54 protein-coding genes, 1 tRNA gene and 2 pseudogenes (2 of these 57 cut by a window edge) are annotated in these 56,504 nt (G+C 64.6%); 25 read left to right on the forward strand and 32 right to left on the reverse strand.

The annotated features are described in order from the left end of the window. On the forward strand, positions 1-1,659 hold the 3' portion of the coding sequence (locus G7078_RS08895; RefSeq protein ID WP_166095195.1) for a primosomal protein N'. It extends 510 nt beyond the left edge of the window; the window shows 1,659 of its 2,169 coding nt (coding positions 511-2,169); its start codon lies off the left edge, out of view; its stop codon occupies positions 1,657-1,659. Between the two features lie 62 nt (positions 1,660-1,721). Beyond that, positions 1,722-3,221: a tetratricopeptide repeat protein gene (locus tag G7078_RS08900; protein ID WP_166095198.1), complete on the forward strand. Its 1,500-nt coding sequence runs from the start codon at positions 1,722-1,724 to the stop codon at positions 3,219-3,221. Between the two features lie 19 nt (positions 3,222-3,240). On the opposite strand, the gene G7078_RS08905 is transcribed toward G7078_RS08900, so the two are convergent. Beyond that, positions 3,241-4,284 carry a bifunctional transcriptional activator/DNA repair enzyme AdaA gene (locus G7078_RS08905; RefSeq protein ID WP_166095202.1) on the reverse strand — a complete coding sequence of 348 codons (1,044 nt, stop codon included), beginning with the start codon at positions 4,282-4,284 and terminating at the stop codon, positions 3,241-3,243. A gap of 199 nt (positions 4,285-4,483) precedes the next feature. Between G7078_RS08905 and G7078_RS08910 the strand changes: the two genes are divergently transcribed. The 8 genes from G7078_RS08910 to G7078_RS08945 all read left to right on the forward strand — a co-directional run bounded on the left by G7078_RS08910 (position 4,484) and on the right by G7078_RS08945 (position 13,326). Continuing rightward, a complete protein-coding gene (locus G7078_RS08910; RefSeq protein ID WP_166095206.1) occupies positions 4,484-5,038 on the forward strand; it encodes a F0F1 ATP synthase subunit delta in 555 nt (184 codons plus the stop codon). 2 nt (positions 5,039-5,040) lie between these two features. Beyond that, positions 5,041-6,570: a F0F1 ATP synthase subunit alpha gene (atpA, locus tag G7078_RS08915; RefSeq protein ID WP_166096302.1), complete on the forward strand. Its 1,530-nt coding sequence runs from the start codon at positions 5,041-5,043 to the stop codon at positions 6,568-6,570. A gap of 1 nt (position 6,571) precedes the next feature. Next, entirely contained in the window at positions 6,572-7,453 is an 882-nt protein-coding gene (locus tag G7078_RS08920; RefSeq protein ID WP_166095208.1) for a F0F1 ATP synthase subunit gamma, read from the forward strand. Positions 7,454-7,481: 28 nt separating this feature from the next. After that, complete coding sequence (gene atpD / locus G7078_RS08925) at positions 7,482-8,999, forward strand: F0F1 ATP synthase subunit beta (protein WP_246166336.1); 1,518 nt, start codon at positions 7,482-7,484, stop codon at positions 8,997-8,999. Between the two features lie 5 nt (positions 9,000-9,004). Beyond that, positions 9,005-9,271, forward strand: coding sequence for an ATP synthase F1 subunit epsilon (locus G7078_RS08930; protein WP_166095211.1), 267 nt, complete (start codon positions 9,005-9,007; stop codon positions 9,269-9,271). A 47-nt stretch (positions 9,272-9,318) separates the two neighbouring features. Further along, a complete protein-coding gene (locus G7078_RS08935; RefSeq protein WP_166095213.1) occupies positions 9,319-10,863 on the forward strand; it encodes a hypothetical protein in 1,545 nt (514 codons plus the stop codon). Positions 10,864-10,925: 62 nt separating this feature from the next. Further along, positions 10,926-12,431: a TadA family conjugal transfer-associated ATPase gene (locus G7078_RS08940; protein WP_166095215.1), complete on the forward strand. Its 1,506-nt coding sequence runs from the start codon at positions 10,926-10,928 to the stop codon at positions 12,429-12,431. 64 nt (positions 12,432-12,495) lie between these two features. Next, positions 12,496-13,326 carry a class I SAM-dependent methyltransferase gene (locus G7078_RS08945; RefSeq protein WP_166095218.1) on the forward strand — a complete coding sequence of 277 codons (831 nt, stop codon included), beginning with the start codon at positions 12,496-12,498 and terminating at the stop codon, positions 13,324-13,326. Between the two features lie 34 nt (positions 13,327-13,360). On the opposite strand, the gene G7078_RS08950 is transcribed toward G7078_RS08945, so the two are convergent. Next, positions 13,361-13,435: transfer RNA gene (locus G7078_RS08950), tRNA-Val, on the reverse strand. Positions 13,436-13,483: 48 nt separating this feature from the next. After that, complete coding sequence (gene cpdR / locus G7078_RS08955; protein WP_166095220.1) at positions 13,484-13,861, reverse strand: cell cycle two-component system response regulator CpdR; 378 nt, start codon at positions 13,859-13,861, stop codon at positions 13,484-13,486. 97 nt (positions 13,862-13,958) lie between these two features. Here cpdR and G7078_RS08960 point away from each other — a divergent pair, with 97 nt between their 5' ends. Beyond that, complete coding sequence (locus tag G7078_RS08960; protein WP_166095223.1) at positions 13,959-14,807, forward strand: N-formylglutamate amidohydrolase; 849 nt, start codon at positions 13,959-13,961, stop codon at positions 14,805-14,807. 4 nt (positions 14,808-14,811) lie between these two features. Here G7078_RS08960 and G7078_RS08965 read toward each other — a convergent pair whose 3' ends face one another. Beyond that, positions 14,812-15,600, reverse strand: coding sequence for a SapC family protein (locus tag G7078_RS08965; protein WP_166095225.1), 789 nt, complete (start codon positions 15,598-15,600; stop codon positions 14,812-14,814). A gap of 179 nt (positions 15,601-15,779) precedes the next feature. On the opposite strand from G7078_RS08965, the gene G7078_RS08970 reads away from it, so the two are divergent. The 3 genes from G7078_RS08970 to yghU all read left to right on the forward strand — a co-directional run bounded on the left by G7078_RS08970 (position 15,780) and on the right by yghU (position 18,605). Next, positions 15,780-16,208, forward strand: coding sequence for a hypothetical protein (locus tag G7078_RS08970; protein WP_166095227.1), 429 nt, complete (start codon positions 15,780-15,782; stop codon positions 16,206-16,208). Positions 16,209-16,287: 79 nt separating this feature from the next. Continuing rightward, positions 16,288-17,676, forward strand: a complete 1,389-nt coding sequence (locus tag G7078_RS08975; protein WP_166095230.1) for a DEAD/DEAH box helicase — start codon at positions 16,288-16,290, stop codon at positions 17,674-17,676. An 80-nt stretch (positions 17,677-17,756) separates the two neighbouring features. After that, positions 17,757-18,605 carry a glutathione-dependent disulfide-bond oxidoreductase gene (gene yghU, locus G7078_RS08980; RefSeq protein WP_166095232.1) on the forward strand — a complete coding sequence of 283 codons (849 nt, stop codon included), beginning with the start codon at positions 17,757-17,759 and terminating at the stop codon, positions 18,603-18,605. On the opposite strand, the gene tgt is transcribed toward yghU, so the two are convergent. The 10 genes and pseudogenes from tgt to G7078_RS09030 all read right to left on the reverse strand — a co-directional run bounded on the left by tgt (position 18,586) and on the right by G7078_RS09030 (position 27,272). Continuing rightward, positions 18,586-19,707 carry a tRNA guanosine(34) transglycosylase Tgt gene (gene tgt / locus G7078_RS08985; protein WP_166095235.1) on the reverse strand — a complete coding sequence of 374 codons (1,122 nt, stop codon included), beginning with the start codon at positions 19,705-19,707 and terminating at the stop codon, positions 18,586-18,588. The genes yghU and tgt overlap by 20 nt on opposite strands. Before the next feature lie 38 nt (positions 19,708-19,745). Then, positions 19,746-20,660 (reverse strand): hypothetical protein, encoded by a 915-nt coding sequence (locus tag G7078_RS08990; protein WP_166095237.1) that lies wholly within the window; start codon positions 20,658-20,660, stop codon positions 19,746-19,748. Further along, entirely contained in the window at positions 20,657-22,018 is a 1,362-nt protein-coding gene (locus G7078_RS08995) for a glycosyltransferase family 2 protein (RefSeq protein WP_166095240.1), read from the reverse strand. The genes G7078_RS08990 and G7078_RS08995 overlap by 4 nt, the downstream gene beginning before the upstream one ends. A gap of 151 nt (positions 22,019-22,169) precedes the next feature. Then, entirely contained in the window at positions 22,170-23,198 is a 1,029-nt protein-coding gene (queA, locus tag G7078_RS09000; RefSeq protein WP_166095242.1) for a tRNA preQ1(34) S-adenosylmethionine ribosyltransferase-isomerase QueA, read from the reverse strand. Between the two features lie 36 nt (positions 23,199-23,234). Continuing rightward, a pseudogene (locus G7078_RS09005) lies at positions 23,235-23,795 on the reverse strand (peptidylprolyl isomerase); the annotation flags it as partial. Positions 23,796-23,804: 9 nt separating this feature from the next. Next, positions 23,805-24,299: a pantetheine-phosphate adenylyltransferase gene (gene coaD / locus G7078_RS09010; protein ID WP_166095244.1), complete on the reverse strand. Its 495-nt coding sequence runs from the start codon at positions 24,297-24,299 to the stop codon at positions 23,805-23,807. A 1-nt stretch (position 24,300) separates the two neighbouring features. Next, positions 24,301-25,215: a polyprenyl synthetase family protein gene (locus G7078_RS09015; protein WP_166095247.1), complete on the reverse strand. Its 915-nt coding sequence runs from the start codon at positions 25,213-25,215 to the stop codon at positions 24,301-24,303. Beyond that, positions 25,205-25,450: an exodeoxyribonuclease VII small subunit gene (locus tag G7078_RS09020; RefSeq protein WP_166095249.1), complete on the reverse strand. Its 246-nt coding sequence runs from the start codon at positions 25,448-25,450 to the stop codon at positions 25,205-25,207. The genes G7078_RS09015 and G7078_RS09020 overlap by 11 nt, the downstream gene beginning before the upstream one ends. Positions 25,451-25,482: 32 nt before the next feature. Further along, positions 25,483-26,166: a DUF1013 domain-containing protein gene (locus G7078_RS09025; RefSeq protein ID WP_166096307.1), complete on the reverse strand. Its 684-nt coding sequence runs from the start codon at positions 26,164-26,166 to the stop codon at positions 25,483-25,485. Between the two features lie 107 nt (positions 26,167-26,273). Then, positions 26,274-27,272: an NAD(P)H-quinone oxidoreductase gene (locus tag G7078_RS09030; protein WP_166095251.1), complete on the reverse strand. Its 999-nt coding sequence runs from the start codon at positions 27,270-27,272 to the stop codon at positions 26,274-26,276. Positions 27,273-27,287: 15 nt separating this feature from the next. Between G7078_RS09030 and G7078_RS09035 the strand changes: the two genes are divergently transcribed. The 5 genes from G7078_RS09035 (at position 27,288) to G7078_RS09055 (ending at position 33,260) form a co-directional block, all read left to right on the forward strand. After that, positions 27,288-27,515, forward strand: a complete 228-nt coding sequence (locus G7078_RS09035; protein WP_425505244.1) for a DUF1192 domain-containing protein — start codon at positions 27,288-27,290, stop codon at positions 27,513-27,515. Positions 27,516-27,617: 102 nt separating this feature from the next. Further along, on the forward strand, positions 27,618-29,939 hold the full coding sequence (gene clpA / locus G7078_RS09040; protein ID WP_166095253.1) for an ATP-dependent Clp protease ATP-binding subunit ClpA: 2,322 nt from the start codon (positions 27,618-27,620) through the stop codon (positions 29,937-29,939). Between the two features lie 70 nt (positions 29,940-30,009). Further along, positions 30,010-31,728 carry a M28 family metallopeptidase gene (locus G7078_RS09045; protein ID WP_246166339.1) on the forward strand — a complete coding sequence of 573 codons (1,719 nt, stop codon included), beginning with the start codon at positions 30,010-30,012 and terminating at the stop codon, positions 31,726-31,728. Positions 31,729-31,755: 27 nt separating this feature from the next. Continuing rightward, a complete protein-coding gene (locus tag G7078_RS09050) occupies positions 31,756-32,403 on the forward strand; it encodes a glutathione S-transferase family protein (RefSeq protein WP_166095256.1) in 648 nt (215 codons plus the stop codon). Continuing rightward, positions 32,400-33,260 (forward strand): dienelactone hydrolase family protein, encoded by an 861-nt coding sequence (locus G7078_RS09055; protein ID WP_166095258.1) that lies wholly within the window; start codon positions 32,400-32,402, stop codon positions 33,258-33,260. Before G7078_RS09050 ends, G7078_RS09055 begins: the two co-directional genes overlap by 4 nt. On the opposite strand, the gene G7078_RS09060 is transcribed toward G7078_RS09055, so the two are convergent. The 5 genes from G7078_RS09060 to G7078_RS09080 form a co-directional block, all read right to left on the reverse strand. Continuing rightward, positions 33,257-34,063, reverse strand: a complete 807-nt coding sequence (locus tag G7078_RS09060; RefSeq protein WP_166095261.1) for a hypothetical protein — start codon at positions 34,061-34,063, stop codon at positions 33,257-33,259. The two genes, G7078_RS09055 and G7078_RS09060, sit on opposite strands and share 4 nt — an antisense overlap. Positions 34,064-34,211: 148 nt before the next feature. Continuing rightward, entirely contained in the window at positions 34,212-34,940 is a 729-nt protein-coding gene (locus G7078_RS09065) for a Bax inhibitor-1/YccA family protein (RefSeq protein WP_166095263.1), read from the reverse strand. A 155-nt stretch (positions 34,941-35,095) separates the two neighbouring features. Beyond that, on the reverse strand, positions 35,096-35,767 hold the full coding sequence (locus G7078_RS09070) for an SdpI family protein (protein ID WP_166095266.1): 672 nt from the start codon (positions 35,765-35,767) through the stop codon (positions 35,096-35,098). Beyond that, on the reverse strand, positions 35,764-36,045 hold the full coding sequence (locus G7078_RS09075) for an autorepressor SdpR family transcription factor (protein WP_166095268.1): 282 nt from the start codon (positions 36,043-36,045) through the stop codon (positions 35,764-35,766). The genes G7078_RS09070 and G7078_RS09075 overlap by 4 nt, the downstream gene beginning before the upstream one ends. Beyond that, a complete protein-coding gene (locus G7078_RS09080; protein ID WP_206367443.1) occupies positions 36,042-36,986 on the reverse strand; it encodes an alpha/beta hydrolase in 945 nt (314 codons plus the stop codon). Before G7078_RS09080 ends, G7078_RS09075 begins: the two co-directional genes overlap by 4 nt. A gap of 409 nt (positions 36,987-37,395) precedes the next feature. Between G7078_RS09080 and uvrA the strand changes: the two genes are divergently transcribed. Continuing rightward, positions 37,396-40,377, forward strand: coding sequence for an excinuclease ABC subunit UvrA (gene uvrA, locus G7078_RS09085; protein WP_166095270.1), 2,982 nt, complete (start codon positions 37,396-37,398; stop codon positions 40,375-40,377). Between the two features lie 109 nt (positions 40,378-40,486). Then, the gene (locus G7078_RS09090; protein WP_166095273.1) at positions 40,487-42,940 is read left to right on the forward strand and encodes a P-loop NTPase; all 2,454 of its coding nucleotides are present in this window, start codon (positions 40,487-40,489) and stop codon (positions 42,938-42,940) included. Between the two features lie 45 nt (positions 42,941-42,985). On the opposite strand, the gene G7078_RS09095 is transcribed toward G7078_RS09090, so the two are convergent. Next, complete coding sequence (locus tag G7078_RS09095; RefSeq protein ID WP_166095276.1) at positions 42,986-43,825, reverse strand: hypothetical protein; 840 nt, start codon at positions 43,823-43,825, stop codon at positions 42,986-42,988. Positions 43,826-43,943: 118 nt separating this feature from the next. Here G7078_RS09095 and G7078_RS09100 point away from each other — a divergent pair, with 118 nt between their 5' ends. Next, positions 43,944-44,330 carry a DUF3597 domain-containing protein gene (locus G7078_RS09100; RefSeq protein ID WP_166095279.1) on the forward strand — a complete coding sequence of 129 codons (387 nt, stop codon included), beginning with the start codon at positions 43,944-43,946 and terminating at the stop codon, positions 44,328-44,330. 61 nt (positions 44,331-44,391) lie between these two features. On the opposite strand, the gene G7078_RS09105 is transcribed toward G7078_RS09100, so the two are convergent. Then, on the reverse strand, positions 44,392-44,934 hold the full coding sequence (locus tag G7078_RS09105) for a hypothetical protein (RefSeq protein WP_166095282.1): 543 nt from the start codon (positions 44,932-44,934) through the stop codon (positions 44,392-44,394). Positions 44,935-45,162: 228 nt separating this feature from the next. Here G7078_RS09105 and G7078_RS09110 point away from each other — a divergent pair, with 228 nt between their 5' ends. Continuing rightward, positions 45,163-45,738, forward strand: coding sequence for a hypothetical protein (locus G7078_RS09110; protein ID WP_166095284.1), 576 nt, complete (start codon positions 45,163-45,165; stop codon positions 45,736-45,738). Positions 45,739-45,835: 97 nt separating this feature from the next. Here G7078_RS09110 and G7078_RS09115 read toward each other — a convergent pair whose 3' ends face one another. The 6 genes and pseudogenes from G7078_RS09115 to G7078_RS09140 form a co-directional block, all read right to left on the reverse strand. Continuing rightward, complete coding sequence (locus tag G7078_RS09115) at positions 45,836-46,468, reverse strand: superoxide dismutase family protein (protein WP_246166341.1); 633 nt, start codon at positions 46,466-46,468, stop codon at positions 45,836-45,838. A gap of 152 nt (positions 46,469-46,620) precedes the next feature. Continuing rightward, positions 46,621-47,469, reverse strand: a complete 849-nt coding sequence (locus tag G7078_RS09120) for an outer membrane protein (protein ID WP_166095286.1) — start codon at positions 47,467-47,469, stop codon at positions 46,621-46,623. A 124-nt stretch (positions 47,470-47,593) separates the two neighbouring features. After that, positions 47,594-48,091 (reverse strand): DUF2793 domain-containing protein, encoded by a 498-nt coding sequence (locus tag G7078_RS11000; RefSeq protein WP_166096313.1) that lies wholly within the window; start codon positions 48,089-48,091, stop codon positions 47,594-47,596. Beyond that, a pseudogene (locus tag G7078_RS11045) lies at positions 48,075-48,425 on the reverse strand (terminase large subunit domain-containing protein); the annotation flags it as partial. The gene G7078_RS11000 and the pseudogene G7078_RS11045, both read right to left, overlap by 17 nt. Before the next feature lie 65 nt (positions 48,426-48,490). Beyond that, the gene (locus G7078_RS09135; RefSeq protein ID WP_166095288.1) at positions 48,491-48,937 is read right to left on the reverse strand and encodes a hypothetical protein; all 447 of its coding nucleotides are present in this window, start codon (positions 48,935-48,937) and stop codon (positions 48,491-48,493) included. Positions 48,938-49,124: 187 nt separating this feature from the next. After that, entirely contained in the window at positions 49,125-49,688 is a 564-nt protein-coding gene (locus G7078_RS09140; RefSeq protein ID WP_166095290.1) for a hypothetical protein, read from the reverse strand. Positions 49,689-49,788: 100 nt separating this feature from the next. Here G7078_RS09140 and G7078_RS09145 point away from each other — a divergent pair, with 100 nt between their 5' ends. Beyond that, positions 49,789-50,898 carry a hypothetical protein gene (locus G7078_RS09145; protein WP_166095292.1) on the forward strand — a complete coding sequence of 370 codons (1,110 nt, stop codon included), beginning with the start codon at positions 49,789-49,791 and terminating at the stop codon, positions 50,896-50,898. Here G7078_RS09145 and G7078_RS09150 read toward each other — a convergent pair. Continuing rightward, a complete protein-coding gene (locus G7078_RS09150) occupies positions 50,879-51,220 on the reverse strand; it encodes a DUF2794 domain-containing protein (protein ID WP_166095293.1) in 342 nt (113 codons plus the stop codon). The genes G7078_RS09145 and G7078_RS09150 overlap by 20 nt on opposite strands. After that, a complete protein-coding gene (gene cysE, locus G7078_RS09155; protein WP_166095296.1) occupies positions 51,217-51,903 on the reverse strand; it encodes a serine O-acetyltransferase in 687 nt (228 codons plus the stop codon). Before cysE ends, G7078_RS09150 begins: the two co-directional genes overlap by 4 nt. A 131-nt stretch (positions 51,904-52,034) precedes the next feature. Between cysE and G7078_RS09160 the strand changes: the two genes are divergently transcribed. After that, a complete protein-coding gene (locus G7078_RS09160; protein ID WP_166095298.1) occupies positions 52,035-52,964 on the forward strand; it encodes a hydrogen peroxide-inducible genes activator in 930 nt (309 codons plus the stop codon). A gap of 52 nt (positions 52,965-53,016) precedes the next feature. Here the strand turns inward: G7078_RS09160 and katG are convergent, their stop codons facing one another. From katG to G7078_RS09175, 3 genes are all read right to left on the reverse strand, one after another. After that, positions 53,017-55,260 (reverse strand): catalase/peroxidase HPI, encoded by a 2,244-nt coding sequence (gene katG / locus G7078_RS09165; protein ID WP_166095300.1) that lies wholly within the window; start codon positions 55,258-55,260, stop codon positions 53,017-53,019. Positions 55,261-55,368: 108 nt separating this feature from the next. Next, entirely contained in the window at positions 55,369-55,935 is a 567-nt protein-coding gene (gene pgsA, locus G7078_RS09170) for a CDP-diacylglycerol--glycerol-3-phosphate 3-phosphatidyltransferase (RefSeq protein ID WP_166095303.1), read from the reverse strand. A 70-nt stretch (positions 55,936-56,005) separates the two neighbouring features. Then, a protein-coding gene (locus tag G7078_RS09175) for an alpha/beta fold hydrolase (RefSeq protein ID WP_166095305.1) crosses the window boundary here: on the reverse strand, positions 56,006-56,504 show its 3' portion. The gene runs 389 nt beyond the window's last position; the window shows 499 of its 888 coding nt (coding positions 390-888); its start codon lies off the right edge, out of view; its stop codon occupies positions 56,006-56,008.

Genomic DNA, 56,504 nt, shown 5'->3' on the forward strand with positions numbered 1-56,504 from the left:
ATACTGGTCGACGCCGACCGCCCGCTCGACTGTCCCGACCCGGCCTTCGCGCCCCCGGAACTGACCGATGAGCAGAGGCAGGCAGCGGCGAGCCTCGCCGCCGGGGTGGGCAAAGGCTTCGATCCGGTCCTGCTCGACGGCATTACCGGGTCGGGTAAGACGGAAGTCTATTTCGAGGCCATCGCCGAGTGCCTGCGGCAGGAGAAGCAGGCCCTCGTCCTATTGCCCGAAATCGCCTTGACCGAGCCTTTCCTCAAGCGTTTCGAGGCGCGCTTCGGATGCGCCCCGGTCGCCTGGCATTCCGACCTTCGCTCGTCTCAGCGGCGGCGGGCCTGGCGCGGCATCGCCTCCGGCGAAGCCAAGGTGGTGGTCGGCGCCCGCTCGGCTTTATTCCTCCCCTATCCGCAGCTTGGCCTGATCGTTGTCGACGAAGCGCATGAGCCCAGCTTCAAGCAGGAGGACGGGGTCCATTACCACGCCCGCGACGTCGCCGTGATGCGCGGGATGTTCGAAGACATTCCCGTCGTCCTGTCGTCGGCCACGCCAGCGATCGAGAGCCGCCACATGGTGGAGGTCGGCCGTTACCGCGAAGTAACCTTGAGCCAGCGTTTCGCGGGCGCGCGCCTTCCCGAAATCCGCGCCATCGACATGACCCAGGACCCGCCGCCGCGCGGCCGCTGGCTCGCACCGTCGCTGGTCATGGAGCTGGAAGCGAACCTGGAGCGCGGCGAGCAATCGCTGCTGTTCCTCAACCGCCGCGGCTTCGCGCCGCTCACGCTTTGCCGGCACTGTGGGCACCGCTTCCAATGCCCCGATTGCACCGCGTGGATGGTCGAGCATCGGCTGATGCACCGCCTCGCCTGCCACCATTGCGGGCATGTGATGCCCCCGCCGAAGGCCTGCCCGGAATGCGGCGAGGAGGATAGCCTGGTCGCTTGCGGGCCCGGGGTGGAACGGATCGCTGACGAAGTCACCGAGCTGTTCCCGGAAGCACGGACGGCGGTCGTCACTTCCGACACCATCTGGTCGCCGGCGCGGGCCGCGGAATTCGTTGCCGCAATGGACGCGGGCGAGATCGACATCGTCGTCGGAACGCAGCTGGTGACCAAGGGCTATCACTTCCCCAATCTGACGCTTGTCGGGGTGGTCGATGCCGACCTTGGCCTCCAGGGGGGCGACCTGCGGGCGGCCGAGCGCAGCTTCCAGCAAATCCAGCAAGTCGCCGGGCGCGCCGGGCGGGGCGACAAGCCCGGCCGGGTGCTCGTCCAAACGCACGACCCCGACGCGCCGGTAATCCAGGCGCTGGTGTCCGGCGACGGCCCCGGCTTTTACGCGGCCGAGACCGAAGCACGGCGCGAAGCGGCAATGCCGCCGTTCGGCCGCCTCGCCGCGATCGTCGTCTCGGCGGATTCGCAGGCAGAAGCCGAAGAGGTCGCCCGCAGGATCGCCAATGCAGCGCCGCGAATGGACGACATGGCCGTGTTCGGGCCGGCGCCCGCGCCGCTGGCAATGCTTCGCGGGCGCCACCGCCAGCGATTGCTGGTCCATGCCGCCCGAAGCCTCGACGTACAGGACGTCATTCGCGACTGGCTCGGCGCTGTCGAATGGCGTTCAAAGGTCCAGGTCAGCGTCGACGTGGACCCGTACAGCTTCCTCTAGACGGTTGAGAAACAACGGCTACTACGGACAGGCTCGGCCGGGAAGGAACAGGGGAAGCCATCGTGTTGAGGTTGTTTGCAAGCATCGTTCTGCTTGCCTGTGCGTCCGGAGCTCAAGCGGCGTGGCTCGAAGCCAAGACCCCGCACTTCCTGATCTATTCGGAGCAGTCGCCGCGCCAGCTGCAGGACTATGCCACGCGGCTGGAGAAGTTTGACCGGGCGGTTCGAATCCTTCGCAACATGAGCGATCCCCCGGTCGGCCAATCCGGCCGAGTGACGATCTACATGCTCAACGACACCGACGCCGTCTCCCGACTGGCGACGGGGAAGATTACGTCGATCGCAGGCTTCTATATCCCGCGCGCGTCCGGCTCCGTCGCCTTCGTTCCGCGCGACGCCGGCAGCGGCCGTGAAACCGACCTCACCGCCGACGCCGTCTTCTTCCACGAATATGCGCACCACATGCTGCTGCAGAACTCGGAAGCGCCCTTCCCGCCTTGGTTCGTCGAAGGTTTCGCGGAGTTCTTCAGCCAGGCCGCTTTCCCCAAGGACGGCGGCGTTCAGCTTGGAATGCCAGCAAACCATCGCTCGTTCGCGCTGTTCGCCCTCGACAAGGCTAAGTTGACCGACCTTCTCGGCGCGACCTTTGTCGAGAAGACGGGCGAGGACACGGAGAAATTCTACAGCCGGTCTTGGCTGCTGACGCACTACCTCGCCTTTTCCGATGCACGGCAGGGGCAGCTCACCACTTACGTTCGCGGGATCGAACAGGGGCTCGAACCGATCGCGGCGGCGCGGGCGGCGTTTGGCGATCTTGCCCAGCTGGACCGCGAGCTCGATCTCTACCTGCGCAAGAACAAGCTCCAATATCGCAAGGTAAACGGTCCCCAGCTTAACGTCCCAGCGGCAGCGATTCGGTCGCTTCGGCCCGGCGAGGCGGCCGTGATGAAGGCGCGCATCATGTCCACGCGCGGCGTCGACAAGAAAGCCGCGCAGGAAGTGCTTGCGCTGGCCCGCTCGGCAGCCGCCCCCTACCCGGCGGATCCCGGCGCCCAAGTCGTCCTTGCCGAAGCCGAGTTCGATGCCGGCAACTACCGCGAAGCATCCGCCGCGGCGGATCGCGCCCTTGCTGCCGACCCCAATTCGATCAAGGCGCTGCTCTACAAGGGCCGGGCAGAGATGGAGCTGGCCTCGACCGGTGCGGACTGGACCAGGATTCGCAACTGGTTCGTCAAAGCGAACAAGCTTGATCCCGAGGCAGCGGAACCGCTGGTCTTGTTCTACGAAAGCTATTTCCAGGCCGGGGAGCGGCCGACCGACAACGCTATCGAAGGCTTGCTCTATGCGCAGGTGCTTGGCCCGCAGGACGCGGGCCTGCGCTTGAATGCCGCCTACGCATTGATCCAGAAAAAGAAGTTTGATGAAGCACGCAAGCTCCTCGCGCCCCTGGCCAACAGCCCCCACCGTGGCGGGGGTCGCGAACAGGCGCGCAAGATGATCGCCAAGCTGGCTGCGGGCGACCAGAAGGGGGCATTGGACGCTTCCGAAGAAGGGGACGAATAAGCGCCCTGGGCGACTGCTATTAGATGTCGAGGCGCTGCTGGCCGACGATGCCTTCGGCCTCCAGCAACTTCTTCTTGTTCTCGATCCCGCCACCGTAGCCGCCGAGGGTGCCGTCGGACCGGATCACCCGGTGGCATGGGACGAGGACGGACACGGGGTTCGACCCGTTCGCCGTGCCCACTGCCCGAACCGCTCCCGGCTGGCCCACCGCCGCGGCGATATCGGCGTAGCTGCGAGTCTGGCCGAGCGGAATCTTGCGAAGCTCGTTCCACACCGCTTCCTGGAATGCAGTGCCGCGCACATCGACCGGGACCTCCGGCGCGTCGGCGGGAGCGTCGATCGCTTTCAGCGCCGCCTCGACCCATGGCCGGATCGTCCCATCGTCGGGCCGCACGTCGGCATTCGGGAAGCGGCGCTTGAGGGCGCTTTCGTCTTCGCCGAACGTGAGCCGGCAAATACCCTTGTCCGTCGCCGCGACGAATAGGGGGCCAAGCGGGCTGTTGGTAATGACGTAGCGGATCGTGTGCCCGCGGCCGCCGTCGCGCCAGGCCGATGGGGTCATTCCAAGCCTTCCTTTCGCGTCGTCGTAAAAGCGGCTCGGTCCGGAATAGCCGGCATCATAGATCGCGTCCGTCACTGGTCCCTGCTCCTCAAGATTGGCCTCCGCCCGCTTGGCGCGCAACCCGCGGGCGTATTGCGCCGGCGAAATGCCAACGGCGCGCTTGAACACGCGCTGGAAATGGTGGGGTGCGTAGCCGACGGCATCAGCAAGCGCCCCAAGCGCCGGCGGAACCTCGCTGCTTCCGATGAGGGCAAGCGCCCGTTTGACGGCTTGCGCGTCGCGCCCAGTCTCGTCCGGACGGCACCGAAGGCAGGCACGGAACCCCGCCGCTCGGGCCGCCGTCCCGGCAGCATAAAAAAGGACATTCTCCCGCCGCGGGCGGCGGGCCGGGCAGCTCGGCTTGCAATAAATCCTGGTAGTGGTGACGGCGACCACGAACCGCCCGTCGAACGCTTTGTCGCGCCTTTCGAAGGCCGACCAGGCATCCTGTTGCTCGATCATTCGCATCTGCATGACCTGCTTATACGTGCATCTTCAAGGCCCACGCGTCCCAAGAGTTGCGGTCAAAGCGTCGCCTGCCAACTTGCGCTGCGACGCACCCCCTGCTAGGCGCGCGCCAACCCATCTGGGGCGTGCGGATTTCGTGCTCGCTGTGCCCCTTTCTGCATGGGGCAATATTCCGATTTGGAGCTTTGGGCGCGTGGAGAATTCCGGCGGCATTCAGGCCAGCTTAGCGGGACGCTATGCGTCCGCGCTGTTCGACCTTGCGCGCGATGAAAAGCAGATCGACGCGGTCAGCCGCAGCCTTGGGACGCTGAGCCAGGCGGTCGCCGATTCGCGCGATTTCGACCAGCTCGTGATTTCTCCGACGGTCAACCGCGACCAGGCCGGCGACGCCTTTGCCGCCGTTGCCGAGCAGCTCGGGCTGGATCCGATCACGACCAATTTCCTCGGCGTGCTCGCTCGCAACGGCCGCAAAAACCAGCTTCAGCCCGTCATTCGCGCGTTCAAGAAGCTGGCGGCCGACCACCGCGGCGAAACAACCGCGGAAGTGACCACGGCTCACCCGCTGAACGACGAACAGGTCGCCAGGCTGAAAGAGCAGCTTCGTGGCCGCGCTGGGCGCGATGTCCTGATCGAGGCTCGCGTCGACCAGAATATTCTTGGAGGGATCGTCGTCAGGCTGGGAAGCCAGATGATCGACGGCTCGCTCCGCACCAAACTCAATAGACTCGCGACTGCGATGAAAGGCTGATGATGGATATCCGCGCCGCTGAAATTTCCCGCGTCATTCGCGACCAGATCGCGAATTTCTCGGCTGAGGAGGAAGTCTCCGAGGTCGGCACCGTGCTGTCGGTCGGCGACGGCATCGCGCGCATCCACGGCCTCGACAACGTCCAGGCCGGCGAGATGGTCGAGTTCGAAAGCGGCGTGAAGGGCATGGCCCTCAACCTAGAAGCCGACAATGTCGGCGTCGTCGTGTTCGGCTCGGACGCAGCGATCCGCGAAGGTTCGACCGCCAAGCGCACCGGCACCATCGTCGACGTGCCGATCGGCAAGGGCCTGCTCGGCCGAGTCGTCGACGCGCTCGGCAATCCGATCGACGGCAAGGGCCCGATCGACTTTTCCGAACGCCGCCGAGTCGAGATGAAGGCGCCGGGGATCATCCCGCGCAAGTCGGTGCACGAACCGGTGCAGACCGGCCTCAAGGCGCTCGACGCGCTCGTTCCGATCGGCCGTGGCCAGCGCGAACTGATCATCGGCGACCGCCAGACCGGCAAGACCGCCGTGGCGCTTGACACCTTCATCAACCAGAAGCAGGCCAACCAGGGCGACGACGAGAGCCAGAAGCTCTACTGCATCTACGTCGCCATCGGCCAGAAGCGCTCGACCGTCGCGCAGATCGTCCGCGCGCTCGAGGAAAACGGGGCGATGGAATATACCATCGTCGTCGCCGCGACGGCTTCCGAGCCGGCGCCGCTGCAGTTCCTGGCCCCTTACACTGGCGCCGCCATGGGTGAGTATTTCCGCGACAACGGCATGCACGCCGTCATCGTTTACGACGATCTGTCGAAGCAGGCCGTCGCCTACCGCCAGATGTCGCTGCTGCTGCGCCGTCCGCCGGGCCGCGAAGCTTATCCGGGCGACGTTTTCTACCTTCACAGTCGCTTGCTTGAGCGCGCCGCGAAGATGAACGACGCCGAGGGTGCTGGATCGCTGACCGCGTTGCCGATCATCGAAACCCAGGCCGGCGACGTGTCCGCCTACATTCCGACCAACGTGATTTCGATCACCGACGGCCAGATCTTCCTTGAAACCGACCTGTTCTACCAGGGCATCCGCCCGGCGATTAACGTCGGCCTGTCGGTCAGCCGCGTCGGCTCCGCCGCGCAGACCAAGGCGATGAAAAAGGTCGCCGGCTCGATCAAGCTGGAACTGGCCCAGTATCGCGAAATGGCTGCGTTCGCGCAGTTCGGTTCCGACCTCGACGCCTCGACCCAGAAGCTGCTGGCCCGCGGCGCGCGCCTTACCGAACTGCTCAAGCAGGGGCAGTTCCAGCCGATGCCGATCGAGGAACAGGTTGCCTCGATCTTCGCCGGTACGCAGGGCTTTATCGACTCCGTTCCGACCAACGACGTCACTCGCTACGAGGCGGCGATGCTCAGCTACCTGCGGTCGGAGCATGGCGACGTCCTCAAGACCATTCGCGACACCAAGGCGCTGGACGACGACACGGCCAAGAAGCTGAAGGACGCGCTGGGCGAGTTCGGGAAGCAGTTCGCATAACATGGCGTCGCTGAAGGCCCTGAAGCTTCGCATCGGCTCGGTGAAGTCGACGCAGAAGATCACCAAGGCGCTCAACATGGTTGCGGCGTCGAAGCTTCGCCGTGCGCAGCAGAATGCGACGGCAGGCCGGCCCTATTCGGAGCGGATGCGCGACGTCGTCGCCTCGCTTGCGAGCCGGGTCACGATCGGCCCGGAAAGCCCGAAGCTGCTTGCCGGCACGGGCAAGGACGACACGCACCTGATCGTCGTCGTGACCAGCGACCGGGGCCTTGCCGGCGCCTTTAACAGCAACATCGTGCGCGCGGCCCGCCGCAAGGCCGACGACCTCGTGCGCCAGGGCAAGACGGTCAATTTCTACATCGTCGGCCGCAAGGGCCGGCCGGTGATCCAGCGCTTCTACGGCAAGGCGATCGTCGGCCAGTTCGACACGACTGAGATGAAGAAGCCGGGCTACGCCGAGGCACAGGCGATTGCCGACGATATCATCGACCGCTTCGAGAGCGGCCGCTTCGACGTCGCTCACCTGGCCTATGCCAACTTCCGCTCGACACTGGTGCAGGAACCGACGGTCGACCAGGTGATCCCGGTGCAAGTCGGCACCGGTTCGTTCGATCAGTCGACCAACACGGCCGCCGTCGAATACGAGCCGGAAGAGGAAGAAATTCTCGCCGCCTTGCTGCCGCGAAACATCGCCGTGCAAATCTATCGCGCGCTGCTGGAAAACCAGGCCGGCTTCTACGGATCGCAGATGACGGCGATGGACAATGCGACCCGCAACGCCGGTGACATGATCAACAAGCTGACCATCCAGTACAACCGCAGCCGCCAGGCCGCGATCACCACCGAGCTGGTGGAAATCATTTCCGGCGCCGAAGCGCTGTAACGCCCTTAAAGAAGCAAGGAAGACGACAATGGCAACCGCCGCTCCCGCAAAGCCCACCCGCACGAAGAAGGCTGCCGGCACCGGTTCCGCCGCGACGAAGGATGCCGGGTCGAGCAACCTGGTCGGCCGCGTCGCGCAGGTCATCGGCGCCGTCGTCGACGTTGCCTTCGAAGGCGAGCTGCCGCCGATCCTCGGCGCGCTTGAAACTGACAACAACGGCAACCGGCTGGTGCTCGAAGTGGCCCAGCACCTTGGTGAAAACGTCGTGCGCACCATCGCCATGGATTCGACCGACGGCCTGACCCGCGGCCAGACAGTCAATTCGACGGGCTCGCAGATCCGCGTCCCCGTCGGGCCGAAGACGCTCGGCCGGATCATGAACGTCGTCGGTGAGCCGATCGACGACCGCGGCCCGATCGGCAGCGACCAGACCATGTCGATCCACGCCGAAGCCCCGCCCTTCGTCGACCAGTCGACCGAAGCGGCCATTCTCGTCACCGGGATCAAGGTCATCGACCTGCTCGCGCCTTACGCGAAGGGCGGCAAAATCGGCCTGTTCGGCGGCGCCGGCGTCGGCAAGACCGTGCTGATCCAGGAACTGATCAACAACATTGCCAAGGGCCACGGCGGCGTGTCGGTGTTCGCCGGCGTCGGCGAGCGGACCCGCGAAGGCAACGATCTCTATCACGAATTCCTCGACGCGGGCGTCATCGCCAAGGACGCCGACGGCAATCCGACGCCGGAAGGCTCTAAGGTGGCGCTGGTGTTCGGCCAGATGAACGAGCCGCCGGGAGCGCGCGCCCGCGTCGCCCTTTCGGGCCTGACCCAGGCGGAATATTTCCGCGACCAGGAAGGGCAGGACGTTCTGTTTTTCGTCGACAACATTTTCCGCTTCACCCAGGCGGGTTCGGAAGTGTCAGCACTGCTCGGCCGCATCCCGTCGGCCGTGGGCTACCAGCCGACGCTGGCGACCGACATGGGCCAGCTGCAGGAGCGGATTACCTCCACCAACAAGGGGTCGATCACCTCCGTGCAGGCGATTTACGTTCCCGCGGACGACCTTACCGACCCGGCGCCGGCCACTTCGTTCGCCCACTTGGACGCAACGACGACGCTCAGCCGCGCCATCTCGGAGCTTGGCATCTATCCGGCGGTCGATCCGCTCGATTCCGTCAGCCGCGTCCTGACCCCGGCCGTGGTCGGGCAGGAGCATTACGACACCGCCCGTGCCGTCCAGGAGACGCTGCAGAAGTATAAGTCGCTGCAAGACATCATCGCCATCCTGGGCATGGACGAGCTGTCGGAAGAGGATAAACTGACCGTCAGCCGCGCCCGCAAGATCCAGCGCTTCCTCAGCCAGCCGTTCCACGTCGCCGAAGTCTTCACCGGCATCCCCGGCAAGTTCGTCCAGGTCGAGGACACCGTTCGCTCGTTCAAGGCGGTGGTGAACGGCGAGTACGATCACCTTCCCGAAAGCGCCTTCTACATGGTCGGCGGAATCGAGGAGGCCGTCGCCAAGGCCGAGAAGATGGCGCAGGACGCCTAAGCGGGATGGCCGATCTCCACTTCGTAATCGTCACGCCGGAGCGCCAGCTGCGTTCCGAAGACGTCTACATGGTTGTCGTGCCCGGCACCGAGGGCCAGTCAGGCATCCTGGCTGGCCACGCACCGTACATGACGACGCTGCAGGACGGCGATGTCGAAGTCTATAAGAGCGCGGGCGCAACGCCGGAGCGGATCAGGGTCAGCGGCGGATTCGCCGAAGTCGGCCCGGGCGGTCTCACCATTTTGGCTGAAGGCGCCGACGAGGCCGCCTAAAAGCGGTTAGCGCGACATTTACTGTTCGGCCGCTAGCACGACGGTCGATGTCGGTCGTTTTGCCAGTCCAGAAGCATCATGCGGCACAGTCCTGGCGAGCGCCACGCTCGCTGTCGCCGCTCACGGTTGCAGTCGCGGTAGCCTGCGCGGTTACGCTTGTCCGAATTTTCGGAACGGTGGATTCCGACGTGGCGTGGCAGCTTTGGGTCGCACGACAAATCCATGCCGGTGCCGACCTTTACACCGACATAATCGAAACCAATCCGCCACTATGGTTCTGGATGGCCGTGCCGGCCGAGCGAATGTCGGCGATCCTTGGGCTTCGGGCAGAGCCCGTGCTCGTTTTGCTCATTGGCATCGCTGTCATTGGTTCGCTTGCGGCGACCGATAGGCTGGTCTCTCACATCAGGCGTGACCGTCGCCTTCCTTTCCTCGCCTACGCGGCGATTGCGATGGCGGCGATGCCTTGGCTGCACGTTGGGCAGCGTGAACAGATCGTGCTCATCGGGACCATCCCCTACGCGGCGCTGATGGCCGCGCGACAGCAGGGTCAGGCGATACATTCTTCGCTCGCCGTTGCAGTCGGGATCGGCGCGGCACTAGGGTTTGCCCTAAAGCATTATTTCCTTGCGGTACCATTGGCGCTGGAGCTTTGGCTCATGCTCAGCCTCCGGCGCGAATGGCGGCTTTTCCGGCCTGAAACCCTTGCACTCGCATCCGTCATTACTGCGTATGTTGGGTCGATCTGCTTGATCGAGCCGGATTTCATCACCCGCATCGTTCCGCTGATCCACCTCGCTTACGGCGTGTTCGGCCGGCCCATCTACGCCGTGCTACTCAACCTGCATGCCGTCGCTGGTGTGCTCATACTTGCCGTTGCGGCAACGCAGATCATTCCTCTTGCAAGCGCGCGAGTTCCGGTAGCCACCGCCTTAACTGTGGCCTCAACCGTGTTTGCAGCCGTGTATTTCGTGCAGTTCAAAGGCTGGCCGTACCATGCGCTTCCGCTAATCGGCTGCGGTTCAGTGGCCTTGGCGGCCCGGCTTGCAGAGGCCCCGGCCGCCCCTCTTCTTCGAGTTCTCGTACCCGCGGCCTTGCTCCTACCGATAGGTATTTCCGCGCAGGAGACTAGACAAATCCCTGAATGGCAGCCGGACCTTGCGGAGGCCGTCGCCGGCCTCCGCAAGGGCGACACAGTTGCATTCATCACAGCAGAGACTGCGGTCCCTTGGTCGGTGACCCTGCAAGGCGGCTACCTTTATCCCTCGCGCTACAACGGGTTCTGGCAAATGCAGGCGATCGCCGACAACGAGCGCTCGCCGCGACCAGACCCGCGCGTGACCGCACTTGGTCACCAGATCGTTGCCGAAACCGTTGCGGATTTCACCTGCATGCCGCCCCGCCGCATCATCGTCATGCGCCCGCGACCTGGCGAAGCAGGGTTCGACATTCTGGCCTTCTATGCGCGCAGTCCTGACTTTGCCGACCTAATGTCGCATTATCGGGTCCGTAGTCGCACCAGTCTGGATACATATGAACTGGCCTCCCGCCTGCCGGCGCCGTCCGCGCCATGCCGAGGCGAGCACGGTTAGTCTTTCCTTAGGCATCTCGCGCTAACCGTTCAGCGTAATTTCTTGAGCGGGTGACAAAGGGCATGAACGCTTTCGGTAAGCGCAGCGGTCTTTCGGCGACGCAGCGGCCATCGTTCGGCAGCGCGAAGCCGATGAAGGGCAGCCCCGGCGCGCCTAGCGATCCCGCCGAGCAGTTCCCGCCGATCGAGGAACTGGAAGCGCCGGCGTCGTCGGACAGCGCGCCCGCCACGCCTGGCGGAGCGATGGACCGGCTCAACACCCGCCAAAATGCGAGCGGGGAAGCCGCCAGCAGCAAGGTCGAGGGCTTCGAAGCCGCGGTTCACCGGATCAAGGAACAGGTGCTTCCACGCCTCCTCGAGCGCGTCGACCCGGAAGCCGCCGCCACGCTCAACAAGGATGAGCTGGCTGAGGAATTCCGGCCGATCATCGGTGAAGTGCTCGCCGAGCTGAAGATCACGCTCAACCGTCGCGAACAGTTCGCCCTCGAAAAGGTCTTGGTCGACGAACTGCTCGGCCTCGGGCCGCTCGAAGAGCTTCTGTCCGATCCGGCGGTCAGCGACATCATGGTCAACGGGCCCAACCAGACCTTCATCGAGCGCAAGGGCAAGCTCGAACTCGCGCAGATCCAGTTCCGCGACGAGGAGCATCTGTTCCAGATCGCCCAGCGGATCGTGAACAAGGTCGGCCGCCGCGTCGACCAGACCACGCCGCTGGCCGACGCGCGCCTTCAGGACGGCAGCCGCGTCAACGTCATCATTCCGCCGCTGTCGCTGCGCGGCACCGCCATCTCGATTCGTAAATTCTCCGAAAAGCCGATCACGCTCGACATGATGCGCGGCTTCGGGTCGATGTCGGAGAAAATGGCGACGGTCCTCAAGATCGCCGGCGCCAGCCGCATGAACGTCGTCATTTCCGGCGGCACCGGCTCGGGCAAGACGACGATGCTCAATGCCCTGTCGAAGATGATCGACCCGGGCGAGCGCGTCATCACCATCGAAGACGCGGCCGAGCTTCGGCTTCAGCAGCCGCACTGGCTGCCGCTCGAAACCCGCCCGCCGAACCTGGAGGGTCAGGGCGCGATCACCATCCGCGACCTCGTCATCAACGCGCTGCGTATGCGTCCTGACCGCATCATCCTGGGCGAAATTCGTGGCCAGGAGTGTTTCGACCTTCTGGCCGCCATGAACACCGGCCACGACGGCTCGATGGCGACGCTCCACTCCAACTCCCCGCGCGAATGCTTGGCGCGTATGGAGAACATGGTGATGATGGGCGACATCAAGATCCCGAAGGAAGCGATCAGCCGCCAGATCGCCGACTCCGTCGATCTCATCGTGCAGGTGAAGCGCCTTCGCGACGGTTCGCGCCGCACCACCAACATCACCGAAGTGATCGGCATGGAGGGCGAGGTCATCGTTACCCAGGAGCTGTTCAAGTTCGAATATCTGGACGAGAGCGCGGACGGCAAGATCGTCGGCGAATATCGCTCGATGGGCCTGCGCCCCTACACGCTGGAAAAGGCCAAGCAGTTCGGTTTCGACCAGCCGTATCTGGAAGCCTGCCTCTAGCGGCCTTGCTCCCTTCGTCGCGCAACGCCATTGCAGACGCGACAACGATTGGGAACTTCGCCGCATGAGACTGTCCACCGCACTCGCCTTGGCTTCAGTTGCGCTCCTGCCGCTGGCGGGATGCCAGACGCTTTCGCCGGTCGCCCCCACGCATCTTGCGGCGCTCGACGCCGCCGTCGCGGCTCCCACCCGGACCTCCGACAACATTGCCCGCGACCGCTATCGCCATCCGCTTGAGACGCTGTCGTTCTTCGGGGTTCGGCCCAGCGACACCGTGGTCGAGATCTGGCCGGGCGGCGGCTGGTATACGGAAATCCTCGCGCCCTATCTCGCCGGCGGCGGTGGGCGGCTGATCGTCGCCACTCCCAATGGCCAGCTCGGCGGCGTCGCCAAGCTGCGAGATGCCAATCCGGCGCTCTACGGCGGGGTCAGTTCCGCCGTGTTCCCGGCGTTCAAGGCAACCGATTCGCGGGTCACGGCGGGAAGCGTGGACGTCGTGCTGACCTTCCGCAACGTCCATAATTGGCGAATGGGATATCAGCGCGCGGACAAGCAGGATTACAGCGCGGAGGCGTTCCGCCAGATGTTCGCGATGCTGAAGCCCGGCGGTACGCTGGGCGTCGTCGATCACCGACTGCCGGAAGCCGCGAGCGCGCAGCGGGAGCGGGAGAGCGGCTACATCAAGGTGTCGACGGTTCGCGCACTTGCGGAAGCCGCCGGTTTCCGCCTCGTCGCCGCGTCGGAGGTCAATGCCAACCCGCTAGACACGACGGATTGGGAAGATGGGGTTTGGACCCTGCCGCCAACGCTGGCGCTCAAGGATAAGGATCGCAACCGCTACCTGGCGATCGGCGAGAGCGACCGGATGACTCTGAAGTTCGTCAAGCCGCGCTGAGCCAGCGTTAAACCACTGTATTTGCTGGAAAAGATGGTGGGCGTGGCAAGGATTGAACTTGCGACCCCTGCGATGTCAACACAGTGCTCTACCACTGAGCTACACGCCCACTCGACGCGCGACTTAGAGAGGCCGGGCGCTTGGCGCAACCCGCTGTTTAGAGGCGGCCGTGCTGATCCTCGGTCTGGAAGATCCGATCCACCTCCGCCACCAGGTCCTTCAGGTGGAAGGGCTTGGACAACATCTTCGCCTCGGGCGCCGTTCGGCCGCTCTGCAACGCCACCGCGGCGAAGCCGGTGATGAACATGACCCGGATCGACGGATCGATCACCGAAGCCTTTTGCGCCAGCTCGATCCCGTCCATTTCCGGCATGACGATGTCGGTCAGCAGCAGGTCGAACTGCTCTTTTTCAAGCAGCGGCATCGCCTCGGTCCCGCAGCCCACGGATTCGACGTCATAGCCCACACGCTGCAGCGCACGCTGCAGATATTCGCGCATCGACGTGTCGTCTTCGGCAAGCAGGATTCGTGGCATCACCCGCTTGTATGCCTGCAAGGCTTAAGATTTTCCAGACGCCAAGTCCCATTCTGGGGCGTTGACGCGCCAGCGCGCGCTCTAGAGTAGGAAATCGGTGCACGAACCCCTTCCCGGCCCAATCGTCCATTTGCCACGCGGCCCCCACCCCGTCTTGCTGTCTATCCCGCACGCCGGCCGGGATTATCCCGCCTGGCTGGTCGAAATGGCGCGCGGCGGGCGGCGGTCACTGCAACCGCTTGAAGACCCTCTGGTGGACCGCCTGGCCTGGCGTGCAATCAACCAGGGCGTTGGCGCGGTCGTCGCGCAAGCGCCCCGGGCGGCAATCGACTGCAACCGGGCCGAGGATGAGGTCGATCCGGCGCTGGTCCCGGACTTCGCGGCGCGATGGACGGCTTCACGGCCCAGCGCGCGTACCCGATCCGGCCTGGGGATCGTGCCTTCCAAGACTGCGGCCCACGGTCATCTTTGGCGGCGGCAACTGAGCGGGGACGAGTTCGAACAACGGCTTGCCCAGGTTCATCGCCCCTATCACGCCGCGGTTGCGGCGCAGTTGCAGGCGATCGTCAGCCGCTTCGGCGCCGCTGTCCTGCTGGACTGTCACTCCATGCCCCCCGTTCCGAGCGGCAGCGAGGTCGTCCTCGGCGACCGCTACGGCCGCACTGCGGCACCCTGGGTGGTTGCCGAAGCCGCAGCGATCGTTGCCGACGCGGGCTTCGACTGCGCAATCAACGATCCGTACGCGGGTGGCCACGTCGTCGAACATCACGGCGGGCCGCACTATGGTGTCCACGCGCTACAAGTTGAAATCGACCGCAGCTGCTATCTCGACCGCAGCGGCGAGCCGAGCCGCCACTTCGACCGGGTAGCCCGGTTGATCGAGCAGCTTGCGCTGCGCCTGGGGCAGGCGCTGATCAGCCGAAGCCTTCCGGCAGCGGCCGAATAAGGCGTTACCCTTCGATCGGGACCTGGAATGGGGCCGTCGGCCCCTTCCCCTGTTCGACCTGGCGCTGGAAGACTTCGCGGATCTGCGCCAGCGAAAACAGGTGCGCGTAGAGAAGCGGCAGCATGCCGTTCTGGTTCATCTTGCGCAGCTCATCGCCGCGCAGTTCGCGCAGCTTTTCCTCGTCGACCATGCGGAACCCGCGGAACACGAAGGGCTGGTCGACCCCTTCCGGCTGGATTGCGACTTCGCCGTCCATCAGCAGACCGCTGGACTTAAGCTCTTCCATGAAAGCATTGGTCCGCTGCGCCGCCGTTTCGAACTGCTCGCAAAACTGCAGGATCGACTTGGTCGCATCGGTAGGCTGGCCGTCGTCATCGAACAGCCTCTCGCCTTCATCGAAACTGCCGATCGCTTCGAGGGAAGGATCGAAGCACAAGGACAATTCCTCGGCATCTTCAGTCAGGCGCGCGAGAAGGAAGGGATAGCGGCGCAGGTAAGCCGGAACGTAAATGCGCTCGAGCAGCTCGCCATCTTGGCCCATGAAGACGTTGACGCCCTCGGTAAGGCCCATCAGCGCCAGCGGCACCGGCGTGTCGCCGGTGGAGAAGATGATCGGATAGTGGCGCCCCGCCAGCTGGAATTCTTCTACGGTCACCGGCACGGCGTGGGTCTTGCTGACCTGCTCTGCCGGCTTGGTCGGGCGGACCCGCATCTGGCCGTGCACTTCCGAGCTGAGCGGCTGGATCGAGCTATAGAGCAGCGGCAAGGATTGGTTGGGCGCTTGGGTCGCCATCGAGTGTCTCCTGGGAACGAGCCGTGCTGCCCAGAGCGGCGAGCGCGAGCCAATTGAATTTGCGCGAAGCCTCTATGCAACGGCCGGCCATTGCGCAACTCCTGTCCCGGTGATCGAGGCGGCGATTAATCGATGGTTCAACGGGTTGCTGCGAGGCCGGCACCGATGACTGCTGCCCGATGATCCTGTTCTTCCCCCTGATCCCGATGCTGTTCGGCGCCGCCGCGGCGCCGGACTGGTTCCCGCGCGTCCGTATGTCGTTCGTTCAGGATGAGATGGTTTTGCGCATTCCCGCTCGGCCGCCCGTCGCTAACGGCCAGTCACAGTGGAAGGAGCGCAAAGGCCCCAAGTGCATCTCCGGGGAAAAGCTGCGCGGTGCGGTACTTTCGGGCAGCGACCAGGTCGATTTCATCCTCCAGGATCGCAAGCGCGTCCGCGCCCGACTGGATAGCAATTGCCCGGCGCTCGACTTCTACGAAGATTTCTACCTGAGTTCCCGCGACGGGAAGATTTGCGTCAGGCGCGACGCCATCCGGTCGCGGATGGGCGGCACCTGCACGATCCGGAAGTTCCGCAAGCTGGTGCCCGTCAAAGGCCAGATTCCTTGACATCTGGGGCCTGTCGGCGCTAGCGCGAAGCGCTTTCCGCGCCGCGACATGCTGGCGCTTTTTAACATCCGGATATTGAATGACCTTCGCCGATCTCGGCCTTTCTGAGCATTTGCTGCGCGCCGTCTCCGACAGCGGCTACAACGATCCCACGCCGATTCAGCGGGCCGCCATTCCGTCGGTGCTGATGGGCAAGGATTTGATCGGCATTGCCCAGACGGGGACCGGCAAGACTGCCGCGTTCGTGCTTCCGATGATCGACATCCTGGGCCAGGGCCGGAGCCGCGCGCTGATGCCACGCTCGTTGATCCTGGAGCCGACGCGGGAGCTTGCCGCCCAGGTTTCCGAGAATTTCGAGAAATACGGCAAGTATCAGAAGCTCTCGATGGCGTTGCTTATCGGCGGGGTTCAGATGGGCGACCAGATCAAGGCGCTCGAAAAGGGCGTCGACGTCCTCATCGCCACGCCGGGCCGGTTGATGGACCTGTTCAGCCGCGGCAAGATCCTGCTTACCGGCTGCGAGCTACTGGTCATCGACGAGGCCGACCGGATGCTCGACATGGGCTTCATTCCGGACATTGAGGAAATCTGCTCGAAGCTGCCGCGCACCCGGCAGACCTTGCTGTTCTCGGCGACGATGCCGCCGCCGATCCAGAAGCTTGCCGCCAAGTTCCTCAACGAGCCCAAGCGCGTCGAAGTCGCTCGCCCGGCCACCGCCAACGTCAATATCGAGCAGCGCCTGGTCGAAGTGCGCGCCGACAAGAAACGCGACAAGCTGCGCGACCTCCTCCGCCACGAAGAGGTTCGCAACGCGATCATCTTTTGCAACCGCAAGACGACGGTTCGGGAGCTTGCCACAAGCCTCAAGCGCTCCGGATTCGCGGTCGGCCAGATTCACGGCGACATGGACCAGTCCGACCGGATCGCCGAATTCGACCGCTTCAAGCAGGACGAAATCAACATATTGGTCGCATCCGACGTCGCGGCGCGCGGTCTCGACGTCAAAGGTGTCAGCCACGTCGTCAACTTCGACGTGCCGTGGCAGCCGGATGATTATGTCCACCGGATCGGCCGCACCGGACGCGCCGGCGCCACCGGAATCGCCATAACCCTGGCCACGCGCGAGGATTCGGACGCGGTTTCGGCCATTGAAAAGCTGCTGGGAACCAAGATCACGCGCGCGTCGGCCACTGAAGCCGAGCCCGCGCCCGATGCCGCTCAGCAATCGTCGAAGCCGGCGGCCCCGGCCGCACGCGAGGATCGGGCTTCCGAAACTCCTGCACCCAAGAAGCCGCGCCGCACCAGGGCTTCAAGCAAGCCCAAGGCTGATGCTGCGCCGGTCGATGCCGCGCCGGTCGAGCCGTCTGAACCCGCGCCGGCCCAGGCGGAGCGCACGCCGGTCGTCGAAGATATTGCCGAAGAATGGAATGGGCCCATGCCCAGCTTCCTTTCCGTCAGCGCCGGCTAATCCAACCCGGTCACACCGCTGACACTGGAAAGCATCCGTCGCGCCTCCTAGCTGCCCTCCCTAACCAGAGGACACGATCGATGAGCGACGATGGAGTTTATGTTCCGCCCCGGGTCTGGACCTGGGAGCAGCCGAGCGGCGGCAAGTTCGCAAGCATTAACCGTCCAGTCGCGGGCGCCACCCACGACAAGCCACTGCCCGTCGGCAAGCATCCGCTTCAACTCTATTCGCTCGCCACGCCCAATGGGCAGAAGGTGACGATCCTGCTCGAGGAACTGCTCGAACGAGGCATAACCGAAGCCGAATATGACGCATGGCTGATCCAGATTTCGGACGGCGACCAGTTCGGCAGCGGGTTCGTTGAAGTGAATCCGAATTCGAAGATTCCCGCCTTGGTGGACCGCAGCAGGCCCGAACCGGTCAGCCTATTCGAAAGCGGCGCCATTCTCCTCTACCTCGCCGAAAGGTTCGGCCCATTCCTGGGCACGTCCCGGCCGGCGATGCTGTCCTGGCTGATGTGGCAGATGGGCAGCGCGCCTTTCCTCGGCGGGGGCTTTGGCCATTTCTATGCCTATGCGCCGGAAAAGCTCGAATATCCGATCAACCGCTACGCCATGGAGGCCAAGCGCCAGCTCGACGTGCTCGACCGTCGCCTTGCCGAGCAGCCGTTCGTCGCCGGTGCGGAATATAGCGTCGCCGATATCGCTATCTGGGCCTGGTACGGACAGCTCGCGCTCGGTCGAATCTATGGCAGCGCCGCCGAGTTCCTGTCGGTCGACGACTATTCGAACCTGCAGCGCTGGGCGCACCAGATTGACGAGCGCCCCGCGGTCAAGCGCGGAATCTTGGTCAATCGTGCCGAGGGCGGCCTGCGCGAACGGCACTCGAGCGCCGATTTCGATTCTTTGGCTATCGCCGATAACGGCTGACGAAATCGGTCGCGAACGCATCGAGCCGGTGGTCGCCGATCGCGTCGCGAAGCCTTTGCATCAGCCGCTGGTAAAACCACAGGTTATGCTCGGTCATGAGCATTGCGCCGAGGATTTCGCCCGAGCGCACCAGGTGATGGACGTAGGCGCGCTCGAAGGTCGAGCAGGTCGGGCACGGGCAGCCGGGCTCGACCGGCTCGCGATCGTCGGCGAAGCGGGCATTGCGGATGTTGATCGGCCCGTCGGCGGTGAAGGCCTGCCCGGTGCGGCCGGACCGGGTCGGGAGCACGCAATCGAACATGTCGATGCCGCGTTGGACCGCGCCGACGATGTCGTCCGGCTTCCCAACGCCCATCAGGTAACGCGGTTTGTCGACGGGGAGCTGTTGCGGCGCAAAGTCGAGGCAGCCGAACATCGCCTCCTGCCCCTCCCCGACCGCCAGGCCGCCCACGGCGTAGCCATCGAAGCCGATTTCGATCAGCCCGTCCGCCGACCGCCTTCGCAACTCTTCGTCTAGGGCGCCCTGCTGGATCCCGAATAGCGCCGCTTGCTCGGCATGTTCGCCCCCGCGGTCGAATTCCTCGCGCGACCGCCGGGCCCAGCGGATCGATCGCTCCATCGCCGCCGCCTGCTCGTCACGGCTGACCGTCGTCGGCACGAGCTGGTCGAACTGCATGACGATGTCGGAGCCCAGCAGGCGCTGGATTTCGACCGAGCGTTCGGGCGAGAGCATATGCCGCGTGCCGTCGAGATGGCTGGCGAAGGAAACGCCCTCTTCGGTCAACTTGGTCAGCTCGGAAAGGCTCATCACCTGATAGCCGCCGCTGTCGGTCAGGATCGGGCGATCCCAGCCCATGAAGCGGTGAAGTCCGCCCAGCCTTGAGACTCGCTCGGCGCCAGGCCGAAGCATCAAGTGGTAGGTGTTGCCAAGGATGATATCGGCGCCCGATGCGCGAACGCCTTCCGGCTTGACGGCCTTAACCGTCGCCGCCGTTCCCACCGGCATGAACGCCGGGGTGCGAATCTCGCCCCGCTGCATCCGGATCGTACCGGTGCGCGCGCGACCATCGGTCGCCGAGATGGAGAAGGAAAAGCGGGCCACCGCGCTCGACTAGCGATGCGCGCCGCGTCTGACGAGGCTCAGAACGCTTTGGTCAGCCCGGCCCGGAACTGGACGTAGCTGTAGGTGAAACCCGTGCTGACCGGCGTGTTGCTGTAAAGTAGGTCGGCCGAGAACGCCCATTCCCGGTTGAACCGAGGGCTCGTCGCCCGGGCGTTGAGGTAACGGGAGCTGTGCCAGTCGGAGCCGGAGTCGCGTTGCGCGCCATATCCGGCCGCGCCGAGTAACTGCCAGCCGGAAACGAACCGGCGCATCTGCAGGACCGGAAGCACCTGCGCATACCAGCGCGGCGAATAATAATCATACTCGCCCGGCTCGCTGCTGCGGAAGTAGCGCGTGCGAAGTTGCGCGCTCAACCCGCTGCCCGGATCGATCACGTGGATGTAGTTGCCGCGCAAATGCAGGCGCACGTTGTCGCCAGTGAATTCCTGCGCGCCGACAAAGGCGGTGAAGATGTTGCGGTCGTTCGCGGGCAAGTCGATCGCCGCCCCCGCGAAGGTGTAATAAATGCCCTTGGACACGCCGAGCGGGGTCTCGATCATCTCTCGCTCGACGAAGAACTCCTTACGAAACTTGGCTTCGTCATGAACGGTCGCGGAGCCAAGCAGCGTGTGGCCGTCGGTGCCGACGGTGGCGGCCCACTTCCAGCGACCGGAGTCGTCGGCGAGCCGCAGGTAAGCGCGGTCGAACGTCCTCGATTCCTGGCCCAGTGGCGTGAACCGCACCCGTTCGACGCGAACGCCCTGATAATCTTCAGGCCCGCGGTAACGCCAGTCGAGGTTAAACCCAGCCTTGATCACCTCCGTGTCTTCGGCGTCGGACGAGAAAAAAACGTCCGCTCCGACCGCGTGGTTGATGGCCACGTCCGATTGCTGCGCCAGCGATGGCGTGGCGGTCGTCGCCGCGGCCAGCGCGAGGATTGAGCGGGCGATCATTTGGTACCCCATTTCTTGCGGAGCCCGGCGATTTCGACTGCATAGCCCCAAACGCAGACCGGCTGCATGACCAGCGTATAGACGAGCAGATAGAAAATCAGCCCCGCCGGGTTGTGGCGAACCTGCAGGCCCTGCTTGTGAAACATCTTCGATTGCGTGCGGTAGATGATCAGGTTCCACAAAGCCGCAAGCGGCAGGACCGCGAGCGTCATCGGCCCTGCGATCCAGAAGATCTGGAAGAAGATTGCGGCAATGATGCCGGGGATGAAGATGAAGGTGTAGGCAATGTCCAACGGCAGGAACAACAGGTTCCACCAGATGAACATCTGCGTCAGTCGGGGCTTGAACAGCAGCCGCTCGTGATGGCTGAATGCCTCGATCAGGCCGCGCGACCAGCGCTGGCGCTGCCGCGCGAACTGCCGGAACGTCGTCGGCGCGTTCGTCCAAACGATCGCATCTTCGGCATAGCCGACCCGATGGCCCTGCCGAAGCAGCGCCCAGGTCAGGACGATGTCCTCGCCAACGCTTTCCGGCCAGCCGCCGACTTCGACCAGTGCGTCGCGGCGATAGATGGAGAAGGCGCCCTGTGCGACCAGAGTGCCCTGGTACAGGCTCTGCATCCGCTTCACCGCGGCGATGCCGTGGAAATAATCCCATTCCTGCGCGCCGGTCAGCAGGTTCACCCGCGAATTGCGCACCAGCACCGCGCCGGCGACCGCAACGGTGTTGGGCGGATCCGACAGCAACCGCTCGACGATATCGGTCAGCGCGTCCGGGTGCAGCCGTGAATCGCCGTCGATGGTGACGATGAGGTCATGCTTGGCGACCCGAAGTCCGGAATTGAGCACCGCGGCCTTGCCCCGGTTGATCTTGAAATCGAGAATCCGGACCTCGGCCTGCGGCGGGAAGGAGAGCCGGCTGATCACTTCCTGCGCAATCTCAACCGTGCGGTCGGTCGAACCGTCGTTCAGCACCAGGACTTCAAGCGGGCCGGCGTAATCCTCGGCCGCGATAGTCTCGAGCGTTTCCTCGATCGCTGCCTCTTCCTGATAGGCGGCAATCAGCACGGTGACGCCGGGATAGGTCGCCGGCTTAACCCGCTTTGGCCGCCGGTCCAGCAGCAGGCTGGTGACCAGGAAGGCGTTCATAAAGCCGGGAATGTAGGCGATGAACGAGATGGCGAAGAGGGCGAAGATCGGGTCGGTCAGGTCGCCGAGCGTTGCGACCCACTTGCGCGAAATGATTATGCTGAAGAGCATCCACAGGACTGCGACCGCCAGCGCCAACACGAACTTGGCGCGCACCGAAAAATAGAAACGCTTCGGCACACGCGGGAGCGTGGCTGCTAACTCGGTCATAAATGCTGGTCTCTGATCTGTCGCGGCCGGCCCAATCGGCCTAGGCAACGTCCGTTAAATTATCGTTTAACGTGCTGCCAATACGGAGGAAAGGCCGTGTCGGCCCATTTCGATGGAGTCGCAATTTTTTACGGCCAACGGTTGCTCGGCCTTAGCCGGGAAACAGCAAGCTGCCATCACCATAACTATAGAAACGATAGTCGGCCTCGATCGCGTGGGCGTAAATCGCCTTCATCGCGTCCACGCCCATCAGCGCACTGACCAGCATGAACAAGGTTGATCGGGGCAGGTGGAAATTGGTCATCAGTCCATCGACTGCCCGGAACCTGTATCCCGGCGTGATGAAGATGGCCGTGTCCCCTTCGAACGCAGCAATCCGGCCAGAATCATCGGCGGCACTTTCGAGCAAGCGTAGCGAAGTGGTGCCGACGGCGATGATCCGCCCGCACGCTGCCCGGGCGCGATTGAGCCGATCGGCAGTCGCCTGGGTGATCCGACCCCATTCGGAATGCATCCGATGTTCCGCAGTGGTTTCCACCTTGACCGGCAGGAAGGTCCCCGCGCCGACATGCAGGGTCAGCACCTCGCGCGCTACCCCGCGCCGGTCGATCGCGTCGAGCAGCCGCTGGGTGAAATGGAGCGAGGCGGTCGGCGCCGCTACCGCGCCCTCCTCGGCCGCGAACACGGTCTGGTAATCGGCGCGGTCCTGTTCGTCGGTCGGTCGCTTGGAAGCGATGTAGGGCGGCAGCGGCATCCGGCCCGCGCGTTCCAGCAGGAGCTCGGCCGGCTCGTCACCTTCGAACGCGATGAGGATGCTGCCGTCATCGGCCCGCTCGACCGCCGTCGCGGCCACGCCCGCGTCGAACTCCAGCCGGTCCCCGGGGCGAACCCGCTTGGCATTGCGAACGAACGTCCACCAGCTGCGCGGCCCCGCGCGCTTGTGCAGCGTCACCCCGATCTTTGCTTCCCCCCGCTGCCCTTCGAGCTGGGCAGGGATTACCTTCGTGTCGTTGAACACCAGCACGTCGCCGGGTTCGAGCAAGTCGGGCAGGTCGAGGATCGTGCGGTCGTCGATTCGTCCACCGGAAGCGACCAATAGTCGGGCGGAATCGCGCGGACGTGCCGGGCGCAGGGCGATCCGGTCGGCAGGAAGGTCGAAATCGAACAGGTCAACGCGCATGAGAAAGCGCCCTAGCCGCTCAAGCGGTCAGCCCCCAAGCGTCGCTTTCACGATCGTCGTCGGCTCCTCCGGCGGCTCGCCCGGCGCGATGGAATCGACCGCGTCCATCCCCGAAATCACGCGGCCGAAGACGGTGTAACGGCCGTTGAGCGACGTGTTGGGCGCGAACATGATGTAAAACTGGCTGTTGGCGCTGTCGGGGCTTTCGCTGCGCGCCGCAGCGACGCTGCCGCGCAAATGGAGCAGGGGATTGAATTCGGCAGCGAGGTCCGGAAGCGATGAGCCGCCTTGCCCGGTGCCCTTGGGATCGCCGCCCTGTGCCATGAAGCCGGGCATGACGCGGTGGAACTTGAGCCCGTCGTAAAAGCCTTGCCTGACCAACGTCTGGATTCGCTGTACATGGTTGGGCGCCGCGTCAGGCCGCATCTGAATAACCACCGTCCCGCCGTTCGACAGCTGCAGCGTCAGCCGATTGGCCGGGTTGGCGGCCACATCCGCAGGGACAGTCTGGCTAACGGTCGCCGGGGCCGAAGCCGCGGGGACCGCGACCAGCAGCGCGGCTGCAACGAACGGCAGCGCGAATACGCTCTTCACGATCGATTCTCCTTACGCGCCACGGCCCAGCTGCCGAGCGACATCGGCGGCCACTCTGGGCGGGACAAACTTGTCGATAGCCCCGCCATAGCGGGCGATCTCCTTAACCAGCCGTGACGCGATCGGCTGGAGCGAGACATCGGCCATCAGGAAGACCGTCTCGATCCGATTGTTGAGCTGCTGGTTCATGCCCGCCATCTGGAATTCATATTCGAAGTCGCTGGCGGCGCGGAGCCCGCGAATGATGATGGCCGCTCCCTGGCTGACCGCAAAGTCCATCAGCAGCGAATCGAACTCGACGACCTCGATATTGGCGCTGCAACCTACGACTTCGCGCCGGACCATCTCCAGCCGCTCGGCGACGCTGAACATTGGCTGCTTGGACGGATTGGTGGTCACCCCAATGACTAGCTTGTCGACCAGCCTGGTGGCGCGCTTGACGATATCCAGGTGGCCCAGCGTGATCGGGTCGAAAGTGCCTGGGTAAACGCCGATACGCTCGCTCATCTCAACGATCCCGCTCTATCGCGAAGCGCGCGATCGCCCGCAGCAAATCCGCTTCTTGCCCATGACGGTCAAGGCGGCCGATTGCGTGATCTACCAATTCGTTCGCTCGTCGCCGCGCCCCGTCGGCGCCGAGCAGCGACACGAATGTCGCCTTGCCCGCCGCCGCGTCCTTGCCGATCCGCTTGCCGGCCGCCGCTTCGTCGCCGCCATCGTCGATCAGATCGTCGGCAATCTGAAAAGCCAGTCCCACCTCTTCGGCGTAAGCCTGGTACGGCGCGCGGTCGGCGGGGTCCAAGGCCGCCAGGATGCACGGCGCTTCGATCGCATATTCGATCAGGGCGCCCGTCTTGAGCTGCTGCAGCCGAGTGATCGCTTGCAGGTCCAGGCGTCGGCCTTCGGCGGCCAGGTCCATCATCTGCCCACCCGCCATCCCGGACGGACCCGCCGCACGAGCGAGCGCAAGCGCGAGTTGCGAGCGGATTGCCGCGTCCGGATGGGTCGCCTCGTCGGCAAGGATTTCGAACGCAAGCGCGTGGAGGCTGTCTCCGGCGAGCACCGCGGTGGCCTCGTCAAACGCCATGTGGACTGTCGGCTTGCCGCGGCGCAGGTCGTCGTCGTCCATGCACGGCAAATCGTCGTGGATCAGGGAATAAACGTGAATCGCCTCGACCGCCCCGGCGACGCGCATGGCGCGCGCCTCATCGACCGCAAACAACCGCGCCGCAGCGATCGTCAGGAGCGGCCGAAGGCGCTTGCCGCCGCCCAGGACGGCGTGGCGCATTGCCTCATAAAGCTGGCTTCTGCCGTCGCCGGGAGGCGCCAACAGGGCGGAGAAAAAAGCGTCGATCGCGCGGGAAACCCGCTCCGCTTCGGCCGACAGGTCGACCCGAGCGATTTGCATCGTATCAGCCGGCATCGAAGTCCGTGACGCCCGCCGGCTTGCCGTCGGCGTCAAAGGCGATTTGCTCGATCCTTGCCTGCGCTGCCTTCAGCCGCGCCTCGCAAAGGCGCTTGAGCCGGTCGCCTTCCTGGTAAAGCTCGATCGACTGGTCGAGCGGTGCTTCGCCCTTCTCCAGCGTGCGCACGATCTCCTCGAGCCGCGCCAAGGCTGCCTCGAAGCTAAGGTCGCTCGTCGGGTCCTGCTGGTCCATCGGCTGAGGAATGACGCCCTATGGCCGCCAAATCAACGCTTGAACGGGTCGCGGATGCCCGGAAGGATTTCGTCGGCGCCCAATTCGTCGCCGCGCTCGGCGGCGATCAGTGCGGCATCGGCATCGCGGCTCAGCTGCTCGCGCTGGGCACGCAATTCCACGATCAGCGCCTCGCGGTCGCTGTCCAGCCGCTCGTCGGTCGGTGCGACGGCGCCAAGCGCCTTTTGCGCCTTCGCCACGGCGGCATCGAGCTCGCGCTGGCTGGTGAGGCCGAGCGTCACCGGATCCTTCGGCGTGATATTCGCCATGTTCCAGTGGCTTCGGTCGCGGATCGCGGCGATCGTCGTGCGGGTCGTGCCGATGAGCTTGCCGATCTGGCCGTCGGTCAGTTCCGGATGGTTCTTGATGATCCAGGCAATGCCGTCGGGCTTGTCCTGGCGCTTCGACACCGGGGTGTAGCGCGGCCCCTTGGTGCGGCGCACCGGGTCCGGCTCCTTTTGCATCTTGAGCCGATACTCGGGGTCGCTCTGGCCCTTTTCGATTTCCTCATGGGTCAGCTCGCCGGCCCGAACCGGGTCGCGGCCGGTCAGCTTCGTCGCCGCCGTATCGTCGGCGATCGCCTGCACTTCGAGGATGTGGAGCCCGCAAAACTCCGCAATCTGTTCAAAGCTGAGCGAGCTATTATCGACCAGCCAGGCGGCGGTCGCGTGGGGCATCAGGGGCTGGGCCACTGGCATTCTCCGAATTTGAAAACAAATGAGGCCGCCCCTCCCGGGACGGCCGTGTAGAAATTCATCTACGCGCGCCGGCGTCGCGCGGCAAGTCAGGCAAGCGTCAGGACGATCTTTCCGACATGCTCGCCCGCTTCCATGCGGGCATGGGCTTCGGCCGCGCGATCGAGGGGATAAGTGGCGTCGATCACCGGCCGGAGCTGACCGCTCGCCACGAACGGCCAAACGGCCCGCTCGATTTCCTCACGCAGAAGCGTTTTGAAATTTACGCCGCGGGGGCGAAGTGTCGAACCGGTCAGCGTCAGCCGCCGGCGCATCAGGTCCGGGATCGCGAGCTCGGCCTTGGCCCCGCGCTGGAAGGCGATCGACACGTGCCGGCCGTCGTCCGCCAGGCAAGCGAGATTCCGCGGCAGGTAATCGCCGCCGACCATGTCTAGGACGACCTGAACGCCGCGCTCGCCTGTCACCCGCTTCACCTCTTCGACGAAATCCTGCGTGCGATAGTTGATCGCCGCCGACGCACCGAGGTTGCGGGCGCTGGCGCACTTTTCGTCGCTGCCGCAAGTGACGACGACCTTGATCCCGAACAGGCGGCACAGCGCGATCGCCATCGTGCCGATGCCGCTGGTGCCGCCATGGACCAGCACGGTATCGCCTTCGCCGGCGAAGCCGCGCTCGAACAGGTTCGTCCAGACGGTGAAAAGCGTCTCCGGAATCGCCGCGGCTTCGACCGCCGGCAGCCCCGCCGGCAGCGGCAGGCAGGTGCCCGAAGGAGCAGCGCAATATTCGGCATAACCGCCGCCCGCGACCAGCGCGCAGACAGTCGTGCCGACCAAGTCTCGCGCCCCCTCACCGGCCTCGACCACTTCGCCGGCGACTTCCAGTCCCAGAATATCGGGAGCGCCCGGCGGCGGCGGATAAAGGCCGCGGCGCTGAAGCACGTCGGGCCGGTTCACGCCCGCAGCGGCGACCTTGATCAGCACCTCGCCCGGACCCGCCCGCGGCACCGGCCGCTCGACGATCGCAAGCTCATGCCGTCCGTCCGGCTGCGGCGCCACAATCGCGCGCATCGTTGGGGGAATGACGCTCATTCCCGGCTTATTGACTTGGCCCGTGGAGCGGTCAACGACATCGCCATGGACATCGACGACATGTTCCCGAGCAAGCCCGGCGATCCGTTGACCGAACTCGCCAAGCAGGATCTCGACCCGTTGTCGGTCGACGAGCTTGAAGCGCGCATCGAAGCTCTGAAGGCGGAGATCGGCCGCGTCGAGGCGCACATGCAGCGCGCGACCGCCCACCGTTCAGCTGCGGAACAGCTTTTCAAGCGATAAGTTGGGGATAAGCGGGCCGGCAGCCCTTGATAGGATCGGACCCGCACATGACATTGTGCTTGAGCCTCGGTGAGCTCCGGGGCGGGTGGGAGTCCCTCTTAAATGCCTAGTTTTGCTCGCGAACTCGAACAATCCCTGCACAACGCCCTTGGCGAAGCCAGCCGGCGCAGGCACGAGTATGCGACCCTTGAGCACCTGTTGATCGCACTCGTCGACGACGAGCATGCGTCGAAGGTGATGACCGCCTGCGGCGTCAATCGCGACGAGCTGCGGAGCAACGTCAAGCACTACCTGGACAACGAGCTCGGCGCGCTGGTTGCCGACAGCAGCACCGACCCGACGCCGACGAGCGGGTTCCAGCGCGTCGTCCAGCGCGCGATCCTGCACGTCCAGTCGTCCGGCCGCGACGACGTGACCGGCGCCAACGTGCTGGTCGCGCTCTTTTCCGAGCGGGAGAGCTACGCCGTTTATTTCCTGCAGCAGCAGGACATGAGCCGGCTCGATGCCGTCACCTACATCAGTCACGGCGTCGGCAAGGGCGACACGCCCGCGGAACCCCACGAAATCACTGGTACGGACGAAAAAGCCGCCGAGAAGGAAGGCAAGAAGGAAAGCGCGCTCAAGCAGTTCACGGTCGACCTCAACGAGAAGGCCCGCACCGGCAAAGTCGATCCGCTGATCGGCCGGATGCCGGAGGTCGAGCGCACCGTTCAGATCCTGTGCCGCCGATCGAAGAACAACCCGCTGTACGTGGGCGAGCCGGGCGTCGGCAAAACCGCGATTGCGGAAGGGCTGGCACGCAAGATTATCGAAGGCGACGTTCCCGACGTGCTCAAGCCGGCGGTGATCTACTCGCTCGACATGGGCGCGCTGCTGGCCGGGACCCGGTATCGCGGCGATTTCGAGGAGCGGTTGAAGGCCGTCGTGTCGGAACTCGAAAAGCTGCCCGACGCGATCCTGTTCATCGACGAGATTCACACCGTAATCGGCGCCGGCGCCACTTCGGGCGGCGCGATGGACGCGTCCAACCTGCTGAAACCGGCCCTGTCGTCGGGCACGATCCGCTGCATCGGTTCGACCACCTACAAGGAATTCCGCAACCACTTCGAAAAGGACCGGGCGTTGCTTCGCCGGTTCCAGAAGATCGACGTCAACGAGCCGACGATTGACGACACGATCAAGATCATCGCCGGCTTGCGCAGCTCGTTCGAAGGACACCACAACGTCCGCTACACGCCCGACGCGATCAAATCGGCGGTCGAGCTGTCGGCGCGCTACATCCACGACCGCAAGCTGCCGGACAAGGCGATCGACGTGATCGACGAAGTCGGCGCGATGCAGATGCTGGTGCCGCCGAGCCGCCGCAAGAAAGTGATCACGCCCAAGGAAATCGAGGCAGTGGTGGCGACCATGGCGCGGATCCCGCCAAAGTCGGTGTCCACCGACGACAAGCGCGTGCTCGAACATCTCGAGGCTGACCTCAAGCGCGTGGTGTTCGGCCAGGACATGGCGATCGAAAAGCTCGCGTCGGCGATCAAGCTGTCGCGCGCGGGCCTGCGCGATCCCGACAAGCCGATCGGCAACTATCTGTTCTCTGGCCCGACCGGCGTCGGCAAGACCGAGGTCGCGCGCCAGCTCGCGTCGATCATGGGCATTCCGCTGCAGCGCTTCGACATGTCCGAATATATGGAACGTCACTCGATCAGCCGCCTGATCGGTGCGCCCCCGGGCTATGTCGGTTACGACCAGGGCGGCCTTCTGACCGACGCGGTCGACCAGCATCCGCACAGCGTGCTGTTACTCGACGAGATCGAAAAGGCGCACCCGGACCTGTTCAACATCCTGTTGCAGGTCATGGATAACGGCAAGCTGACCGACCATCATGGCAAGACGGTCGATTTCAGGAACACCATCCTGATCATGACCACCAATGCCGGCGCTTCCGACATGGCGCGCGAAAGCATCGGCTTCGGCAATGCTACCCGCGAAGATGCGCAGGAAGATGCGGTGCGCAAGATGTTCACGCCGGAATTCCGCAACCGGCTGGATGCGATCGTGCCATTCGCTTACCTGCCGCCGGCCGTGGTCGCGCGCGTTGTCGACAAGTTCATCCTCCAGCTGGAGCTGCAGCTTGCCGACCGCGGGGTCCACATCGACCTCGACGACGAGGCGCGGCAATGGCTGACCGACCGCGGCTACGACAAACTCTATGGCGCGCGCCCGATGGGCCGGTTGGTGCAGGAGAAGATCAAGCAGCCGCTGGCCGAGGAACTGTTGTTCGGCAAGTTGGTCAACGGCGGCGAGGTCAAGGTCCGGATCAAGGACAATGCGCTTGCCTTCGAAATGACCCCGGCTGCGCCCAAGCCGAGCAAGAAAGCGGCGGCCGCCAAGCGGAAGACCGCAAAGGCCGACGGCGAAGGGTAATCGCGGAATCCTCTTGAGGTGCGCGGGGCGGTGCGGCAGTGCCGCTTTCGTGCCTTCAGGAGAAACCGCTGTGAAGACGTTCCTCAAGCTGGGCGTCAGCGCGCTCGCGCTCGCCTCCGTTTCCGCCCTCGCCGCCACGCCGAAAGTCACGATCGAGCCGGCCCGCCTCTCGAAACATGTGCAGGTGCTGGGCGCCGACGATTACGAGGGCCGGGCGCCTGCCAGCCGGGCTGAGGCCAAAACCGTCGCCTACATCGCCAACCAGCTCGAGCTTGCCGGGCTGCAGCCGGCCGGCGATGTCGTCGGCGGCAAGCGTCAATGGACACAAGCGGTGCCGCTGCTCCGCGCCGAAATCGTCGGCACGCCCCAATTCACGCTCGATCTGGGCGGCGCTTCGGTCCCGCTGACCCAGGGCAACGAGATCGCAGTGAAAGCGCCGCTCAACGGCGCCAAGGGCGTCGACCTCAGGAGCGCCCCGCTGCTGTTCGTCGGCTACGGAACGTCGGCGCCGGAGCGGAAATGGAACGACTTCAAGGACGTCGACGTCCGCGGCAAGCTGCTGGTCGAATTCATCAACGATCCCGACTTCGACGGCGCTGAAGGTGATTTCGGCGGCAAGGCGATGACCTATTACGGTCGCTGGACTTACAAATATGAGGAAGCGGCGCGGCGGGGCGCCGCCGGCGTTCTCATCATCCACGAAACCGAACCGGCGTCCTACGGCTGGAACACGGTCAAGAATTCCAACACCAACGAGCAGTTCGACATCGTCCGGGACAATTCCTCGGCGGCGCATACCGGCTTCGAAAGCTGGATTCAGCGCGACCTTGCCGATCGCATCTTCCAGGCGTCGGGCATGACCTTCGCGCAGGCCAAGGCGATGGCGAAGCGCAAGGACTTCCGGCCCGTCCCGCTCAAGGCCAGCCTGTCGTCGCGCTTCGATGCGTCCAGTGAGGTGATCACCTCGCACAACGTCGTCGGCTACCTGCCCGGCAAACGCTATCCCGACGAGACCGTGATCTACACCGGCCACTGGGACCACCTCGGCGTCGGCAAGCCCGACGAGAATGGCGACAACATCTATAATGGAGCGCTCGACAATGCGACCGGCATTGCCCAGATCATCGAGCAGGCGCGCGCCTTCGCCCGCGAACCGCGGACCGACCGCTCGGTCGTATTCCTGGCCGTAACCGCGGAGGAAAAGGGGCTGCTCGGCTCCGAATATTACGCGCAGAACCCGCTGTTTCCGCTGGGCAAAACCGTCGGCATCCTCAACACCGATGGGGGCAGCATCAACGGGCCGGCGAAGAACTTCACCATCTCCGGCAATGCCAAGCTCGGCCTGCTCGACATGCTGGTCGAGGAAGGAAAGAAGCAGGGCCGCTACTACAGCCCCGACCCGCACCCGGAGGCGGGCTATTTCTTCCGTTCCGACCACTTTTCGATGGCCAAGGTCGGCGTCCCGGCAATCAGCTTCGGGGGCGGCAACGACCTGGTCAGCGGCGGGACGGCGCGTGGGGAAGCCTTGGCCGCGGCTTATCGCGACAAGCGCTACCACCAGCCGGATGACGAATGGTCGCCGAGCTGGGACTTCCGCGGCATGGCGCAGGACACTCAGCTGCTCCACAACCTGGGCATGCGGCTTGCCAACAGCCGCGACTGGCCGGGCTGGAGTGCGGACAGCGAATTTCGCGCCAGGCGCGACCGCACCGCCGGGGAACGCGGCGGCAGCCCTGCCCCGGCACCGCAGCCGGTGGTGAAGGCGCCGGCAAAGGGTGAGCGCGGCTAAGCCGGCCGGTTCAAGAGGAGAGAAAAGATGGCCAACCTCACCTTCTATACCAACCCGATGTCGCGCGGGCAGACGATCCGCTGGATGCTGGAGGAGGTCGGCGAGCCGTACGAGACGAAGCTGCTCGATTACGGGACGACGATGAAGGGTGAGGACTATCTCGCCATCAATCCGATGGGGAAGGTTCCGGCCATCGTCCACAACGGCAAGGCGGTGACCGAAGTGGCTGCCATCTGCTGCTATCTCGCCGACGCCTTCCCCAAGGCCGGGCTGGCGCCGGATCCGAAGGACCGGGCGGACTATTACCGTTGGATTTTCTTCACTTCTGGGCCGGTGGAGGCCGCATTCACCGCCAGGGCCATGAATTGGGAGGTGCCGGCGGATCGCCAGGCAATGGCCGGCTTCGGCAATTACGACCTGGCCATGGACACGCTTGAGCAAGCGGTCAGCGGCAAGCAATTCATCGCCGGCGACCGCTTCACCGCCGCCGACCTGTTCGTCGGGGCGATGATCAACTTCATGCTGACCTTCAAGCTACTCGACCCCCGGCCCGCGTTCACCGACTACGCCAGGCGGATGACCGACCGCGACGCCTACCGTCGCGCCAGTGAGATCGACGGCAAGCTGATTGCCGAAGCGCAAGCCAGGCAGCAGGCCGAGCAACCGGCGCAATGAGCCGGGACCTGCGCCAGCGCGCCATCGCGCTCTACGATCGCTTCACGCACGAAGGCATGGAGCGCCGCGAATTCATGGCGCGGATGATCGCGCTTGCCGGCAGCGCGGCCGCTGCGGAAGCGATGATCGGCGCCATCGCCGCTTCGCCGGCCGCAGCCGCCGTGGTCCCCGCCGACGACCGCCGATTGACCACCCGCACTATGGTGCTGGGCGGCGGGTACAGCGCCTACCTCGCCGAGCCGCGAACGCGCTCGCTGAAGCCGACAGTCATGTTGATCCACGAGAACCGCGGGCTGAACGACCACATCCGCGACGTCGCGCGGCGACTGGCGCTTGCCGGCTACCGCGCGGTCGCGCCCGATTTCCTGTCGCCGGTCGGCGGCACGCCCAGGGACGAGGACGCGGCACGCGATGCGATTGGCAGGCTCGATCTCGGCGCCGCCGTTGCTGCTGCGGTCAAGATGCTGGACGAACTGGCCGCGGGAAGTCGCGGCGGCAAGCTTGGCGCGGTCGGCTTTTGCTGGGGCGGCGCGTTCGTGAACCGCCTCGCGGTCGCTGCCGGCGACAAGCTCGATGCCGCGGTCGTCTATTACGGACCGGCGCCCGACCCGGCCGAGGCCGCCAGGGTGTCCGCCCCGCTGATGATCCACGTCCCCGCGCTTGACGACCGCGTCAGCGCCACCGCCTGGCCCTGGGTGGAGGCGCTGCGCAAGGCCGGCAAGACGGTCACCGCCTACAACTATCCCGGCGCGAACCACGCCTTTAACAACGACACTTCGGCCGAGCGTTACGATGCGAAAGCGGCCGAACTGGCGTGGAAACGCAGCTTGCGCTTCTTCGCCCGCTACCTCGGTTAGGCCGCCACCACGCCCGGCGGCAGCGCTCGGCGTCCAGCGTTCCAACCCGCATAGGCCACGCCGACGCCGGCGACCCCGGCGGCGAGCGCGAACGGCAGGGTCGGCAGCGCAGCAGCCTTGGCAAAGAGGTTCTGCCACGCCGCCATTCCGCCGATCACCTGGTACAGGATCGCGGCCAGCAAGGTCAGCACGCCTGCAAGCACGAACGGGCGGCCGTGCTGCCCACGCCGATAGGCGATGAAGAAGGCGAGCCCCGCGACCAGGAAATTGGCGAGCTGGAACCCGGTCCCGAGCTTGCCGAAGTCTTCCGGTCCGCGCACGCCCAGCGGGATCGCCATCAGCCGCCCGAAGATCGGCGGCAGCAGGAAGATGACCGTCGCCAGCATATAACCGGAATGCGGGTGCACCTTGCGCCGCTGGCGAAGCGCTTCGTAGTAGAAATAGGCAAAGCCGGCGACGCCGACGAAATCGAGCCAGGCGAGCCGTGGCGCGTACATCACGTGGAACGGCGACCCGGCGGCATAGCGGTCGGCCATGCCGAAGAAGATGCTTGCCCCGCCCGCCAGGAACAACGGGAACAGCACCAGGCTCGCGGTGCCCACGGTGCGATGAAGCTGGCGGGTGCCCTTCTGGATCGACCAGCTCTGGAACAGCAACAGGATGAGCCACGAACTGGCGGTCAGGCCGTGGGCGTGGAACTCTCCGGACGCCGTCGTGAATTGCGAAATGTAACTCTGCCAGAACGCCAGTCCGGCGAGCGGAAACAAAGCGAGCAGATACCAATGTGCATGACGGTAAGGCATCGCAGACCCCCTCTTTCGGCGACTCCAGTCACGAAGATTACGCAGATCGGGGCATAAAAAAAGGGCCGGCGTTGCCACCGGCCCTTCCAACCTGTTTGCGCGCCGCGACTAACGGCGGTCGCCCATGAGCTTCATGGGGAGCCGGATGCTACCGGCGGTCGCCCATAAAGCTGAGCAGGAACGTGAACATGTTGATGAAGTCGAGGTAGAGGTTCAGCGCCCCCATGATCACGACCTTGCCCATCATGTCCGTGCCCGCGACGTGGGCGTACATGCTCTTGATCTTCTGCGTGTCGTAAGCGGTCAGGCCAGCGAACAGCAGGACACCGATCGCGCTGATCGCCATCATCATCGCCGGCGATTGCAGGAACATGTTGATGACCATCGCCACCAGCAGGCCGATCACGCCCATGATCAGGAACGTACCGAACCCGCTCAGGTCGCGCTTGGTCGTGTAGCCGTAGAGGCTAAGACCGGCGAACCCGGCGGAAACCGCGAAGAAGGTCTGCGCGATCGACATCCCGGTGTAGACCAGGAAGATCGACGACAGCGACAGGCCCATGGTCACCGCAAATGCCCAGAACAAGGTCCGCAGCGTCCCGGTGGTCATGCGATTGAGGCCGAAGCTCATCGCCATCACGAAGCCAAGCGGCGCAAGCATGATCAGCCAGCGCAGCGGCGTGTTGAGTACTTGCTCCGCCAACCCGGACGAAGCGAACAGAAGCGCCACGAGGCCGGTCAGCAGCACGCCTGACGCCATGTAGTTGTAAACCGACAGCATGTAGGACCGAAGGCCCGCATCGCGGGCGGCGCGCGGGACCCCAACCGTCGCGGCTGGGCCTACGCCTGTCGTGCGCGGGTCGAACTGGTTCTGCATTTCTACTCCTCTTCCGGGGGGCCTCGACGACACACCCCGACCTCTCCCTATATCGGGGATGGCCAAGGGGCTTTCAAGAAAAACCGGACGCAAACTCCTGCCTCGTCGTAAGCCCGTTTCTTGAGACCATCCCGCCTCCGGATGACAAATCGAAGTTACCCTTCGTTCCGCCCTTCGACTTCGGCCCGCCAGACCCAGTAACTGTAAGCCACCGGAATGACCGCGACCACGGCAGTCACGGAGATGACGAGGGTGCCAACCAACGACGCAGGAACATCGGCCAAGGCGGCGATCAGCATGACGAGCCCGCCGGCGACGAACAGCTTTCCGCCAAGGCGATGGGTCTTGATCCACACCTCCTCGCTGGCCAGCGTCCACGGCGTCCTGATCCCGACCGTGTAGGTGCTTCGGGACTTCGACAATTGGTTGCCCAACAGCACGAACAGCGCCCCGACCCCGCCCAGGATCAAGGTTGCAGCCGACAGGTTCCAGCCCCGCGCCGCCGCAACGACCGCCAATTCGATGAGGGCGCTGATCAACAGCACTCCGGCCCAACCGGCAACGTAGAGCCCTTCGCTGCGCTCCAGCCCCTTCCGGCGCGGTTCGATTGCCGGCAGCAAGATGAAGAGCAGCGACACGCCCGCTGCGATCGCCGGCGGCGTGAGCAGCGCCGTCCATTTGCCCGAGAAGCTGTCGGGCTTTCCGTCCAGCCCCCAATGGGTGGGCAGTTGCATGTCGCCCGGCAGACCGGAACCGACGACGAATGCGACAAGCAGCAAGCCGCCGATGACGGCCAACGACGCCCAAATCATGATCTTCCTGCTCATGGTCCCACTTTCTCTTCGGGCGCGATCCCCATGCGCCCCATGAATGCCATCAACACTTCCTCGAGAAGCGACAGGTTCAGGCTGTAGACGATGCTCGTTCCCTGCTTGTCGGCGTGGATCAGGCCGGCGTCGCGAAGCTTGGCGAAATGCGCGGACATGGTCGGCTTGCTGACATCGAACCGGTCGGCGATTTGGCCCGCCGTCGCACTTCCCTTTTTCAACAGCTCGAGGATTTCGCGCCGGGTCGGGTGCGCCAGCGCTTCGAACAGCTGGTTCACCTGCCGCCCGGCAACACGAACGCAGCGACCGCATCGACGACGGCCGGGTCGATCGGCAGTGAGGAATCGCCATAGCTCGCCTGATTGGCGGCGCGGTCGTCGGGAACCGACTTCAGCACATGGTTGGCATTCGGCGCGATCGCCAGCGTGGCGTCCGGCCGCGCGGCCTTGAGCGCTTCGGCATCGGCGACGCTGACCTGCAGGTCGCGGCCGCCCTGGACGATCAGCAACCGGCCTTTCGCCGTCGCCGCGAGGCGGGCCGGGTCGTACGAAAACAGGTCGCGGAAATAAGGCTGGACCGCGGCGCTAAACAGCATTTGCAGCGGCCGCGGCTTTGCCGACACATCGACACTGCCCCCCTTCTCCAGCGCATCGATGGCTGCCAATGCGTCATCAAGCAGCGGTGCGTTGGCCGGGTTGGCCCGCAGCTGCGCGCGCATGATCGTGCCGATCGGCCGTCCGGCGCCGGCGATCGATACGACGCCGCAAAGCCCCGGCGTTTGGGCAGCGGCAAGCGCGACGAGCGCGCCTTCGCTGTGCCCGGCAAGCCATGCACATTTGGCGCCGGTAAGGCGCGTCGCTTCGGCGGCCCACTTGCGGGCGTCGGAAGCATATTCGGCGATGGTCACCTTGTTACCGTCGGGAACGGCCGCCTTGCTGCCGAACATGCCGCGCTTGTCGATGCGGATGCTGGCGACGCCTTTCGCCGCCAGGGCCTCAGCAAGCATCCTGTAGGAGCTTGCGGTGATCCCAAGCGGGTTGTTTCCGTCGCGGTCGGTCGGTCCGGAACCTGGAATGATGACGACGACCGGCGCGCCCTTGCCCGCCGCTTGGTAGACGCCGGCCAGCGCGCCTTGGGGGCCCGCAATTGTAATCTCGCGTCCTGGCGCAGCAGGCACCGCGACACTCAGGACTGCCGCCGCCAACATCGTCATAGCCATCTCACTCTCCTTTTATTAGTCTTTAGTCTAACGACTAATAAAAGGCAAGACACGATGCGCGAACTTTTCAGCGGATCGGAAAGGAAACGGGGAGCCACCTAAAGGGTAGGCGGCTCCCCTACACGGGAGAAACGGGGCTCCCGCTTTGCATTCCGCCCGAACGTGGGCAGATCATACAGCTACGACGGTGAAGCCGGAGCGCTTGCTGAAAGGGGGTCGTTAAATCCGCCCGGCCGCGCCAGCCTGGCTCGACAAACCGCCGGATGCATCGACGAACCTCTCCTCAACTGCGCCCAAGCACCGGCAAAGCATGGCAATTTCGGTTGCCAACACCCATCTGCGTTTCCGCGCGTTGACCGCCGCAGGGCAGCAGCGTAGCCTCAGAACATAAACGGAACGAAAAAGGCCGATGCTAACCCATATCTCTGTGCGCGGCGCGCGTGAGCACAATCTCAAAGGCGTGGATGTCGACATCCCGCGCGAAAGCCTGACCGTGATCACGGGCCTGTCCGGCTCGGGCAAGTCCAGCCTCGCGTTCGACACCATCTATGCCGAAGGCCAGCGCCGCTACGTCGAATCCTTGTCGGCCTATGCTCGTCAGTTCCTGGAGATGATGCAGAAACCGGACGTCGAGCATATCGACGGCCTCTCGCCGGCCATCTCGATCGAGCAGAAGACGACCTCGAAGAACCCGCGCTCGACGGTCGCCACCGTCACGGAAATATACGATTACATGCGCCTGTTGTGGGCGCGCGTCGGCGTTCCCTACTCCCCCGCCACCGGCCTTCCGATCGAAGCGCAGCAGGTCAGCCAGATGGTCGACCGCGTGATGGCGCTTCCCGAGGGCAGCCGCCATTACCTCCTCGCGCCCGTCGTGCGCGGCCGCAAGGGCGAGTATAAGAAGGAGCTGGCCGAGTGGCAGAAGGCCGGCTTTACCCGGGTCCGCATCGACGGCGAGTTCTATGCGATCGAGGACGCGCCGGCGCTCGACAAGAAGTACAAGCACGACATCGAGGTGGTGGTCGACCGCATCGCGGTGCGCGAAGGCATTGAGGCGCGCCTCGCCGACAGCTTCGAGACCGCGCTCAAGCTTGCCGACGGCCTTGCATTCCTCGACCCCGCCGATCCGCCCGCCGAGCCGGAGCAGCAGTCGGGCATGAAGCTCGATTATGGCGCGCCCGGCCGGATCGTCTTTTCCGAGAAGTTCGCCTGCCCCGTCAGCGGCTTCACCATTGCCGAGATCGAGCCGCGGCTGTTCTCGTTCAACGCGCCGCAGGGCGCCTGCCCCGCTTGCGATGGCCTGGGCGAGAAACTGGTGTTCGACGAGGACCTGGTCGTTCCCAACCACAACCTCAGCATCGCCAAGGGCGCGGTCGTGCCCTGGGCCAAGTCGCAGCCGCCCTCGCCTTACTACATGCAAGTGCTGAGCAGCCTTGCCCGCGCCTACGATTTCGACCTGGCAACGCCGTGGAAGGATTTGCCCGAGGAAGCGCAACAGGTCGTCCTCAACGGCACCGGCGGGCGGCCCGTCACGCTTCGCTTCGTCGACGGCCGCAAGTCGTACGAGGTCAAGAAGCCGTTCGAAGGCGTGCTCGGCAACCTCAACCGCCGCATGCAGTCGACCGAAAGCGCGTGGATGCGCGAGGAGCTGTCACGCTACCAGGGCAGCCGCCCGTGCGAAGTCTGCCACGGTGCCCGCCTCAAGCCCGAAGCGCTGTCAGTGAAGATCGCCGGCGAGCACATCAGCTCCGGCACCGCCCGCTCCGTCGCCGACGCGCACAAATGGTTCGGCTCGCTCGACGAGAAACTGACCCCGCAGCAAAGCGAGATCGCCCGCGCCATCCTCAAGGAAATCAACGAGCGGCTCGGCTTCCTCCACAATGTCGGGCTCGATTACCTGCACCTCGACCGCAAGTCGGGCACCCTGTCCGGCGGCGAGAGCCAGCGCATCCGCCTCGCCAGCCAGATCGGCTCCGGCCTGTCGGGCGTGCTCTACGTCCTCGACGAGCCCAGCATCGGCCTCCACCAGAAGGACAACGACCGCCTGCTCGAGACCCTGCAGCGCCTCAAGGGCCTCGGCAACACCGTGCTGGTGGTCGAGCATGACGAGGATGCGATCCGCAACGCCGACCACATCATCGACATGGGCCCCGGCGCCGGCGTTCGCGGCGGCACCGTCGTCTGCTCCGGCACGCTCGACGACATCCTCGGTTGCGAAGACAGCATCACCGCCGACTACCTCTCTGGCCGGCGCGAGATCCCGCTTGGCGCCAAGCGCCGGAGGGGCAACGGCAAGTTCGTCACCGTCCAGGGCGCCACCGCCAACAACCTGCAGAACGTTACCACCAAGATCCCGCTCGGCACCTTCACCTGCGTCACCGGCGTCTCCGGCTCCGGCAAGTCGTCGCTTACCATCGACACGCTCTACGCCGGCGCCGCCCGAGCGCTGAATGGCGCCCGCATCGTCTGCGGTCCGTGCCAGGGCATCAGGGGCTTAGAGCAGCTCGACAAGGTCATCGACATCGACCAGTCGCCGATCGGCCGCACCCCGCGCTCCAACCCGGCGACCTACACCGGCGCCTTCACCCAGATCCGCGACTGGTTCGCCGGCCTGCCCGAAAGCCAGGCGCGCGGCTACAAGCCCGGCCGCTTCAGCTTCAACGTCAAGGGCGGGCGGTGCGAGGCGTGCAAGGGCGACGGCCTCCTGAAGATCGAGATGCACTTCCTGCCCGACGTCTACGTCACCTGCGACGTCTGCCACGGCCAGCGTTACAACCGCGAAACGCTGGAGGTGAAGTTCAAGGGCAAGAGCATCGCCGACGTGCTCGACATGACGGTCGAGGACGCGGTCGAGTTCTTCAAGGCGGTCCCCGGCATTCGGGACAAGATGCGGATGCTTCAGGAAGTCGGCCTCGGCTACGTCAAGGTCGGGCAGCAGGCGACGACCCTGTCCGGCGGCGAGGCGCAGCGCGTGAAGCTCAGCAAGGAACTGTCCCGCCGCTCGACCGGCCAGACCCTCTATATCCTCGACGAGCCGACCACGGGCCTCCACTTCGAAGACGTCCGCAAGCTCCTCGAAGTCCTCCACCGCCTGGTCGAGCAGGGCAACACCGTGGTGGTGATCGAACACAATTTGGACGTCATCAAGACCGCCGACTGGGTGATCGACCTCGGGCCGGGCGGCGGCGTGAATGGCGGGCGGATCGTCGTCGAAGGCACGCCGGAGACTGTGGCGGCGAGCGAGGCCAGCTTCACGGGGCAGTATCTGAAGCCGCTGCTGGAGCGGGCCACCCGTGCTCCTGCGGAGGCAGGAGCCCAGTCACTTACGAAGCCGAAGCCGCGGAAGCGGAAGGTGGCAGCGGATCAGGCGGAGATGATTCCGGCAAAGTGAGGGTCGGAGCAATTCGGCGGCCGCTTTGAGCCGATCAGTTTCTCCCTAGACTAGACGCCACAAAGGCCTGATTGCATCATCTCAACTCGATAGATGAGGCGCAGAGGCAATGGCTTTCCTAACCGCTGAACAGCTTGACCGAGCGGCCATTAGTCTCCGCGCCGGCGACTACAATTTGTTACTCGGTGCTGCCGCAAGCCTCGGCTCTAAGAACGCTGGCAACGTCGACCTGCCGTTAGCCGATCCATTCCGCTTAGAGCTTTGTAAGCTCAAGTCAGCGAAGACGGGGCACTCATTACAAAGAATATACCAGACTTTGACCGCCGATGAGGTTGATCAACACGTCACGGCACGGTTTTCCGGGTCCGTGCCCGGCCCAGCACTGCGCGCGCTTCCCACGTTCATTTGGCGGCGAATCTTCACTCTAAACATCGATGACGCACTTGAGGCGGCTTATGCCACAGGCCAGCCGTACCAGCTTCCCGCCACTCGCAACTTTCGAGATGCTTACGAAGATGTCCGCGATCGCTCGCACGTCCCGATCATCCATCTACACGGCTTCGTGCAGAGGCCTGAGGATGGCTACATATTTTCTCGCGAAGCTTATCTGCAGATCATTAAGTCAGCCAATCCTTGGATGGTGGTCCTGTCCCAACTTCTCGCCAGCGAGCCGTTTTTTATCGTTGGATCATCCTTGGACGAGGTAGACCTCGACTTTTTCCTTTCTTTGCGGTCGCAGGCTACTACTCGAGGCGACAGAGGCCCCTCAATCTTAGTCGAGCCTTTTGGAGATGTAGTCACTGATGCAGAGTGCGAACGGCTCGGGTTGCTACGTTTCCCGGGCACATCGGAAGAGTTCATTGAATACATCGATAGCAATATCCGGACCCGTCCACGTCCTCACGAACTTGTGCCGGCGGATGATCGAGCCATATTCATCGAGGACATATCGACGCAAGACGTAAGTAGTTTCTATACGGACTTTGAGAAAGTTCCCGCAGCGGCTGTCCCTGACACGCATAACCCTCGCTTTTTCTTTGGTCACGCTCCCACTTGGAGTGACCTGGGCCAGCAGTACGACATCGCTCGACCAGTAAACACCAATGTCTTAAAGGCGGTGGAAAGTTGTTTTACCGGCGCAAGTAACAGGAGACTGGTGTTCCTTTCTGACCACGTCGGTATCGGAAAGACGACAACGTTGCGCCGAGTTGGCTATGATTTCGCTCGACAAGGTACTGTCGTGCTTGCTTGTTCTGCTGTGAGCCGGCTTGAGCCGAAGTTCACAGCTTCCATGCTGGATAGAATAGCTGGTCGCTGCCTAGTACTCGTTGATGACTTCGCTGATCAGGTTTACTCAATCGAAAGCGTGTTAAAACTTACAACGAAGAGTGATTTGGTCTTTTTGGCTGCAGAACGCTCATATCGGCATCGCTTCGTTAGTGAAGTGCTAGCGGGCACAAAGTTTGATACGGAGCGATCTCCTGCATTGGGTGAGCTTGAGGCCGAGCAATTGATTAACACTTATGTGGAGGCAGGTCTTGTTGGATCGGGTACTATCATCACCGACAAAAAAGGGTCGATCAGCTCTTTAAAAGGAGAACCGATCGCTGTCGCATGCTGCAGGATTCTCAATGATCTGCGACCCCTCGACCGCATCGTCGATTCGTTGATTGCAGAGGCAAATCGCATCGATCGTATGCGATACTTGACCGCGGCCCTTGCTCAATACTGCACGAAGAGTGGCATCAAGTTCGATTTGCTGATTGCTGCAAGTTCAGGCGCAGCAATCAGCGGTCAATTTAATGCGATGCATCCGCTGCCGTTGACCTACTCCGAAGAACCTACACGGAATTACGTAGTGCCTCTCAATGGCACGCTGGCAACTCGAATACTTGAGGTAACTGCTGAGCGTTATCCGGACGACCTCTTTGGAGTGTTTGTGGGACTAGGGAAGGCTATCGCGCCCCGAGTCAATCGGAAGACAATTGTGCAGAGAACCCCGGAGGCACGTCTGGCGGCCCGGCTGTTTGACTTAGATCAAGTGGTCGAGCGATTTCTCGGCGATCGCGCGGGCGAACTATACGAAGAAGTCGAGGATGAATGGCGCTGGAACTCAAGATACTGGGAGCAAGTTGCGCTTTTGTATCTTTACCGATCTCAAAACTCAGAAAATGGTAGCGAAGACTTCCGAGGCGCGCTGGACCTCGCCATAGGTCATGCAAGGCATGCCGTTTCAATCGAGCGGCATCCGCTAACACTCACTACGTTGGCGAAGATTTTGTTCAGTGAAGCGGCTGTAGCTGATAACGCTGACGCTCTGTTGACCGAGGCCATGGCTAGTGTGGGAGAAGCCATCAGCATAGAGAAGCGACGTAACCGTTCGAGTGTGCACCCATACATGGTGCTGTTTCAGGGCCTCAGAACGTTGCCCACGTCGTCTGCTCTCAGGGAAAGCGATTTGGCAGTCGTGCAAGCCCACGTGCGTGAGGCGATGCGTCGCTTTCCCCGCGACGCTGAGATGCAAGCGTTGGCGAATGAGGTGCAAGAACGACTGCATGGCTGAGCTTGTCTAAGCCGGCTTGCTAGGGCGCGGGGAAACGGGAGCCTCTCACAGCGGCAACTCGCTGGGCGTAATCGCACATCCAAAAAGCCGCCGCACCGCCGGCCCCTCCTCGCCCGTCTCCCGCGCCTCGTCGCACGCCGCCACATACTCCTGCCCGCGATCGCGTCCGCAGCCGACCATGTCCGGGATGCACCCGCCCTCGGCGGTCAGCAGCATGTCGGGCTCGACCATCCGCACCGGATAGGGCTCATTGTCCTGCGGCTTCATCTCCAGCGCCCTGGCCCAGTCGACCGGCCCGCACAGCGCCTCCCACGCCGCTTGCTTCGCCTCGTCGGCGCATAAGGTGAACAGGTAGAGCCGCCGCGCGCGTAGCAGGCGGTCGCGGATGCGCGCCCGCGCCGCTTCATAGTCCTCGCGCTCCCGCGCCAGGTCCGCCTCCTGGTCTTCCTTGCTGCGCCCGGATGGTCCAGCCGATCCATGACGCCCCGCCCGCGCCTCCAACCGCCCCTTCGTCCGCTCGCGCTCGGCCGCTTTTTCCTTCTCGGCAAAGATCGCCAGCGCCGCATCCCATGCCTTGCTGAAGCTCTCGCCGCCCTTGGCGGTGCGCAGCTTCATCGCCCCGCGGTCGTCGCGGCCGATGGCGATCCCCGCGCGCTTGGGGCTGCCGGTGATGGCCAGCGCGACGATGAACGCGCGCTGCTGATCGGGCGTCCAGTTGCCGACCTGCGGCCGCCGCGGCACCGGCGCGAAATGCAGGATGTCGCCGACCTCGGCGAACTGTCCCTCGCCCGCCGCCCCTTGCGCTCGGCAACTGTCGCAGATCACCGGCAATACCGGGGTCGGCAGGCTGGACGCCCGCCCGGAATCGTCTTCCGGAATCGTCATTCGACTCTCTCCTTTTTGAACGGCGCATCTCGGTTAAGGTCCGGCCCGCCGCCATTCGGGCAGGCCGATGCAACCATGCCCCCCGCCCTTCGTCTGTCGACCAAAGGGAGATTCCGGCATGAGCATTTTCGGCAAGATCAAGGACGCCATCTTCGGCCACAAGGACAAGGCGCAGCCCGCGCCGCAGGCACAGCCCCAGGCCGCCCCGCAAACGCAGCAGCAGGCCCCGGCACCCGCGCCCCAGCAGCAGGTCGATGTCGACGCGGTGCTGGCGCAGATGGCGGCGCAGAAGGGGCAGGAGCTCAATTACCAGAGCTCGATCGTCGACCTGATGAAGCTGCTCGACCTCGATTCCAGCCTCGACAACCGCAAGGAACTGGCGACCGAGCTCGGCTACACCGGCGAAAAGGACGGCAGCGCCGAAATGAACATCTGGCTGCACAAGGCGGTGATGCAGGAACTTGAAAAGAACGGCGGCAAGGTCTCCGCCGCGCTCCGCGACTGACGCGAAAAGGGCCGGCGCAACGCTCGCCGGCCCTCCCCATTAATTGGTCTGGAAACGCAGCTTAAAGCGCTGCGATTTTCAAATCTTCGTCCAGGAATGCCTTCACGCCCGCCCCTGCCGGGATGCTGGCGCTGGTGCCGGTGACGAAAAAGCCCGCGACCGGGACCAGTGCGATCGCAGCGACAACGCCGGCGGTGCCGGTGACGCCCTTGTCGTCGAACGTGCCGGTTAGCCGGATCAGCCGGTCGCCGACGCGGACGTTGAGCACGCGCGCTTCGATGCGGCCGGATTTGCCCCACATGCCCTTGTTGCGCACGTCGGTGATCTCCGCTTCCGCCGGGCTTCCGGCCGGAATGACGACCCGGGTGCCAAGGCGAACGTCGGACGTGACCGTCAGGCGAACGCGTTGCCCGACACGCAGCTTCTTGCCGGCGGTGGTGATCCCTTCGGCCATGGTCAGCGGCACATCGGTGCCGGCGCGCAGCACGTCACCGGCGGCGGGCGCCAGGATGACCGCTTGCGCGGCGGGCGCAGCGATGGGTTGAGCGGGCGCGGCGGATTGCGCCGCGGCGAGCGCCGCAAGCGGGACAAACAGAAACGACATTGATGAACTCCCCCAGGTTACGCGCCCCTTCCCCCGAGCGGGACGCAGCGGAAACGTGCATCGAAAGGCCCGCCGAGTAAAGCGGGGCGGTTCAACGGCTCTCCAGGCCGCCGATGAACCTAGCCCGCTGCCACGGTTGTTTTCGGTTCATGCGACCAACCGCGCAGCCGAAACGTTCTTGTCCTTGAACTCCCCCGGCGTTCCCCGGCGGAGACGAGGACCAGTTTGATGAAGATCGTCCACATTTTCGCCGCCGGCGCGGCCATTGCCGGTATGGCCGCTCCTGCCGCGGCCCAGGTCTATGGCCAGCCTTATCCGCAGCCCTACCCGCAGCCTTACCAGCAGGGATATGGCTACCAGAACCAGAACGTGAACCCGGTGCAGCAGATCGTCGATCAGCTCCTCGGCAACCGTTACAACGTCAACGATCGTACCGCGGTGCAGCGTTGCGCCAGCGCGGCGCTTGCCCAGGCCGGCGCCCAATATCGTCAGCCCTACGGCAATGCCTACGGCTATCAGGGCCAGGGTCAGGGCTACGGCCAGCAGTACGGCTACAACCGCCAGGTCGTCGCCCCGGGCATGCGCGTGACCAACATCACGCAGGTCGCCCGCGTCCGTAACGGCGTGCGCGTCCAGGGCCTGATTTCCACGGGCATGACGAACAACCGCTACGGCCAGCCGGGCTATGGCGATCCGCGTTATGCGCAGCAGGCCGGGGCCGATCTCTCGTTCCGCTGTAACGTCGACTATCGCGGTGCGGTGACCGGGCTTCGGGTCGCTCGCTACAACCCCTACCGCCGTTAATCAGCGACAGGACTGAACTGACGGGCGGGCGTCGCGACGAAGGTCGCGGCGCCCGTCTGCCATTTGGCGCGCACCGCTGCCCGGTTGGCCCGCTCGTCTAGAGCGGTGGTGCGATCACCGCGCAGGCGATGCGCGCGCCGCTGTTGCCGCTCGGGTCGCTGACCAGGTCGTCCGGCGCCGCGTGGATGACCAGCGCCGATCCGTCGGCGTCGGACAGGCTCGCCAGGCTCGCCCCCGACAGCACCATCGACTGGTTGGCGACGCCGTTGGCGGACACGATCAGGTTCGGCAGGTCGCCGGCGTGGTGGCCGGCGGGGTTGTTGAGCCCGTGCTTGCGCGCCGCCGGGTTCCAGTGGCCGCCGGCGCTTTCGAACCCCGGCGGGTCGCAGCGGCCAACGCCGTGAATGTGGATGCCGTGCACGCCGCGCGGCAGTCCGGCTGCGGCAACGCGCAGGCTCACCGCGCCCGCCGATTGCCACAGGCCGACGGTGCCAAGCGCCTGGCCCGACGCGCTCGTCAGTTGGACTTGCCGGACGTACGCCGGGTCGGCGACGCTGACGCATCCGGCCGCGGCCAGGCTTCCCGCCACCATCGCCAGGCGGCCGATGGTGCGGGCCGCTCCGCGCCGGTGGGCGGCACCGCGCGGCTGGGCGGCTCCACGCGGCTGGACGGCTCCACGCGGGTGGGCTGGTCCACCCAGGGGGGCGGGGCGGGTTGGGATTGCGCTCATGTCGTTTCTCCTCGCGACTGCAAGGATAACGAGTTTGGGCGGGGCAACGGTTCCGAACAAAAGAAAAGGGCCGCCGCTGCAGCTGCAACGGCGACCCTCTATCTTGTCACTGGACCCGGCGCCTCGGCGCCAGGTTCAGCCGGTCAGAACGCTTAGCCGCGCTCTGGTGCCGGGGCCGGCGGCGGCGGCGGCGGCGGCGGGCACATGTCCGTCGCCAGGATCACCGAACCGTCGGGGCAGGTCTGCGTGGCCGGGGCCGGAGCCGGCGGCGGCGCTTGCTCGACGATAACCGGCGGCGGCGGCGCAACAGCCACGGCGCCGAAGTTGTAGATTAGGCTCGCCAGGATGCTGTGCGACCGGAACTGGTTGGCATCGATCCGGAACGGCGTCGGCCCGTCGACGTCGTAGCGGAGCTTCGGCACCGTGAAGAACCGGTACTTGGCGCCCAGGTCCAGGTTCGGGGTGAGCGCATAGCGAAGGCCGGCAATGGCCTGGTACGCGATGCCGCTGTCCCGGCCGTTGAAGGTGCGGTCGATGCTCTCGACCACAACGCGCTGGTTGACGCGCGCAGCGCCAAGACCGCCGCCAACGTAACCCGCGAAGCGATCGCCATCGAGTTCGACGTCAAGCAGTGCGTTGCCCATCACCGACAGGACAGTCGAACGTCCCGAACCGTCGAAGTCGCCCGGCTTCACGCCACCGTCGCCGTCGATCAGGTCGTCGACGAACACTTCGTTCACGGTCGCGCGCTTGTAGGCAACTTCACCTTCGACGCGGAACATGCCGAAGTCGTAACCGGCGATGCCGCCGACATCGAAGCCAAGCTTATGGCCGATGCGGTAAGCGTCTTTGACGCTGATGTTGTCGTCGGAATAGCCGAAGTTGGTGTCGGTGACGACAAGAAGTCCACCCTCGACGCCAACGTAGGGGCTTCCGTCACGCGCGGAAGCCGGGGCCGTAAATGCAGTCGTGACCGCTAACGCGATAATTAATTTGCGCATGCAGGGATCCTCCCAGGAAAATTCACTAAGCGTGACGTTAATCCGCTAGTCATCCTCGAACAAGGATTTTCCGAGTGGAGGCAGGAAAGCGCGCGGGCTGCGCTCAATCGGCAACACTTGTGGTTTAAGTCGCTACAAGTCCGTGACTTCGCAAGGCAAGCAAGATCGCCTCGATTGCGGCGCGCGCCGGCGCATCGATGGTGGTGCCACCCGCCGGGGCGGCAATCGCGCCGACTTGCGCACCGACAACCTTCGTTCCGTTCACGAGGACTTGCGCGCTCCGGGTGATGCCCATTTCCCACGATGTCCCATTCCAGCGCGCGGGCAATGCCTCGGCCTTGAGCCACATTTGCATCCCCTGAACAGGCGTCACGAAGCGCCAGCCGCCCGAACTGAATGTCGCGAGCTTCGAAGCTTCGCCAGCCCAAGCGCCGCTTGGATTCGCTCCTACGAGGTACGTCGCACCCGAAGCTGGGGCTGTTGGCGGATCGTTGGTCGGCGCTTCCTCTGCCGAGCTCGCGACCACGGTATCGAGCACTAGGAGCGCACCAGGCGATGTCGTGCTCCGGCCCGCGCAGCCCGTCCGGACTGTCACCGGAAAAGATCTGCGCCTGGCTGCCATTCGGCCAGGTCAGCCGCCCAATGCTCGGCTCCCATTTCGCGCGGCTGCGGTTGCGCTCCGCGACGCTCAGCACGCCGCTGACACCCTCGACCATGATCCGCCGCGTCTCATCCAGAGACGCGCCGACCAGCGCGATCCGCATCCCCGGTCGGCTCCGTGCGATTTTCTCGACCCACTCGGCCCCGGCCCGGGTCTTTCCAAGCCCGCGACCGGCCATCATCAGCCAGGTGCTCCAGCTTTCTCCCTCCGGCTGGACCTGCGCGTCATGAAGCCACCGCTCGTATTCGGCGTCCATGTCGACCACGTCTTGCCACGTCATCTTCTTGAAGATCATCTGGCGACGCCGCTCTTTGCTGAGCCGCGCGAGCGCCAACGTCTGTTCGCGCTTGGACAGAAGCTTCACTCAGCAGCGCTCCGTGCCTCTTCGCGTTTGCGCAGGCGTTCCAGCTTACGGAACAGCCGCTCCCTGATCTCGTCGATGTCCGCGGGCTCGTTCTCGGGTGCGCTTGCAAGGGCCGTGTCCCGGTGCATCTTCAGCAGTTGGAGGCCGAGCTGGTTGGAATATTCCAGCATTCGATCCGTGCCCCCGTCCTTGCGCGGAACGACTTTCTCGGTCCCGTTGAATGCGCGGTCGAGCAGGACCAGCTCAAGCCGACTGTAGGCCGTCCCCATCGCTTCCAGCCAGCCGGCGCGGAACGCCGCATCCTTGTTGCGCAGCTTGTAAGCGTGGCGAACCGAAATGCCGGCCGCTTCAGCCGACAACGTCACGTTGCAAGTGGCGGCGAGCGTCGCAACGAAGTCCTCCAACTTTTCCTTGGTGCAACTCCGCCCGGAGGCTTTACGCACCTGCGGCCTTTCGCCGCCGGCAAGCACCAGCGGCGCCGCCTTCTTCCTCCCCGCCATCGCCGCCTCACGTCCAACAAAAAGGGCCGCGACACTTGCGTGTCCGGCCCGACTCGGTTTTTCTCACTGTTCCCAAGTGGTACCGAAACAGCGTTACGATGTCAATAGTTATTTTACCTATCTGGTTCGTTTATTCATTTTTCCAGGCTTCGAACTTGCGGTCGTAGCGGGCCTGCTCGCTCGCCAGCCGTTCTTCGATCGCATCCTGCTCGCGACGATGCTCGCGTGCCGCATCCCGACGCTTGCGCTGCAATGCGGCGATTTCGTCGTCGATCAGGCCGACTGCCTTGGCATGACGCTTCGTCGCTTCGGCAAGCTGGTCCTCAAGCGCGACGACGGTCGCACGGGATGGTTTGGGTGGCCGTGCGGGTTTCACCGCCTTGGCGCCCTTCCCTTTCGCTCGTGCGGAAGCTGACGCGCCTCCCGTCTTCGACCGCTTCACCTCCCGCCCAAGCGCCGCAATCTGCTCGTCTTTGCTGCCGCGCGGCACCCGCACGACTTCGCCCGGCCGCTCCAGTGCCGCCGCGACCAACGCCGGCTCCTCGACCTGCTCGGCCGCGCCTTGCGCGAACAGGTTCGAATCCGCGCCCCAAGCTTCCAGTGCCGCTTTCTGGCTCGGAGCCGCGACGATCGCGTCGTGAAACCCGATCGGGGTGCGGAAGACCTTGAGCTTCGGGCTGCGCGGCTTGGCCATAAGATGACAACGCGAAACGGCGCCAACCTCTCCGCGCGTTTTGCTGTATTGACGCACTAATACAGTTGGGCTTATCCTCGCCGGACAGGGAGGAACTTCAATGTACAGCCAGAACGATCTGGATGACGCCGTTGCGGCCGGTGCGATCAGCGCCGAATCCGCGACCGCGCTCCGCGCCTACATGGACCGCTCGCGTTCGACGTCCGCCGTTGATGAAGAGCATTTCCGCCTCATCACCGGCTTCAACGACATCTTCGTCTCGATCGCCGCGGTGATCCTGCTCGTCGCGGTCGGCTGGATCGGCCAGTCGATCGGCCACTCGGCCGGCACCGCGATCGAGGGCAACGGCCCATCCTTCCTCGCCCCGTTTGCCGTTGCGGCGACCAGCTGGGGCCTGGCCATGTTCTTCACCGCCAAGCGCCGGATGGCGCTGCCGTCGATCCTGTTGCTGCTCGCCTTCGTCGGCTCGGTCTTCGCCACCGCCGGCATGTTGCTGGTGCAGGCCGTCGGCGTACACCAGCTCGACGATAATGCGCAGCTCGGCGGCATCGTCGGGGCCGGTGCGGCCGCGATTGCTGCGGGGGCGGCGTGGCTCCACTGGCGCACGTTCCGAGTGCCCATAACGGTTGCCGCCGGGGCCGCCGCCGTTTCGGCGATTGCGGTCGGCCTGCTGGTTGCCGCTCTCGGCGACCGGGCGGAAGAAATGCGCAACATCATGCTCGGCTTCGTGCTCGTGCTTGGCGTCGCCACCTTCCTTTTCGCCATGTGGTGGGATTCATCGGATCCGGGCCGGATCACCCGCCGCTCCGACGTCGCCTTCTGGCTGCACCTTCTGGCAGCGCCGATGATCGTACATCCGATCTTCAGCCTGCTCGGCCTCAACGACGGCAGCGCGACCGTCGGTGAAGGCCTGATGGTCGTCCTGCTCTACGTCCTCATCGGGCTTGCCGCATTGGCGATTGACCGCCGCGCCTTGCTGGTCTCCGCGCTCGCCTACGTCCTGTTCGCGCTGCAGTCGCTGTTCGAACGTGCCGGCGCGATCGAGCTCAACATCGCGCTCACGGCGCTGGTCATCGGCTCGTCGCTGCTGCTGCTCTCGGCCTTCTGGCACCAGGCCCGCGGCGCCGTCGTCCGGCCCCTGCCCGAAGGCTTGAAGGCGCGGCTTCCGTTACTCGACCGAACGGCTCTGGTCAGCCAACCAGCCGCATAAGCCGCCGCTCGAGTGGGGCCAGGACTCCGGCAAGATCCTGGCCCCGCCTCAACACCATGCCATGCTCGCCGATCAGCGCGAACATGCCTTGCCTGTGGCGCAGCGACGGGCGCTTCTCGACCCGGATTTCGGGCCGCTCTGTGGCACGGCGATAAGCGGCGAAGACCGCCAGGTCAGGGTGATGCCCAAGCGCATAGTCCCGCCAATGGCCGGCGGCGACCATCCGGCCGTAAAGGTCCATGATCCGCATCAGCTCCCGCCGGTCGAAACTGGTGATTGCCTGCCGGTCCCGTGGACTTGGGAACGGCGTAATGACGGTCAAGCGCTCTTCGCCTTCGAAGCCGGCTGCGACGGCGCCTTCAACGCCCGCACTTCCGCCCGCAGCTCCTCGATCTCCCGCTCCATCTCGGCCAGCTTGGCACGGACGGGATCGACGTCCTCGCCGCACGGCGTTCCGTAAGGGACGAAGCCCGGACTGTAGTGAACGGTATCGACCGGCACTGCCTTGGCCGGGATTCCGACGACCGTGGACTTGGGCATTACATCCTTGGTGACGACGGAATTGGCCCCGATCTTCGCGCCTTCCCCGACCTCGATCGGGCCCAGGACTTGCGCGCCGGAACCGATCACCACGCCCGACCGGATGGTCGGATGGCGCTTGCCGGCAACGCCGGTGGTCGGGTTGGTGCCGCCAAGGGTGACGTGCTGATAGATGGTGACGTCGTCGCCGATTTCGGCGCTCTCGCCGATGACGCTGAACCCGTGGTCCAGGAAGAAACGCTTGCCGATCTTGGCGCCGGGATGGATGTCGATGCCGGTCAGGAAGCGCGCGAAATGGTTGACGAGCCGCGCCGGGAAAAACAGGCGCCCTTCCCATAGCCAGTGGGCGACTCGGTGCAGCCCGAGCGCCCATACGCCCGGATAGAACAGCACGTCCCAGCGCGAATGCGCAGCCGGGTCCCGCGATTTCACCGAATCCAGATACTGGATCAGTCCTGGCTGCATCGACCGTCCTTCATTCTTCCCCGCAATTTATGATCCCCGCCCGCCGATTGCCAGAGGCAGCTGGGCGCGTGCCTCGCTTCAATCGCCCAGCTGCGTTACAGCAGCCTTATTGATTGAGTAATCCGATTAGCATGACCGTCCACCAGCCGACCCTGAAGCAGCTTCAATATCTCGTCGCGCTTCGCCAGCACGGCCATTTCGGCAAGGCCGCCGATGCCTGCTTCGTAACGCAATCGACGCTATCGGCCGGGCTTCGCGACCTCGAAACCTTGCTCGGTGTCACGCTGGTCGAGCGGACTCGGCGCGTGGTTCGCTTCACCCCGCTCGGGGAAAAAGTCGCCGACAAGGCCGTGCGCGTGCTGCGCGAAGCCGAATCGCTGACGGAAATGGCGCGCGCCCAGGGCCAGCCGCTGCACGGCGAATTGCGGATGGGCGTCATCCCGACGATTGCGCCTTTCCTGCTCCCGGCGATGCTCCCCCGTCTCCGACGCGAATGGCCGCAGCTCAAGCTCTACCTGCGCGAAGAAACCAGCCACGCCGCGTGTGAGGCGCTTCACCGCGGCCAGCTCGATTGCGTCCTCCTCGCCCTTCCCTACGGCTGCGGCGACGTCGATTCCGAAGCGTTGTTCGACGATCGCCTGTTCGTCGCTTTTCCCGCTGGCGAGGCGCCGCCCGGCAAGTCAGTCACGGTCGACGCGATCGACGAAGGGCGGATGCTGCTGCTGGAGGATGGGCATTGCCTGAAGGACCATGCCTTGTCGGCCTGCAACCGGCCCGACCTTCGGGCCCATGCTTCGATGCTGGGCACCTCGCTTCACACGTTGGTTCAGATGGTCGCCAACGGCCTTGGCGTGACCTTCGTCCCGTCGATGGCGCTGAGCGCCGGCATCCTCGACCGCACCGATGTCGAAGCCAAACCTTTGGATTCGGAGAACGGGTTTCGCCGGATCGCGCTCATCTGGCGGCGCTCCAGCCCGCGTGAGGCGGAGTTCCGCCTGCTCGGCACCGCCTTGCGGCACGTGATCGGCGAACTCAGCCCGGGCCTGAGCGCCATTCCCTGACGCTGCCCGGGGCAAGCGACCCAGCGCAATCGGCTGGGTCGCTCCTCCGCTTTTACCGTGCCGCCGGCTCGGCGATCCCGATCGGCTCGACGCTGTCGCCGTTCTGCGGCAGGTCGAAGCGGTCCGCGTTCATCACCTTCGTCCAGGCCTTGACGAAGTCGCGCACGAACTTCTCCTCATTGCCCCTCTCGGCATAGACCTCGGCAACAGCCCGCAACTGGCTGTTCGACCCGAAGATGAGGTCGGTGCGAGTCGCCTTCCACTTCGGCTGCTTGCCCGCGCGGTCCAGCCCAATGAACTCCTCGTCCGCGCTGGTGTCGACCACCTGCCAGAAGGTGTCGGTGTCCAGCAGGTTGACGAAGAAGTCGTTGGTCAGCTGCCCCTTGCGGTTGGTGAACACCCCTTCCGCGGCGTCCTTGTAGTTCGCGCCGAGCACGCGAAGCCCGCCGAGCAGAACGGTCATTTCCGGCACTGAGAGCCCGAGCAGGGAGGCCCGGTCGATCAGCAACTCTTCCGTCTTCACGCTGTGCTTCGTCTTCAGGTAATTGCGGAAGCCGTCGGCCGGCGGCTCCATCACTGCGAAGCTCTCCGCGTCGGTCCATTCCTGGGTCGCGTCGCCGCGGCCGCCAAGGAACGGTACCTCGACGTCGAAGCCCGCGTCGCGCGCGGCCTTTTCGACCGCTGCGGTCCCGGCCAGCACGATCGCGTCGGCCATCGACAGGCTGCCGCGCAATTCGTCGATCTTGGCCAGCACGCGGCCAAGCTCCTCGGGCTCGTTGACGGCCCAGTTGCGCTGCGGCTCAAGCCGGATGCGCGCGCCATTCGCGCCGCCGCGATGGTCGGAACGACGATAGGTGGAGGCCGACGCCCAGGCGGTCTTGACCAATTGGCCGACGCTGAACCCCGCGCCAAGGATCTTGTCCTTGAAGGCCGCGACATCGCCGTCCGAAGGCTTGCGTCCGGCCGGCACCGGGTCCTGCCAGATCAGGTCTTCCTCCGGCACTTCCGGCCCAAGGTAGCGGACCTTCGGGCCCATGTCGCGGTGGGTCAGCTTGAACCAGGCGCGGGCGAAGGCGTCCTTGAACGCTTCATGGTCGTTCCTGAACTTCTCGCTGATCTTGCGGAATTCGGGGTCGACCTTCAGCGCCATGTCGGCGGTGGTCATCATCGTCGGCACGCGCTTGTTCGGGTCGTGCGCGGCCGGCGCCATATCCTCGGGCTTCTGGTCGATCGGCTGCCACTGCTTGGCGCCGGCCGGCGAGCGGACGAGCTCATATTCGTAGTCGAGCAGCAGCCGGAAATAATTCTCCGACCATTGGGTGGGGGTGTTCACCCACGATCCTTCGATTCCGCTGGTGATAGTGTGCTCGCCTAAGCCGCTTTCGTGCGCGCTCGCCCAACCCATACCCTGCAGCGCGATATCGGCCGCCGCCGGCGCAGCGTCGACCAGGCTCGGGTCGCCGGCGCCGTGCGCCTTGCCGAACGTGTGGCCGCCGGCGGTCAGGGCCACCGTTTCCTCATGATTCATCGCCATGCGCTCGAAGGTGATCTTGATGTCGCGCGCCGACTGCAGCGGGTCGGGATTGCCGCCCGGGCCTTCGGGATTGACGTAGATCAGGCCCATCTGGATCGCGGCCAGCGGGTTCTCAAGCTCCAGCTCTTCCTCGGGAATGATGCGGGTCTTGTTGCCTTCCTGGCCAACGAACTGTTCCTCGCTGCCCCAGTAAATGTCGCGCTCGGCCTCGAACACGTCCTTGCGGCCACCGCCGAAGCCGAACACCGGCCCGCCCATGCTCTCGATGGCGACGTTGCCGGCCAGGATGAACAGGTCCGCCCAGCTGATGTTCTTCCCGTACTTCTGCTTGATCGGCCACAGCAGGCGCCGGGCCTTGTCCAGGTTCCCGTTATCCGGCCAGCTGTTGAGCGGCTCGAAGCGCTGCTGCCCGCTATTGGCGCCGCCGCGCCCGTCGGCGGTGCGATAGGTGCCGGCCGCGTGCCAGGCCATGCGGATCATCAGCCCGCCGTAATTGCCGTAATCGGCCGGCCACCACGGCTTGCTATCGGTCAGCATCGTTTCCAGGTCGCGCTTGACCGCCTGGTAATCGAGCGCGTTGAACGCTTCGGCATAATCGAAATCGTCGCCCATCGGGTCGGCCGACAGGCCACCCTGGTTGAGGATGTCGAGCGGTAGCGATTCCGGCCACCAATCCTTGTTCTGCCGTCCCAGCAGCGACCGGACGGTGCTCGGCTTTCCGACGGGGCATCCCTTGCCCATCTCACCGGTCTTTGCGTCCATCGTCGGCTCTCCTGCTCAAGCTAAGGTTTCAGGAGGCCGTAAGACGCCCTTCTCCGCCACTGAAACAAGTTGATTGCGTCAGTGAGAGTTACAAAACCGATTAGTGGCTCAATCCATGTGGCGGATGCCGATCCGCAGGTAATCGTAGCCCGTGATGAGGGTCAGCGCGGCGGCCGCCCACAGGCTGTAAAGCCCGGTTTCGTGCACCCACCAGATGTGCGGCACCGCCCCGCCCAGGATCAAGGCGCCAAGCGCGAGCAGTTGCAGGGTCGTCTTCCACTTGGCCAGCCTGCTGACCGGGATCGAAACCTGCAGCGGGGCCAGGAATTCGCGCAGCCCCGACACGATGATCTCGCGCAGCAAGATGACCAGCGCGGGAACGATGTGCAGCCCGTGGATCACCGGCTCCCCGCTCATCTTGCGGCTCGACACCAGCATGATGATCACTGCCGCGATCATGATCTTGTCGGCGATGGGATCCAGGAATTGGCCGAGCCGCGAAATCTGTCCCTGGGCGCGGGCCAGGTAGCCGTCGAAATAATCGGTGATCCCGACGACGCAGTAGAGGACGAAGGTCACCGCATAATCGATCGGCGTCGGCCGCCACAGAAGGAACACCAGGATCGGCACCGCCAGGATCCGCGAAAGGGTCAGCAAGTTCGGCAGCGTCAGCATCGCGACGGCGCTCTACGCGATTTGGGCGGCTATGCGATAGCGCCCCCGGATCAATATCGCCGAGCGACGATCAGCGCAGGAACGCGCGCAATTCCTGCGCGAACGCCGCCGGCTGGTCGAGCATGATGAAATGAAAGCTCCCCTCGATCCGCTTCAACCGGGCGCCGGGTAAATCGCGATAGGCGGCGCGGTATAGCGCGTCGGTTTGCTGATCGCCGACCGGGATGTTCGGCGCACTGACGTAAAGGACAGTGACCGGCCCGCGGATCGACTTCAGCCGCGGGCGCAAATCGGTCGCGGCGACTTCTTCGAATAACCGGCCGGACACGTCGGCATCGCTAGCGAGCGCCTGGGCGACAAAGGCCGGCCGAGCCGCATCGGTGCGGATCATGGTCGCATAGAGCCGTTCGGTCGCGGCGACCCGGTTGGCCCCGAAATAGCGTTCCCGGGCATCGGCCCCGATCGCCACCGCCTGCTCGGCGGTGACGTCCGGCCCTTTGAACAGCATTGCACCGAACGGGACCATGTCGACGACCATGGTTTTCGAAACGGACGGCACGGCCGCGGCC

This window comes from Sphingomonas sinipercae, from assembly GCF_011302055.1.
Taxonomy (GTDB): Bacteria; Pseudomonadota; Alphaproteobacteria; order Sphingomonadales; family Sphingomonadaceae; genus Sphingomicrobium; species Sphingomicrobium sinipercae.

Coding starts and splice junctions, on each gene's coding strand:
- G7078_RS08905 (WP_166095202.1), bottom strand. CDS start 4,284: ATGATCGAGCAACAGGATGCCTGGTCGGCCTTCGAAAGGCGCGACAAA.
- atpA (WP_166096302.1), top strand. CDS start 5,041: ATGGATATCCGCGCCGCTGAAATTTCCCGCGTCATTCGCGACCAGATC.
- G7078_RS08920 (WP_166095208.1), top strand. CDS start 6,572: ATGGCGTCGCTGAAGGCCCTGAAGCTTCGCATCGGCTCGGTGAAGTCG.
- atpD (WP_246166336.1), top strand. CDS start 7,482: ATGGCAACCGCCGCTCCCGCAAAGCCCACCCGCACGAAGAAGGCTGCC.
- G7078_RS08930 (WP_166095211.1), top strand. CDS start 9,005: ATGGCCGATCTCCACTTCGTAATCGTCACGCCGGAGCGCCAGCTGCGT.
- G7078_RS08935 (WP_166095213.1), top strand. CDS start 9,319: ATGTCGGTCGTTTTGCCAGTCCAGAAGCATCATGCGGCACAGTCCTGG.
- G7078_RS08940 (WP_166095215.1), top strand. CDS start 10,926: ATGAACGCTTTCGGTAAGCGCAGCGGTCTTTCGGCGACGCAGCGGCCA.
- G7078_RS08945 (WP_166095218.1), top strand. CDS start 12,496: ATGAGACTGTCCACCGCACTCGCCTTGGCTTCAGTTGCGCTCCTGCCG.
- cpdR (WP_166095220.1), bottom strand. CDS start 13,861: ATGCCACGAATCCTGCTTGCCGAAGACGACACGTCGATGCGCGAATAT.
- G7078_RS08965 (WP_166095225.1), bottom strand. CDS start 15,600: ATGGCGACCCAAGCGCCCAACCAATCCTTGCCGCTGCTCTATAGCTCG.
- G7078_RS08970 (WP_166095227.1), top strand. CDS start 15,780: ATGATCCTGTTCTTCCCCCTGATCCCGATGCTGTTCGGCGCCGCCGCG.
- G7078_RS08975 (WP_166095230.1), top strand. CDS start 16,288: ATGACCTTCGCCGATCTCGGCCTTTCTGAGCATTTGCTGCGCGCCGTC.
- yghU (WP_166095232.1), top strand. CDS start 17,757: ATGAGCGACGATGGAGTTTATGTTCCGCCCCGGGTCTGGACCTGGGAG.
- G7078_RS08990 (WP_166095237.1), bottom strand. CDS start 20,660: ATGATCGCCCGCTCAATCCTCGCGCTGGCCGCGGCGACGACCGCCACG.
- G7078_RS08995 (WP_166095240.1), bottom strand. CDS start 22,018: ATGACCGAGTTAGCAGCCACGCTCCCGCGTGTGCCGAAGCGTTTCTAT.
- queA (WP_166095242.1), bottom strand. CDS start 23,198: ATGCGCGTTGACCTGTTCGATTTCGACCTTCCTGCCGACCGGATCGCC.
- coaD (WP_166095244.1), bottom strand. CDS start 24,299: ATGAGCGAGCGTATCGGCGTTTACCCAGGCACTTTCGACCCGATCACG.
- G7078_RS09015 (WP_166095247.1), bottom strand. CDS start 25,215: ATGCCGGCTGATACGATGCAAATCGCTCGGGTCGACCTGTCGGCCGAA.
- G7078_RS09020 (WP_166095249.1), bottom strand. CDS start 25,450: ATGGACCAGCAGGACCCGACGAGCGACCTTAGCTTCGAGGCAGCCTTG.
- G7078_RS09025 (WP_166096307.1), bottom strand. CDS start 26,166: ATGCCCCACGCGACCGCCGCCTGGCTGGTCGATAATAGCTCGCTCAGC.
- G7078_RS09030 (WP_166095251.1), bottom strand. CDS start 27,272: ATGAGCGTCATTCCCCCAACGATGCGCGCGATTGTGGCGCCGCAGCCG.
- clpA (WP_166095253.1), top strand. CDS start 27,618: ATGCCTAGTTTTGCTCGCGAACTCGAACAATCCCTGCACAACGCCCTT.
- G7078_RS09050 (WP_166095256.1), top strand. CDS start 31,756: ATGGCCAACCTCACCTTCTATACCAACCCGATGTCGCGCGGGCAGACG.
- G7078_RS09055 (WP_166095258.1), top strand. CDS start 32,400: ATGAGCCGGGACCTGCGCCAGCGCGCCATCGCGCTCTACGATCGCTTC.
- G7078_RS09060 (WP_166095261.1), bottom strand. CDS start 34,063: ATGCCTTACCGTCATGCACATTGGTATCTGCTCGCTTTGTTTCCGCTC.
- G7078_RS09065 (WP_166095263.1), bottom strand. CDS start 34,940: ATGCAGAACCAGTTCGACCCGCGCACGACAGGCGTAGGCCCAGCCGCG.
- G7078_RS09070 (WP_166095266.1), bottom strand. CDS start 35,767: ATGAGCAGGAAGATCATGATTTGGGCGTCGTTGGCCGTCATCGGCGGC.
- G7078_RS09080 (WP_206367443.1), bottom strand. CDS start 36,986: ATGGCTATGACGATGTTGGCGGCGGCAGTCCTGAGTGTCGCGGTGCCT.
- uvrA (WP_166095270.1), top strand. CDS start 37,396: ATGCTAACCCATATCTCTGTGCGCGGCGCGCGTGAGCACAATCTCAAA.
- G7078_RS09090 (WP_166095273.1), top strand. CDS start 40,487: ATGGCTTTCCTAACCGCTGAACAGCTTGACCGAGCGGCCATTAGTCTC.
- G7078_RS09095 (WP_166095276.1), bottom strand. CDS start 43,825: ATGACGATTCCGGAAGACGATTCCGGGCGGGCGTCCAGCCTGCCGACC.
- G7078_RS09100 (WP_166095279.1), top strand. CDS start 43,944: ATGAGCATTTTCGGCAAGATCAAGGACGCCATCTTCGGCCACAAGGAC.
- G7078_RS09105 (WP_166095282.1), bottom strand. CDS start 44,934: ATGTCGTTTCTGTTTGTCCCGCTTGCGGCGCTCGCCGCGGCGCAATCC.
- G7078_RS09110 (WP_166095284.1), top strand. CDS start 45,163: ATGAAGATCGTCCACATTTTCGCCGCCGGCGCGGCCATTGCCGGTATG.
- G7078_RS09115 (WP_246166341.1), bottom strand. CDS start 46,468: ATGAGCGCAATCCCAACCCGCCCCGCCCCCCTGGGTGGACCAGCCCAC.
- G7078_RS09120 (WP_166095286.1), bottom strand. CDS start 47,469: ATGCGCAAATTAATTATCGCGTTAGCGGTCACGACTGCATTTACGGCC.
- G7078_RS11000 (WP_166096313.1), bottom strand. CDS start 48,091: ATGGCAGCCAGGCGCAGATCTTTTCCGGTGACAGTCCGGACGGGCTGC.
- G7078_RS09140 (WP_166095290.1), bottom strand. CDS start 49,688: ATGGCCAAGCCGCGCAGCCCGAAGCTCAAGGTCTTCCGCACCCCGATC.
- G7078_RS09145 (WP_166095292.1), top strand. CDS start 49,789: ATGTACAGCCAGAACGATCTGGATGACGCCGTTGCGGCCGGTGCGATC.
- cysE (WP_166095296.1), bottom strand. CDS start 51,903: ATGCAGCCAGGACTGATCCAGTATCTGGATTCGGTGAAATCGCGGGAC.
- G7078_RS09160 (WP_166095298.1), top strand. CDS start 52,035: ATGACCGTCCACCAGCCGACCCTGAAGCAGCTTCAATATCTCGTCGCG.
- katG (WP_166095300.1), bottom strand. CDS start 55,260: ATGGACGCAAAGACCGGTGAGATGGGCAAGGGATGCCCCGTCGGAAAG.
- pgsA (WP_166095303.1), bottom strand. CDS start 55,935: ATGCTGACGCTGCCGAACTTGCTGACCCTTTCGCGGATCCTGGCGGTG.